This window comes from Pseudoblastomonas marina (assembly GCF_014641655.1).
GTDB classification, from domain to species: Bacteria; Pseudomonadota; Alphaproteobacteria; order Sphingomonadales; family Sphingomonadaceae; genus Alteriqipengyuania_A; species Alteriqipengyuania_A marina.
Genome location: NZ_BMID01000001.1, coordinates 2,074,427 through 2,132,097 on the forward strand (window position 1 = coordinate 2,074,427; position 57,671 = coordinate 2,132,097).

General features: G+C 63.2%; 49 protein-coding genes and 1 tRNA gene (2 of these 50 running past the window's edge). 23 read left to right on the top strand and 27 right to left on the bottom strand.

Annotated elements, in window-relative coordinates:
- The 4 genes from IEW49_RS10155 to IEW49_RS10170 all read left to right on the top strand — a co-directional run.
- Window positions 1–1,216, top strand: the 3' portion of a protein-coding gene (locus IEW49_RS10155; RefSeq protein ID WP_188642557.1) for a lipopolysaccharide biosynthesis protein. It extends 266 nt beyond the left edge of the window; the window shows 1,216 of its 1,482 coding nt (coding positions 267–1,482); its start codon lies beyond the left edge, outside the window; its stop codon occupies window positions 1,214–1,216.
- Between the two features lie 2 nt (window positions 1,217–1,218).
- Window positions 1,219–2,199: a glycosyltransferase family 2 protein gene (locus IEW49_RS10160; RefSeq protein ID WP_188642558.1), complete on the top strand. Its 981-nt coding sequence runs from the start codon at window positions 1,219–1,221 to the stop codon at window positions 2,197–2,199.
- Window positions 2,200–2,267: 68 nt separating this feature from the next.
- Window positions 2,268–3,245, top strand: a complete 978-nt coding sequence (locus tag IEW49_RS10165) for an aspartyl protease family protein (protein ID WP_188642559.1) — start codon at window positions 2,268–2,270, stop codon at window positions 3,243–3,245.
- A gap of 59 nt (window positions 3,246–3,304) precedes the next feature.
- A complete protein-coding gene (locus tag IEW49_RS10170) occupies window positions 3,305–5,116 on the top strand; it encodes an ABCB family ABC transporter ATP-binding protein/permease (protein ID WP_188642560.1) in 1,812 nt (603 codons plus the stop codon).
- A gap of 37 nt (window positions 5,117–5,153) precedes the next feature.
- Here the strand turns inward: IEW49_RS10170 and IEW49_RS10175 are convergent, their stop codons facing one another.
- Window positions 5,154–7,988 carry a M16 family metallopeptidase gene (locus IEW49_RS10175; protein ID WP_188642561.1) on the bottom strand — a complete coding sequence of 945 codons (2,835 nt, stop codon included), beginning with the start codon at window positions 7,986–7,988 and terminating at the stop codon, window positions 5,154–5,156.
- Window positions 7,989–8,189: 201 nt separating this feature from the next.
- Between IEW49_RS10175 and IEW49_RS10180 the strand changes: the two genes are divergently transcribed.
- Both IEW49_RS10180 and IEW49_RS10185 read left to right on the top strand, forming a co-directional pair.
- The gene (locus tag IEW49_RS10180; RefSeq protein WP_188642562.1) at window positions 8,190–9,695 is read left to right on the top strand and encodes a SulP family inorganic anion transporter; all 1,506 of its coding nucleotides are present in this window, start codon (window positions 8,190–8,192) and stop codon (window positions 9,693–9,695) included.
- A 181-nt stretch (window positions 9,696–9,876) separates the two neighbouring features.
- A complete protein-coding gene (locus IEW49_RS10185; RefSeq protein ID WP_229658161.1) occupies window positions 9,877–10,755 on the top strand; it encodes an OmpA family protein in 879 nt (292 codons plus the stop codon).
- 77 nt (window positions 10,756–10,832) lie between these two features.
- Here IEW49_RS10185 and hslU read toward each other — a convergent pair whose 3' ends face one another.
- The 3 genes from hslU to IEW49_RS10200 are packed head-to-tail and all read right to left on the bottom strand — an operon-like array spanning window position 10,833 to window position 13,249.
- Complete coding sequence (gene hslU, locus IEW49_RS10190; protein WP_188642563.1) at window positions 10,833–12,134, bottom strand: ATP-dependent protease ATPase subunit HslU; 1,302 nt, start codon at window positions 12,132–12,134, stop codon at window positions 10,833–10,835.
- A 26-nt stretch (window positions 12,135–12,160) separates the two neighbouring features.
- Window positions 12,161–12,733, bottom strand: a complete 573-nt coding sequence (hslV, locus tag IEW49_RS10195) for an ATP-dependent protease subunit HslV (protein ID WP_188642564.1) — start codon at window positions 12,731–12,733, stop codon at window positions 12,161–12,163.
- Between the two features lie 48 nt (window positions 12,734–12,781).
- Window positions 12,782–13,249, bottom strand: a complete 468-nt coding sequence (locus IEW49_RS10200; protein WP_188642565.1) for an outer membrane protein assembly factor BamE — start codon at window positions 13,247–13,249, stop codon at window positions 12,782–12,784.
- A 149-nt stretch (window positions 13,250–13,398) separates the two neighbouring features.
- Here IEW49_RS10200 and IEW49_RS10205 point away from each other — a divergent pair, with 149 nt between their 5' ends.
- Together IEW49_RS10205 and IEW49_RS10210 are read left to right on the top strand one after the other, a co-directional pair.
- Entirely contained in the window at window positions 13,399–13,917 is a 519-nt protein-coding gene (locus IEW49_RS10205) for a ubiquinol-cytochrome C chaperone family protein (protein ID WP_188642566.1), read from the top strand.
- Window positions 13,914–14,429: a YceD family protein gene (locus IEW49_RS10210; protein ID WP_188642567.1), complete on the top strand. Its 516-nt coding sequence runs from the start codon at window positions 13,914–13,916 to the stop codon at window positions 14,427–14,429. Before IEW49_RS10205 ends, IEW49_RS10210 begins: the two co-directional genes overlap by 4 nt.
- 64 nt (window positions 14,430–14,493) lie before the next feature.
- Here the strand turns inward: IEW49_RS10210 and ssb are convergent, their stop codons facing one another.
- The 5 genes from ssb to IEW49_RS10235 form a co-directional block, all read right to left on the bottom strand.
- Entirely contained in the window at window positions 14,494–15,012 is a 519-nt protein-coding gene (gene ssb, locus IEW49_RS10215) for a single-stranded DNA-binding protein (protein ID WP_188642568.1), read from the bottom strand.
- Between the two features lie 15 nt (window positions 15,013–15,027).
- The gene (gene feoB, locus IEW49_RS10220) at window positions 15,028–16,872 is read right to left on the bottom strand and encodes a ferrous iron transporter B (protein WP_188642569.1); all 1,845 of its coding nucleotides are present in this window, start codon (window positions 16,870–16,872) and stop codon (window positions 15,028–15,030) included.
- 1 nt (window position 16,873) lies between these two features.
- On the bottom strand, window positions 16,874–17,143 hold the full coding sequence (locus tag IEW49_RS10225) for a FeoA family protein (RefSeq protein ID WP_188642570.1): 270 nt from the start codon (window positions 17,141–17,143) through the stop codon (window positions 16,874–16,876).
- A gap of 356 nt (window positions 17,144–17,499) precedes the next feature.
- Window positions 17,500–18,174, bottom strand: coding sequence for a COQ9 family protein (locus tag IEW49_RS10230; protein ID WP_188642571.1), 675 nt, complete (start codon window positions 18,172–18,174; stop codon window positions 17,500–17,502).
- Window positions 18,175–18,178: 4 nt separating this feature from the next.
- Window positions 18,179–18,790, bottom strand: coding sequence for an ankyrin repeat domain-containing protein (locus IEW49_RS10235; RefSeq protein ID WP_229658162.1), 612 nt, complete (start codon window positions 18,788–18,790; stop codon window positions 18,179–18,181).
- A gap of 99 nt (window positions 18,791–18,889) precedes the next feature.
- Between IEW49_RS10235 and IEW49_RS10240 the strand changes: the two genes are divergently transcribed.
- The 8 genes from IEW49_RS10240 to IEW49_RS10275 all read left to right on the top strand — a co-directional run bounded on the left by IEW49_RS10240 (window position 18,890) and on the right by IEW49_RS10275 (window position 24,373).
- A complete protein-coding gene (locus tag IEW49_RS10240) occupies window positions 18,890–19,495 on the top strand; it encodes an SCO family protein (protein WP_188642572.1) in 606 nt (201 codons plus the stop codon).
- Entirely contained in the window at window positions 19,483–19,947 is a 465-nt protein-coding gene (locus tag IEW49_RS10245; protein ID WP_188642573.1) for a YcgN family cysteine cluster protein, read from the top strand. The genes IEW49_RS10240 and IEW49_RS10245 overlap by 13 nt, the downstream gene beginning before the upstream one ends.
- Entirely contained in the window at window positions 19,944–20,642 is a 699-nt protein-coding gene (locus IEW49_RS10250) for a M48 family metallopeptidase (RefSeq protein ID WP_229658163.1), read from the top strand. The genes IEW49_RS10245 and IEW49_RS10250 overlap by 4 nt, the downstream gene beginning before the upstream one ends.
- Window positions 20,643–20,709: 67 nt before the next feature.
- The gene (locus IEW49_RS10255) at window positions 20,710–21,168 is read left to right on the top strand and encodes a hypothetical protein (protein ID WP_188642574.1); all 459 of its coding nucleotides are present in this window, start codon (window positions 20,710–20,712) and stop codon (window positions 21,166–21,168) included.
- Window positions 21,165–22,163 (top strand): bifunctional diaminohydroxyphosphoribosylaminopyrimidine deaminase/5-amino-6-(5-phosphoribosylamino)uracil reductase RibD, encoded by a 999-nt coding sequence (gene ribD, locus IEW49_RS10260; protein ID WP_229658164.1) that lies wholly within the window; start codon window positions 21,165–21,167, stop codon window positions 22,161–22,163. The genes IEW49_RS10255 and ribD overlap by 4 nt, the downstream gene beginning before the upstream one ends.
- Before the next feature lie 9 nt (window positions 22,164–22,172).
- Window positions 22,173–22,808 (top strand): riboflavin synthase, encoded by a 636-nt coding sequence (locus IEW49_RS10265; RefSeq protein WP_188642575.1) that lies wholly within the window; start codon window positions 22,173–22,175, stop codon window positions 22,806–22,808.
- Between the two features lie 14 nt (window positions 22,809–22,822).
- Complete coding sequence (locus tag IEW49_RS10270) at window positions 22,823–23,611, top strand: AraC family transcriptional regulator (RefSeq protein ID WP_188642576.1); 789 nt, start codon at window positions 22,823–22,825, stop codon at window positions 23,609–23,611.
- A 66-nt stretch (window positions 23,612–23,677) separates the two neighbouring features.
- Window positions 23,678–24,373, top strand: coding sequence for a hypothetical protein (locus IEW49_RS10275; protein ID WP_188642577.1), 696 nt, complete (start codon window positions 23,678–23,680; stop codon window positions 24,371–24,373).
- Between the two features lie 78 nt (window positions 24,374–24,451).
- Here IEW49_RS10275 and IEW49_RS10280 read toward each other — a convergent pair whose 3' ends face one another.
- Genes IEW49_RS10280 through IEW49_RS10290 form a run of 3 tightly spaced genes read right to left on the bottom strand, consistent with a single transcriptional unit; the run spans window position 24,452 to window position 27,064 of the window.
- Window positions 24,452–25,015 carry a GNAT family N-acetyltransferase gene (locus tag IEW49_RS10280; RefSeq protein WP_188642578.1) on the bottom strand — a complete coding sequence of 188 codons (564 nt, stop codon included), beginning with the start codon at window positions 25,013–25,015 and terminating at the stop codon, window positions 24,452–24,454.
- 6 nt (window positions 25,016–25,021) lie between these two features.
- Entirely contained in the window at window positions 25,022–26,200 is a 1,179-nt protein-coding gene (locus IEW49_RS10285) for an amino acid aminotransferase (protein WP_188642579.1), read from the bottom strand.
- 48 nt (window positions 26,201–26,248) lie between these two features.
- A complete protein-coding gene (locus IEW49_RS10290; protein ID WP_373282525.1) occupies window positions 26,249–27,064 on the bottom strand; it encodes a DUF1134 domain-containing protein in 816 nt (271 codons plus the stop codon).
- A 189-nt stretch (window positions 27,065–27,253) separates the two neighbouring features.
- Between IEW49_RS10290 and IEW49_RS10295 the strand changes: the two genes are divergently transcribed.
- Window positions 27,254–27,344 (top strand) — tRNA-Ser (locus tag IEW49_RS10295).
- Between the two features lie 166 nt (window positions 27,345–27,510).
- Window positions 27,511–28,659: a tyrosine-type recombinase/integrase gene (locus tag IEW49_RS10300; RefSeq protein WP_061926341.1), complete on the top strand. Its 1,149-nt coding sequence runs from the start codon at window positions 27,511–27,513 to the stop codon at window positions 28,657–28,659.
- A gap of 242 nt (window positions 28,660–28,901) precedes the next feature.
- Here IEW49_RS10300 and IEW49_RS10305 read toward each other — a convergent pair whose 3' ends face one another.
- Both IEW49_RS10305 and IEW49_RS10310 read right to left on the bottom strand, forming a co-directional pair.
- On the bottom strand, window positions 28,902–30,488 hold the full coding sequence (locus IEW49_RS10305) for an ABC1 kinase family protein (RefSeq protein ID WP_061926343.1): 1,587 nt from the start codon (window positions 30,486–30,488) through the stop codon (window positions 28,902–28,904).
- A 4-nt stretch (window positions 30,489–30,492) separates the two neighbouring features.
- On the bottom strand, window positions 30,493–30,984 hold the full coding sequence (locus tag IEW49_RS10310) for a MarR family winged helix-turn-helix transcriptional regulator (protein WP_066581776.1): 492 nt from the start codon (window positions 30,982–30,984) through the stop codon (window positions 30,493–30,495).
- A 125-nt stretch (window positions 30,985–31,109) separates the two neighbouring features.
- Between IEW49_RS10310 and IEW49_RS10315 the strand changes: the two genes are divergently transcribed.
- The 3 genes from IEW49_RS10315 to IEW49_RS10325 are packed head-to-tail and all read left to right on the top strand — an operon-like array spanning window position 31,110 to window position 35,276.
- Window positions 31,110–32,237, top strand: coding sequence for an HlyD family secretion protein (locus IEW49_RS10315; RefSeq protein WP_061926347.1), 1,128 nt, complete (start codon window positions 31,110–31,112; stop codon window positions 32,235–32,237).
- Window positions 32,234–33,805 (top strand): MDR family MFS transporter, encoded by a 1,572-nt coding sequence (locus IEW49_RS10320; protein WP_051051456.1) that lies wholly within the window; start codon window positions 32,234–32,236, stop codon window positions 33,803–33,805. Before IEW49_RS10315 ends, IEW49_RS10320 begins: the two co-directional genes overlap by 4 nt.
- A gap of 10 nt (window positions 33,806–33,815) precedes the next feature.
- The gene (locus IEW49_RS10325) at window positions 33,816–35,276 is read left to right on the top strand and encodes an efflux transporter outer membrane subunit (protein ID WP_083440144.1); all 1,461 of its coding nucleotides are present in this window, start codon (window positions 33,816–33,818) and stop codon (window positions 35,274–35,276) included.
- Here the strand turns inward: IEW49_RS10325 and IEW49_RS10330 are convergent.
- The 9 genes from IEW49_RS10330 to IEW49_RS10370 form a co-directional block, all read right to left on the bottom strand.
- Window positions 35,206–35,700: a hotdog fold thioesterase gene (locus IEW49_RS10330; protein ID WP_083440145.1), complete on the bottom strand. Its 495-nt coding sequence runs from the start codon at window positions 35,698–35,700 to the stop codon at window positions 35,206–35,208. The two genes, IEW49_RS10325 and IEW49_RS10330, sit on opposite strands and share 71 nt — an antisense overlap.
- Window positions 35,697–36,602, bottom strand: coding sequence for an alpha/beta fold hydrolase (locus tag IEW49_RS10335; protein WP_038283498.1), 906 nt, complete (start codon window positions 36,600–36,602; stop codon window positions 35,697–35,699). The genes IEW49_RS10330 and IEW49_RS10335 overlap by 4 nt, the downstream gene beginning before the upstream one ends.
- A gap of 239 nt (window positions 36,603–36,841) precedes the next feature.
- Entirely contained in the window at window positions 36,842–39,781 is a 2,940-nt protein-coding gene (gene mobF / locus IEW49_RS10340; RefSeq protein WP_061926351.1) for a MobF family relaxase, read from the bottom strand.
- Between the two features lie 3 nt (window positions 39,782–39,784).
- Complete coding sequence (locus IEW49_RS10345; protein WP_061926353.1) at window positions 39,785–40,015, bottom strand: hypothetical protein; 231 nt, start codon at window positions 40,013–40,015, stop codon at window positions 39,785–39,787.
- Window positions 40,016–40,475: 460 nt separating this feature from the next.
- A complete protein-coding gene (locus IEW49_RS10350; RefSeq protein ID WP_083440146.1) occupies window positions 40,476–45,998 on the bottom strand; it encodes a DUF3320 domain-containing protein in 5,523 nt (1,840 codons plus the stop codon).
- Window positions 45,998–48,865, bottom strand: a complete 2,868-nt coding sequence (locus IEW49_RS10355; RefSeq protein ID WP_047822153.1) for a class I SAM-dependent DNA methyltransferase — start codon at window positions 48,863–48,865, stop codon at window positions 45,998–46,000. The genes IEW49_RS10350 and IEW49_RS10355 overlap by 1 nt, the downstream gene beginning before the upstream one ends.
- A gap of 9 nt (window positions 48,866–48,874) precedes the next feature.
- Window positions 48,875–50,722: a DUF262 domain-containing protein gene (locus IEW49_RS10360; protein ID WP_156170844.1), complete on the bottom strand. Its 1,848-nt coding sequence runs from the start codon at window positions 50,720–50,722 to the stop codon at window positions 48,875–48,877.
- Between the two features lie 137 nt (window positions 50,723–50,859).
- Window positions 50,860–52,128, bottom strand: coding sequence for a type II toxin-antitoxin system HipA family toxin (locus IEW49_RS10365; RefSeq protein ID WP_061926355.1), 1,269 nt, complete (start codon window positions 52,126–52,128; stop codon window positions 50,860–50,862).
- Window positions 52,128–52,385, bottom strand: a complete 258-nt coding sequence (locus tag IEW49_RS10370; protein WP_061926357.1) for a helix-turn-helix transcriptional regulator — start codon at window positions 52,383–52,385, stop codon at window positions 52,128–52,130. Before IEW49_RS10370 ends, IEW49_RS10365 begins: the two co-directional genes overlap by 1 nt.
- 360 nt (window positions 52,386–52,745) lie before the next feature.
- Here IEW49_RS10370 and IEW49_RS10375 point away from each other — a divergent pair, with 360 nt between their 5' ends.
- Complete coding sequence (locus tag IEW49_RS10375; protein WP_188642581.1) at window positions 52,746–53,540, top strand: transglutaminase-like domain-containing protein; 795 nt, start codon at window positions 52,746–52,748, stop codon at window positions 53,538–53,540.
- A 100-nt stretch (window positions 53,541–53,640) separates the two neighbouring features.
- The gene (locus IEW49_RS10380) at window positions 53,641–54,306 is read left to right on the top strand and encodes a L,D-transpeptidase family protein (RefSeq protein ID WP_188642582.1); all 666 of its coding nucleotides are present in this window, start codon (window positions 53,641–53,643) and stop codon (window positions 54,304–54,306) included.
- Window position 54,307: 1 nt separating this feature from the next.
- Here the strand turns inward: IEW49_RS10380 and tilS are convergent, their stop codons facing one another.
- The 4 genes from tilS to ptsP form a co-directional block, all read right to left on the bottom strand.
- Complete coding sequence (gene tilS, locus IEW49_RS10385) at window positions 54,308–55,279, bottom strand: tRNA lysidine(34) synthetase TilS (RefSeq protein ID WP_308419704.1); 972 nt, start codon at window positions 55,277–55,279, stop codon at window positions 54,308–54,310.
- Window positions 55,269–56,180 carry a tetratricopeptide repeat protein gene (locus IEW49_RS10390; protein WP_188642583.1) on the bottom strand — a complete coding sequence of 304 codons (912 nt, stop codon included), beginning with the start codon at window positions 56,178–56,180 and terminating at the stop codon, window positions 55,269–55,271. The genes tilS and IEW49_RS10390 overlap by 11 nt, the downstream gene beginning before the upstream one ends.
- A gap of 121 nt (window positions 56,181–56,301) precedes the next feature.
- Entirely contained in the window at window positions 56,302–57,159 is an 858-nt protein-coding gene (locus IEW49_RS10395; protein WP_188642584.1) for a helix-turn-helix domain-containing protein, read from the bottom strand.
- 175 nt (window positions 57,160–57,334) lie between these two features.
- Window positions 57,335–57,671 carry the 3' portion of a phosphoenolpyruvate--protein phosphotransferase gene (ptsP, locus tag IEW49_RS10400; protein ID WP_188642585.1) on the bottom strand. 1,937 nt of this gene lie beyond the right edge of the window, so the window shows 337 of its 2,274 coding nt (coding positions 1,938–2,274); its start codon lies off the right edge, out of view; the stop codon is at window positions 57,335–57,337.

Sequence of the window (57,671 nt, forward strand, 5' to 3'; positions counted from 1 at the left end):
CGTATCGATCGCGGTTGCGCTGTCGATCGTCGTGGTGGTGATGCTGATGGCACGCCCGATCGCCGACTTCTACGACAACGAGGCGCTGTTCACGATCACGCTGATGATCGGGATCTCGTTCATCTTCACCCCCTTGGCGGTGGTGCCGATGGCGCTGGTTCAACGCGACATGGACTTCCGCAAGACCGCCTTCGTCGAGGGCGGTGCGCATCTCGTCAACGCGCTCGTCTCGATCGCTGCCGCTTGGCAGGGCTATTCGGCGATGTCGCTCGCCTTCGGCGTGTTCGCCTATCAGTTCACCCGCGCGCTGCTGACACAGTTCGTGCGTCCGGTCTTCGCCGTCTTCCCGCCCAGCCTCGAAGGGGCGAGAGAAATGTTCACCTATGGCGGGTGGTCGGGCGTGCTGTCGTTTACTGCGGGGTTCGCCGCGCGTGCGCCCGACCTCATCATCGGCAAGGTCATCAGCGAAGCCGCGCTCGGCCTGTACAGCCGCGCGACCGGACTTGCGCTGCAATTCCGCTTGCTGGTCGGAGGACCGATCGCGGCAGTGTTCTACCCGTCCCTCGCGCGCGCGCGCGATAGAGGAGAGAACATCGGCGCCCATTATCTGCGTCTTACCGCCGCGCTGTGCGCGGTCACCTGGGGCGCGATGGCGGGTCTCGCCGCGGCATCCGAACCGCTGGTGCTCGGGCTTTACGGAGAGCGCTGGGCCGAGGTCGCGCCGTTGCTGGTGTGGGTCGCGCTGGCGCAGACCTTCTTCATCGCGGTGCCGATGCAGGTCGATGTCGGCTACCTCCTCGGCGGCTGGTCGCGGGCGATCCAGCTCACCCTGCTCGACGCGATCCTGTCGCTCGGCATCCTCGTCATCGCAGCGCAGTACGGGCTGTGGTGGGCGGCCTTCTCGCGCATGATCCACGGCGCGATCTGGTGGGCGATCCACGCGGTCTTCATCCAGCGGCTGGTGCGGTTCGGCTGGGGCGAACTGTTCGCGATCTATGCCCGGACCGCGATCGCCGCCGCCGCCGCCGCCCTGCCACTCCTCCTCGCCTATCGCTTCTGGGTCGCGCCGTCCGAGATGGGGCTGGGCCTGCTGATGATCCTTTCGGCGGCCGGCGTGGCGCTGTGGTACGGCACGCTCGTCGCGGTGCGTCATCCGAGCGTCGACGACATCACCCGCTTGGTCAGCGAACGCCTGCACCGCCCGAAGGCGGCCTGACGATGGCCGGCAACGCGAACGTCAGCGTCATCGTCGCGACCTACAACCGCGCGCACCTGATCACCCGCGCGCTCGACAGCGTCGCGCGGCAAACCGAGCCGCCGGGCGAGATCGTCGTGGTCGACGACGCTTCGCAAGACGATACCGCCACGGTGGTAGAGCGCTGGGCGGCCGATTCGTCGATCCCGGTCCAGCTCGTGGTCTCGCCCCGCAATCGCGGTCTGGGTGCCTCGCGCAATACGGCCATGCAGGCGGCGCGCGGCTCGCTCTTCGCGCCACTCGATTCGGACGACGAATACCTGCCCCACGCGCTCGCCACGCTGGCCCCGATGCTCGATCGGCATGCGCAGGCCGTGGTCGCCTTTGCCGATGGACTGGTGACCTTCGCCGACGGGCGGCCGCCCCATCGCCATCTGGCGAGGCGTCTTGCCCCGGGTGCCGGCACCACCGCGCTCGGCCGCGACGGCGACTTCCGGCTCGATTCGCCGCAGGAACATTTCCTCACCACCAGTTTCATCCCGACCTGCTCGGTGGTGTTCCGCCGCAGCGCCGCCGAGGCGGCCGGATGGATGCCTGAATTGCGCTATGGCGAGGACTGGCTGTTCTGGCTCCGGCTCACCGAGCTGGGCGAGTTCGTCTGCCGGTTCGAGGACGTTTCGATCATCCATCGCCAGGGCGACAATCTGACCGACGAGGGCAATGCCCTGTTCAATGCGCGACAGATCACCGTATCGCTCGCCAGCATCCGCCGCGGCGAGCACATTGCGCTGACCGAAGCCCAGTCTGCTCGGCTCGATCGGGCGATCGCCGAGCAAGCCGCCGCGCATCGCTATTTCGCCTCGCGCGACGGCCTTGCGACCTATTGGCGTGAATTGCGCTCGCTTGCGCCCGAAACCGGGCTGAACCCCACAACCAGCCTGCTCGCCCACCCGCGCGACCTCGCCAGGGCGTTGGCCAGTTCGTTCCGTCGGTCGGGCGGATAGCGGCGCTGGTGGATCGGCGTTTCTGCCGGGTGTCCGAACGTGGTATAACGCCCCCTCGGAGACGTTCGATGCAGAAATTCGCCTTGTCCCTTGCGCTATCCGCCGTCGCGTTCGGCCTGGGCGGCGCGACCCCCGCAGACAATCCCCCGCTTGACCCGGGCGCGACCGATCAGCTCACGCAGGAAGAAATCGTCGCGCTCGAGCGCGAGCGCTACAACCGGGTTACCGTTCAGGTCTCGGTCCAGGGCCAAGGCCCATACCGCTTCCTCGTCGATACCGGGGCCGAGGCCACCGTCGTCTCGCGCGAAATTGCCACCGCCCTCGCGCTCGCGCCCGCGGGACGGGCGCTCGTAGTGGGGATGGCGAGCGAAGAGGAAGCCGACCTCGTCGACATCGATAACCTGACGCTCGCTGAAATGGACTTTTGCTGCCTCACCTCGCCGGTGCTGGCTCGCGACAAGATCGGCGCCGACGGCATTCTCGGGCTCGACAGCCTGCAGGACAGCCGGGTGCTGCTCGATTTCGAGGAGGACACGCTCACCGTCCACGATGCGCGCCCCGGCCTCAGCCAGCGCGGGTTCGAGATCATCATCCGGGCCAAGCAGCGGCTCGGGCAGCTGATCATCACCAGCGCCAGGATCGACGGGATCGCGACAGATATCGTCATCGACACCGGATCGCAGATCTCGATCGGCAATTTCGCGCTCCGCAATCGGCTCCGCGCGCGCGAACTGGGGCTCGCCGAATGGGAAGACGTGCTCGGCAACAGCCAGACCGGCAATGTGATGGTGGCGGGCGAGGTCAAGGTCCCCGGCTTCTCGATCGTCAACATCCCGATCGCCTTCGCCGATGCCCCGCCCTTTCGTCACCTTGGCCTGACCGAGAAACCCGCTCTCATCCTCGGCATTCAACACCTGAGGATGTTCCGCCGCGTGGCGATCGACTTCAAGAGCGGCAAGATCCTGTTTGATCTTCCGTCCGGCTCGGTCCCGCTCGAAAGCGCCTTCAGGAAGGCCTACGCCTCGCGCCTCGGCAAGGACGACTAGGCGGCGCGGCGTGTCGCCGGGTCTTGCCCCTCTCGCCGCCGCACCCCAATTACAGCATCATGCCGCCGGACGAGACACGCGAGGGCCGCCATGACGGCTGGGCCACGATCCGGCGCTTCCTCCCCTATCTGTGGCCGCGCGACAATCGCGGCCTGCGCTGGCGGATCGCGATCGCGCTGTCGCTGGTACTGGTCGCCAAGGGCGTGATGCTCGCACTGCCGCTCGCCTACAAGCGGGTGGTGGATACCATGGCGCTCGAAGGCGACGGGCTGCTGCTGGTCGCACTGTCCTTCGTCCTCGCCTACGCGCTCGGCCGCTTCGCCGCGACCGGGTTCGACAACCTGCGCAACATCGCGTTCGAAAAGGTCGGGCAGGACGCCACCCGCCGGCTGGCCGAGGACGTGTTCGCGCGGCTCCACCGGTTGAGCCTGCGCTTCCACCTGTCGCGCCGCACGGGCGAAGTGACCAAGGTGGTCGAGCGCGGCACCAAGAGCATCGATTCGATGCTCTATTTCCTGCTCTTCAACATTGCCCCGACGATCATCGAGCTGATCGCGGTGGGGATCATCTTCTACACCATGTTCGGCGGCGAGCTGGTCGTCGCGACCGCGGTCACCGTGGTCGCCTATATCTGGACGACGCAGGCGATCACCGAATGGCGCACCAAGCTGCGCAAGCAGATGAACGACCTCGACGGGACGGCGCTTTCGCGCGCGGTCGATTCGCTGCTCAACTACGAAACGGTGAAATATTTCGGCGCCGAGGAGCGCGAACGCGAGCGCTACGGCAGCGCCGCGCGCGCCTATGCGGCGGCCGCCATCAAGTCCGACAATTCGCTCGCTTTGCTCAATATCGCGCAGGCCTTCATCACCAACGCGCTGATGCTGTTCGCGATGGGCTTTACCGTTTGGCAGTGGAGCCGCGGGCTGCTCACCGTCGGCGATCTCGTCGCGATCCAGACCTATTTGATGCAGCTGTTCCGCCCGCTCGACATGCTCGGCTGGGTCTATCGCACGATCCGCCAGGGGCTGATCGACATGGCGGACATGTTCCGGCTGATGGACGAGAGCGAAGAGGTGGAAGACGTGCCCGGCGCCCCGGCGCTGGTGGTGCGCGAACCATCGATCGTGTTCGACAATGTGCGCTTCGGCTACGATCCCGGTCGCACGATCCTCAAAGGCCTCAGCTTCGAGGCCCCGGCGGGGAGCCATGTCGCGATCGTCGGGCCTTCGGGCGCGGGCAAGAGCACGATCGCGCGGCTGCTGTTCCGTTTCTACGATCCGCAGGACGGACGCATCCTGATCGACGGGCAGGACATTTCGCAGGTTACGCAGAAATCCCTGCGCGAGGCGATCGGGATCGTCCCGCAGGACAGCGTGCTGTTCAACGACACGATCGGCTACAACATCGCCTATGGCCGCGGTGGCGCGACCCATGACGAAATTCACGAGGCTGCGCGCCGCGCCGCGATCCTGCCTTTCATCGAGAAGCTGCCGCACGGCTTCGACACCCAGGTCGGCGAGCGCGGGCTCAAGCTGTCGGGCGGCGAGAAGCAGCGTGTGGCGATCGCCCGCACGCTGGTAAAGAATCCGCCGATCATGCTGTTCGATGAAGCCACCAGCGCGCTCGATTCGCGCACCGAGCAGGACATCCTCGAAACGCTTCACGCGGTCGGCGCGAACCGCACCACGCTCGCGATCGCGCACCGGCTCTCGACCGTGGCCGATGCCGACACGATCCTCGTGCTCGACGACGGGCGCCTCGTCGAGAGCGGCAACCACCGCGCGCTGCTCGCGCGCGATGGTCTCTATGCCGAGATGTGGCTGCGCCAGCAGGCCGAGGCGGAAGAGGAAGCCGAAGCGGCGGAGTAAGGGCCGAGCAGGCGCCCGGCCCTCGCCTCACGGATCCTTATTCGCTCACGCCCAGATCGCCGCGCGACAGGTCCAGCTCCGATGCCGGGATCACCTCGACGTCGGGCCGGATCGCGCGCAGGTCGTCGATGAATTCGGCGGCATTGCCGACCACCACGATCGTTGCCTTGTCGGCCGAGACGTATTTCGCCGCGGCGGCGCTGGCCGCCTCGGGGGTCACGCCCTGGAGGGCGGCGGCGTAATTCGCGGCTTCGCCCGGTTCCAGGCCGTACATCAGCAGCTCGGCGACGATGTTGTTGAAGCCCGACGAGGTCTCGAGGCTGCGACCGTACCCGCCCGAAAGGAACAGGCGCCGCTTGTCGATCAGCTCTTCGGCGAAGGTCTCGCTGCCGAGCCGGTCGAATTCGTCGAGGAACACCTGCACCACTTCGTCGGCGGTCGCGTTCTGCGTCTGCGCGCTGGCGATCAAATAGGCATCGTCGGCCCGGGCCGGGAGGCCGCTATAGGCACCGTAGCTGATCGAACGCTTGGTCCGCACTTCTTCGAACAGCCTGCCGCTCGAACCGCCGCCGAGCACGGAGTTGGCCAGCTCGAGCGCAACATAATCCTCGCTCGAGCGCGACGGCGCGCGCATTCCGGCATAGACCGCCGCCTGGCCGGCTTCGGGCAGGTCGATCACCACCGTGCGCACCGGCGACGGTTCGCCCGCAGCATCCTCGACCATGGGCGGCACCGGGGCGTCCGAGGTCCAGTCGCCGAAAAGCGAATCCGCGAGCGCGACCGCATCGTCGGCCGACACGCCGCCGCTGACGATGATCTTGGTCCCGGCCGGGTGCCAGTAGGCCTGCCGGTGCTCGAGCAGGTCTTCGCGCGTGATCGCGGCAAGGCTCGCCTGCGTTCCGCCAGGCTGCGAGCCGTAGGCGGCATCACCGTAGAACACCGGCAGCGCGGCCATGCGCGCGAGCGCGCCGGGATCCTTCAGGTCGACCTGCAGGCCGTCGATCGCCCGCTTGCGCTCGCGTTCAAATTCCTCCGCCGGATAGTCGGCGCTGCGGATCATCGAGGCGAGCACCTCGCCCGCTTCCTGCATGTTGGCAGCAGGTGCGGTGAGGCTGAAGAAGGTGCCGTCGGTGCCCGCGGTCGCGCCGACGCTGGCGCCGAGGCTTTCGAGCCTGGCCGCGATCTCCTGCGCGCCCATGCCGCCGGCGCCCTTGTCGGCGAGCGCGGCGGCCATGTTGGCGACCCCGGCCTTGGCCCGCGCGTCGGACTTGGCGCCGCCGGGGACGAGCACGGTCATCGTGCCGAAGGGCACGTCGCCGGTCTGCGCGGCGACGACTTCGATCCCGTTCGAAAGCGTGCGCTCGACGATCGCCGGGGCCTCGACCGTCGGCTTCATACCCGGCGCGGGCGGTGCTTCGCGCTCGGCCTCGGGCCGCACGGCGAGCGGGGTGCGGGTCGGTTCGGGCAGCGAGCGGAAGGTCGGGAACGGATAGGGGTTCGCCCAGTCCTGCGGGTTCTCTTCGCCGCGCTCATAGGTCATGTCGACCCGGCCCTGCGGATCGAGCCACTTGGCGGCGGCACGCTGGACGTCGGCCACGGTGACTGCGGCGATCGCCTCGAGCCGCTTGTCGGCGGCCTTGGGATCGCCGGTCGAGACCAGCGCCTCGCCCAGCTCGAACGCCCGCCCGCGCGCGGTCTCGCGCTGGCGCAGCGTGCTCGACATCAGCTCGTTCTTCGCCTCGCGCAGTTCGGCGAGCGAGACCGGCGTGGTGCGGACTTTGTCGAACTCGGCGTCGAGGATAGTCCTGACCTCTGCGGCGTCGGCGGTCGGATTGGTGATCGCGAAGCCTGCGATCATCCCGGCCTCCTCGCCGTCGCTGTAGAAGAAGCTCGCATCGACCGCCTTGCCCGAGCGCACCAGCGCCTCGTTCAACCGGCTGTTGTCGCCGCGCGCCATGATCGCTGAGAGCACTTCGAGCGCGGCGGTATCCTCGGTCGCGGTCTTGGGCCCCTTCCACACGGTGCCGCGCACCGGCAGCGGCACGTTGGGCGCGCGCGCGACGATCGTGCGCGGTTCGGTTCGCTCGGGTTCCTCGGTGCTCAGTTCGAGCGGGACCGGGTTCTCGCGCCGCGGGATGTCGGCGAAATACTCATCGACCAACGCGCGCAGATTGGCCTCGTCGAAATTGCCCGCGACGATCAGCGTGGCGGTGTCGGGCCCGTAATAGGCCTCATGGAACGCGAGCGCGTCTTCGAGCGTGGCGGCGTTCAGTTCCTCGATCGAACCGATCCCGGGCCGCCGATAGGCGGTGGTGTCGTAGGCGTTTTCGGGCAGCACGAAGCGCTGGAAGCGACCATAGGGCGGCGCGAGCACGCGCTGCCGCAGCTCTTCCTTCACGACGTCGCGTTCGCGGTTGAACACCTCGTCGTCGACCACCGGAAAATACATCCGTTCGCGGTGAGTCCACAGCATCCGCTCGAGATATTCGGCCGGGACGGTCTCGAAGTAATTCGTACGGTCCGGGCCGTTCGAAGCGTTACGGGTGCCGCCGACATCGGCGGTCAGGCCGTAGATCTGGTTGTAGGGCATGTTCAGCGTCTTGCGGCTGAGGATGTGCTCGAACAGGTGCGCGAAGCCGCTGCGACCTTCGGGGTCGAGCTTCGATCCGACGTCGTACCACATCGAAGTGGTGACATCGGCGGTCGAATCGTCCTGGATCGCGATCACGCGCAGGCCGTTGTCGAGCGTCCACATCGTATATTCAATCTCGGGCGCGGAGATGGTGGCATCGGTCCCGTCCTGCGCGGCGAGCGGCGCGGCGGCGCCCAGCGCGAGCGCGGCGGTGGAGGCGGCGAGAAACTGCTTGAACATGTGAGACCCCTTCCCTGATCTGTTGCGCGCAGCAGGCTAGCCGCCCGGGTGCCGATGGCAACAGGGGGGACTCTGCGAAGCGCCCAGTTGACCCGACCGGGGGTCAAAGCCGCCTAGGTTGTGCTGCACCGCACAATTCCGTATTGGGAGCGGCGAAGAAGCGGTGCCCGATTGCGCCGCCCAACTCCACAGGTCCTGGTCATGGCAAATCCCGGTGCGCTGCGGCGCGACTGGTTCGGCAATATTCGCGCCGACATCCTCGCAGGTATCGTCGTCGCGCTGGCGCTGATCCCCGAAGCGATCGGCTTCTCGATCATCGCGGGCGTCGATCCGCGCGTGGGGCTCTATGCCTCGGTCGCGATTGCGATCGTGATCAGTTTCACCGGCGGACGCCCGGGCATGATCTCGGCGGCGACGGCCGCGGTCGCGGTCGTCGTGGTGCCGCTGGTGCGCGATCACGGGGTCGATTACCTTTTCGCCGCGACGACCCTGATGGGCGTGTTCCAGGGCATCGCGGCACTGCTGCGGCTCGACCTGCTGATGCAGTTCGTCTCGCGCTCGGTCATCACCGGTTTCGTCAACGCGCTCGCGATCCTTATTTTCATGGCGCAGCTGCCGCAGCTGATCCCCGGCAATCCGGGCGTCGGAATCGAAGCCTATGCGATGGTCGCCGCCGCGCTCGCGATCATCTACCTGCTGCCCAAGCTGACCACCGCGGTCCCCAGCCCGCTGATCGCGATCATCGTGCTCACCGGATTGTCGATCTGGCTGCAGGCGCCGGTCAACACCGTCGCCGACATGGGCGAGCTTCCGCAAGGCCTGCCCTATTTCGTGCTGCCCGACGTCCCGCTGACGCTCGAGACGCTGCAGATCATCCTGCCCTACTCGCTGACGATGGCGGCGGTCGGCCTGCTGGAATCGCTGCTGACCGCGCAGATCGTCGACGACATGACCCACACCGGCAGCGACAAGCGCCGCGAAAGCGCGGGCCAGGGCGCGGCCAACGTCGTCGCCGCGCTGTTCGGCGGGATGGGCGGCTGTGCGATGATCGGCCAGTCGGTGATCAATGTCACCAGCGGCGGCCGCGGTCGACTGTCGACCTTCGCCGCCGGCGTTACCTTGCTGGTCCTGCTTGCCGCGCTCGGCCCGCTGGTCGGCCAGGTGCCGATGCCCGCGCTGGTCGCGATCATGATCATGGTCTCGATCGGCACCTTCTCGTGGAACTCGATCCCCAATTTGCGCGTGCATCCGTGGCAGAGCTCGGTGGTGATGCTGAGCACGGTCGCAGTGGTCGTCGCGACCCACAACCTCGCGATCGGCGTGCTCGTCGGCGTGCTGCTGTCGGGTGCGTTCTTCACCCACAAGGTGATGACGATGTTCGAGGTCGTGCGCGAGCGGAAGGGCGACACCGCGACCTATCGCGCCAAGGGGCAGATCTTCTACGCCAGCGTCGAGCGGTTCGAAGCCGCGCTCGGCCCCGAAAGCACCCAGCCCGATCCGGCAGAGCACGTCGTGATCGACGTCAGCAAGGCGCATTTCTGGGATATCTCGGCGATCGGCGCGCTCGACAAGGTGGTCGAGCGGATGCGCATGAACGGGCGGAGCGTGCAGGTGAAGGGCCTGAACCGCGCCAGTAGCGACCTGGTCGACAGATTCGCGCTCACCGACAAGACCGGGGTCGAGATCGGGCTCGCCCCGCATCCCTGATTTCATCGCAAATCCTGCACGGCTCCTTCGGCCCGTCGCAGCTTCGCCCCGGGCCGCCTCCGCGGTTCATCTGGCAGTCGGAACCCCCGCCTAGGGAGGCGATTGGGCATGCGCGACCGCATTGGCCGATCCGCCATGCCGAGAGCTTACATTCGGGGGCAAACCGAAGGAGATTGTCAGAGTGAAATCCATTTTCAGCAAATCGACGGGCCTCGCCCTCATCGCGATGCTGGCCGTTCCGGCAACCGGCGTCGCGGCGCAGGATCAGACCGGTGCGAGCGCCGAAACCCGCGTTGACATCGTCGGCCAGCTTCCGGCAGACCTGTCCGAACTTCCCGTAGGCCCGACCATCAAGGGCATGATCGCCGCGCGCAAGGAAGGCGCGATCCGCGTCAACGGCGAGGACGGCTCGACCAACGACATCCGGATTGCGCCGACCACCTCGATTCGTGAGGTTAACGGTTTCCTCAGCCTCGGCCGGTCGGACAAGACCCAGGCCGCGCTGCTCAACGGCCTCAAGGTCGATGTCGAAACGGTCCAGTGGGGCAACACCCTGATCGCCAAGGACGTGCGCTTCTCGAACGAGAGCCTCGAAATGGCGCAGATGATCCGCAACGGTACCGCGCAAGGTTTCGCCGAGCAGACTGCCGCGACCGACGCGCTGCGCAGCCGCGTGGGCGATATCGACAATTACAACGTGCGTTCGACCACCGCAGTCTATTTCGACACCGGCAAGTGGCAGCTGTCGCAGGCGGACCAACGCAAGCTGTGCCAGGCCGCGGCCGAAGCGCAGGGCACCGACAACGCGCTGCTGCTGGTGGTCGGCTACACCGATTCGGTCGGCGACCAGGATTACAACCAGGTGCTGAGCGAGCGCCGCGCGGGCCGCGTGGTCAACTTCCTCCAGCAGGAATGCCAGTGGAAACCCTGGCGCATGCTCACCCCGACCGGCATGGCCGAAGCCGACCCGGAAGCGGACAACATGTCCGAAGCCGGCCGCGCGCAGAACCGCCGCGTCGAAGTGAGCGTGCTGGTAAGCAAGGCCGTCGAAGGGCTGTAAGCCCCGACGCAGAAACCACGTAAAAAGCGCGGGATAGGCATGAGCCTGTCCCGCGCTTTTTCATAAGTGCCGTCCCTCTAGAGGATATACTTCGACAGGTCGGTGTCGTCGGCCAGTTGCGTGAGACGCTCGCGCACGTATTCGGCGTCGATCGTTACCGTTTCGCCCTCGTGTTCCTCGGCGTCGAAACTGATCTCCTCGAGCAGTTTCTCCATCACGGTCTGAAGGCGGCGGGCGCCGATATTCTCGACCCCCTGGTTCACCTGCGCGGCGATCCGCGCGACTTCGGCGATCGCCTCGTCGGTGATGTCGAGCGTGACGTTCTCGGTACCGAGCAGCGCGGTGTATTGCTGCGGCAGGTTGGCGCGGGTTTCCTTGAGGATGCGGACGAAGTCCTCCTCGGTCAGCGCGCGCAGTTCGACCCTGATCGGCAGGCGGCCCTGCAATTCGGGCAGCATATCGCTGGGCTTGGCGACGTGGAACGCGCCCGAGCCGATGAACAGCACGTGGTCGGTCTTCATCGGGCCGTATTTGGTCGAGACGGTGGTGCCCTCGATCAGAGGCAGCAGGTCCCGCTGCACGCCTTCGCGGCTGACCGAGCCGCCGCGCACGTCACTGACCGCGATCTTGTCGATCTCGTCCAAGAACACGATGCCGTTGGTCTCGGCATTCTCCAGCGCGACGCGATTGACGTCGTCCTGGTCCATCCGCTTGTCGGCCTCTTCCTCGACCAGCTTGTCCCACGCATCGGGGACCTTGAGCTTGCGGCGCTTGCGCGGCGCCTTGCCCATCGCCTTGCCGAACATGTCGGACAGGTTGATCATCCCGACATTGCCGCCTGCACCGCCGAGGTCGAACGGCATCTGCGGCGCTTCCTCGACCTCGATCTCGACTTCGGTGTCGTTCATCGAATTGTCGGTGATGCGCTGGCGGAAACTTTCGCGCGTGGCTTCGCTGGCGTTCTCGCCGACCAGCGCGTTGAGCAGCCGGTCCATCGCCGCCTTGCTGGCCGATTCGCGCACCGCATCGCGGCGGCGGTCCTTTTCGAGCCGAATCGCTTCCTCGACCAGGTCGCGCGCGATCTGTTCGACGTCGCGCCCGACATAGCCGACCTCGGTGAACTTGGTCGCCTCGACCTTGACGAAGGGCGCGTCGGCGAGCTTCGCCAGACGGCGGCTGATCTCGGTCTTGCCGCAGCCGGTGGGGCCGATCATCAGGATGTTCTTGGGCGTCACCTCGTCGCGCAGATCGGGCGCGAGCCGCTGGCGCCGCCAGCGATTGCGCAGCGCGACGGCGACGGCGCGCTTGGCTTCCTTCTGGCCGATGATGTGTTCGTCCAGTGCGGCGACGATCGCCTTGGGGGTGAGTGCTTCGGTCATTTGAAAATCCAGGAATTCGGGGGAGGTCAGACCGTCTCGACGGTCACCTGATCGTTGGTGAAGACGCAGACTTCGGCTGCTACCGCCATGGCGCGGCGCGCGATCTTCTCGGCGTCGTCCTCGTAATCCGACAGTGCGCGTGCAGCGGCGAGCGCGTAATTGCCGCCCGATCCGATCGCGGCGATCCCGCCCTCGGGTTCGAGCACGTCGCCATTGCCGGTCAGCACCAACAGCGTGTCCTTGTCCGCGACGATCATCAGCGCTTCGAGATTGCGCAGGTACTTGTCGGTGCGCCAGTCCTTGGCGAGCTCGACGCAGGCGCGCATCAGCTGGCCGCTATACTGCTCCAATTTGCGTTCGAGCCGCTCGAACAGGGTGAAGGCGTCGGCGGTCGCCCCAGCGAAGCCGGCAACGACCTTGCCCTTTTCGGGGCCGCCCTCGCCGATCCGGCGGACCTTGCGGGCGTTCGGCTTCATCACCGTATTGCCCATCGATACCTGGCCGTCGCCCGCGATGACGATCTTGTCGCCGCGCTTGACGCCGATGATGGTGGTGCCGTGCCAGGGGGTGAGCCCGTGGCTGTCGTTTTGAGAAGTCATGCGCGGGGATATATGCCGCGCGGACCGGCGTTCAAGCCGCCGGGTACGTCAGGGCGGTCCGCCGCCGCCGCCGCCCGGGCCGACCCCACCGACCTGGCCGATATTGCCGAACAGGTCTTCGAGGAAGCCGCGCTCGCGGCCGAGCGTGGGCGTGGTGTCGCCGTTCGGATCGATCCGCGCGACCAGCTCCATTCCGGTGCGATCGACCGAGGTGACGTTGCCGCGGTCGTCGAACCGGATCGCGATCACCGAGTGGTTGGTGATGCGCGGCGTGCCGAAGGCCGGCTGGCCGGTGGTCGACGACACATAGTACCAGACGGGTTCGCCGAACTGCGAGACGAAGGTCGGGCGGCCGAGCCCGCGCTCGACCGAGCCCTGGTTGTCGACGCCCGGCAGGACCGAATTGGTAATCGCCCCGTCGCCGACGAATCCGTTCTGCCCGCGGATCGAGGTGCAGCCGGAGACGGCCAGTGCCGCCGTGCCGATCAGGATCGCGGTAAGCGCGCTCCGCTTCATCTATCGAAAACTCCTGTCCTGGCCGACCGATTGCCAAGCGGCAGCGGCGACCCTATTTGCGCGGCAAGCCTTACGCGGCTCGACGCGGCTTCGCAACACGCCGCATTGCTGTGCCGCTGCCATTGAATTCCCGCTGAACGGAAATCCCCTTGAAACGCTTTCTCTCCCGCTTCTTCTCGACCAAGCCCGACCCCGCCGAGGCGCTGCGCCCGCTGTGGCATGCCATCGTGCGCGAGGCGCGCGATCCGGCGTGGTACGAGAATGGCGGGATCGCCGACACGGTCGAGGGCCGCTTCGATGCGATCACCCTCGTCACCGCGCTCGTGATGATCCGGATGGAACGCGACGAGCCGCTGCGCGAACCCTCTGCCCGGGTGACCGAGCTGTTCGTCGACGACATGTCGGGCCAGCTGCGCGAAAGCGGCGTCGGGGACCTGATGGTGGGCAAAAAGGTCGGCAAGCTGGTGGGTACGCTCGCCGGTCGGATCGAGGCCTATCGCGCCGGGCTCACCGCTGCAGACGACGCCACGCTCGAGGCGGCGGTCGATCGCAACGTCTCGCTTTCGAGCGCGGAGGGTGCGCACCGCGTGGCCGAGCGGATGCGTGCGATGCACGACCGCTTCGGCGCGATGGACAGCCGGAAACTGCTCGCAGGAGAGATCGCTTGAGCGACACCCCCGAATTCTCGCGCTTGGTCGGCACCGGCGATGCCGAGGGCCGCACGCTGGACTACGAAGCCACCGAAGAGGAGCGCGCGGCGCTCGCAAAACGCTTCGACATCCCCGCGATCAAGTCGCTTACGGGTACTCTGACACTGGCGAAGAAGGGCCGGGACATCGCCGCGACCGGATCCTTCGCCGCGACCATCGTGCAGGACTGCGCGGTCTCGGGCGAGCCGTTCGAAACCGAGCTGGCCGAGGACATGGCGCTCACCTTCGTCCCCCCGCGCCACTTCGCCGCGGTCGAGGAACCGGTCGAAGTGGGTTCGGACGAGCTCGACGAGATCGAGTACGAAGGCCAGCAGATCGACCTCGGCGAAGCGATCGCGCAAAGCCTCGCGCTGGCGATCGATCCTTACGCCGAAGGCCCGAATGCCGACCGCGTGCGGAAGGAGAAGGGCCTCGAAGAGCCTGCGCCGAGCGGACCGCTGGCCGATGCGCTGAAGGGCTTGAAGGAGTAAGGCGTGGCCTTTCGGGGCCGGGCCGATCGCACGGCGCAGGTGGTGAGGGTCTGAAACAAAAGACTCAGAACGGAATATCGTCGTCGAGGTCGTCGGTGAAGTTGCCGCCGCCCGAACCGCCGCCATTGCCGCCGCCCGATTGCCAGTTGTCGCCGCCACCCGAGGATGCGCCCGGACCCGAGCTGCCGTCGTTCCAGCCGCCCGAACGCTGGCCGCCGCCACCGCCGCCGCCCGACGCACCGTCGAGCATGGTCAGCGTACCGTTGAAGCCGCGCAGCACGACTTCGGTCGAATAGCGGTCATTGCCCTGCTGGTCCTGCCACTTGCGGGTCTGCAGCTGGCCCTCGACATAGACCTTCGAGCCCTTCTTGAGGAACCGCTCGACCACGCCGACGAGCCCGTCGGAGAAGATCGCGACGGTGTGCCACTCGGTCTTTTCCTGCATGTTGCCGTCGCGGTCCTTGTATTTCTCCGACGTGGCGATGCGCAGGTTGGCGACCCGGCCGCCATTCTGGAAACTGCGGATCTCCGGGTCCTGCCCGAGATTGCCGATCAGCATGACCTTGTTGAGCGAGCCCGCCATAATATTCCGTCCTTGCTAGAGTCCGAGTGCCACAGCACTCCAATAGGTGATTCCCGCGAATACGTACGCCAGCGCGAACAGGTACACCACCATGAAGGTCGGCCATTTCCACGAATTGGTCTCGCGCCGGGCGACCGCGATCGTGCTGACGCATTGCGGAGCGAACACGAACCAGGCGAGGAAAGCGAGCGCGGTCGGCAGGCTCCAGCGCGCGGCGACGCTGGCGGTCACGGCCTCGGCGGTCTCGTCCTCGTCGTCGCTGTCGACCGCGTAGATCGTGCCCAGCGAGCTGACCGCCACCTCGCGTGCCGCCATGGCGGGCACGAGACTCATCGCGATGTCGCGATTGAACCCGATCGGCTCGACCACGACGTGGATCGCGCTGCCGATCTTGCCGGCGATGCTGGCATCGACCTGGCTTTCGCCCGGCCCGGCCTTGGGAAAGCTGAGCAGCACCCAGAGGAGCGCGGTGGCGATGAAGATGATCGTGCCCGCGCGGCGCAGGAATATCCACGCCCGCTGCCACAGCCCGATCGCGAGATCCTTCAATTGCGGCCACTGGTATTTCGGCAGTTCCATGATGAAGCCCGAGCCCGCGCCCTTCGTCACCGAGCGGCGCAGCACCAGCGCGACCACCATCGCGCCGATAATCCCGGCGACGTAGAGCAGGAACAGGACGAGCCCCTGCAACCCGATGCCCGGGCCCACGCTCTGGCGCGGGATGAACGCGGCGATGATCACCGCATAGACCGGCAACCGCGCCGAACATGTCATCAGCGGCGCGACGAGGATCGTGGTCAGCCGGTCCTTCGGATCGGCGATCGAACGCGTCGCCATGATACCGGGAATCGCGCAGGCGAAGCTGGAGAGCAGCGGGATGAAGCTGCGGCCCGACAGGCCCACGAAGCTCATCATCCGGTCCATCAGGAAGGCCGCGCGTGCCATGTAGCCGGTCGCTTCCATCACCAGGATGAAGGCGAACAGGATCACGATCTGCGGCAGGAACACGACCACCGAGCCGACGCCCGCCAGCACCGCTTCGGTGATGATGTCGCGCACCAGACCCGGGCCCATATTGGCGGTCACGAGTTGGCTGAGCCACGCCACCGCACCCTCGAGTGCATCGGCGAATGGCGTCGCCCAGGCGAACACCGCCTGGAAGACGAAGAACAGTATCCCGGCGAGGATCACCGGCCCGATCCACGGATTGAGCAGCACCCGGTCGAGATGCGCGTGCAGGCGCCGGGTCGCGGTTTCGGAGAGGATCGCGGCGTCGGCGATCGCCTCGGCCGAGACGCGCCGCTCGGTCAGCCCGATGCTCGGGCGCGGTTCGCGCGCGGGAGCCCCGTCGAGCGAGGCGAGCGCGGCGCGCAATTCGTCGAGCCCCTTGCGGCGCACCGCCACGGTGGGAATCACGGGCACGCCCAGCGCTTCGGACAAGGCCGCCGGATCGAGCACCAGCCCGTCGCGCTCGGCCAAATCGACCATGTTGAGCGCGATCACCGTCGGCAGGCCGAGGCTGAGCAATTCCTGCGCGAAGACGAGGTGCTGTTCGATATTCGCCGCATCGATCACGATGATCAGCGAATCGGGCTGCGTTTCGCCCTCGAACTCGCCCATCACGACCTTGCGGGTGACTTCCTCGTCGGGGCTCGACGGATCGAGCGAATAGCTTCCCGGCAGGTCGACCAGTTCGATCGGTTCGCCCGCGGGGGAATACATCCGGCCCGCCTTCCGCTCGACGGTGACGCCGGGATAGTTGGCGATCTTCTGCCGCGCACCGGTGAGTGCGTTGAACAGCGCGCTCTTGCCCGCGTTGGGATTGCCCGCAAGGGCGACGAGACGTTGCTGGCGGGTCATGTCAGGCCCCTGCCTGCACTTCTTCGGTATGCGCGGCGGGCTCAACCGAGAGCGCGCGGGCGTGGGCGCGGCGCACCGCGACCGTCATCCGCCCGACGATCACCGCGATTGGATCGGAGCCGCCGAACACGCCCTTGTGCGCGATCGCGACCCGCGCGCCGGTATCGAGGCCGAGCGCGAGCAGGCGCCGCGCGTCCGAAGGATCGATCGAATCGGTGTCCACCGCGGTAATCCGCGCGCGCTGGCCGGGCTTGAGGGTGTCGAGCGTCATGCTCCGGCCTTGGCATGCGAGCGCGCTAATTGCAATCGGTTCTCAATAGCGTGAGGATTCGTGGTTATGTCTGCGTGCCTAAATTCATTTGTTTTGCGCCCTCAAACGCCGGGCGCGGCCCATCCGGGCCGCTTGGCTTCGCGGCATAAGCCGCGGCGTGCGGTCGCGCGCTACCGCGCGCAAATTGAGGACGGATATCGAAAGGGGGCGCCGAGTGGACACGATCAAGGCGGTCGCCCGACGCCGATCAGGCGGAGGCAAGCGCGACTGCGCGCCCGCAGGTACCTCGGAGCGTAGCGGAGAGAATAGCACCGAGGATGCCCGCCCGGATGGGCGGGCGTAACCACAAAAAAGTCCTACTTCGCCGGATACCGCAGCCGCCCCAAAAACCGCACGAGGTCGAAATGCTCGCGCTCGCCGCCGAGCCATTTGGCCTTGGCCTTCTCGAACTTCATCACGCCCTCGATCCGGCGGTCGAGGAAGGCGCGGGTCTCGGCCTTGTCCTCGCTCGTGTCCTCGACGAACACGGCGAGCGTCGCGCTGTAGATCCCGGCGAGGATCGTGCGCTTGGTGTAGTGGTTGTAATCGGTAGCGGTGTCGCCCGCGAGCCGCCACATCAGGTCGGCGCTGCGCCATCCGGTCTTGAGCGAACGCGAGACGTTCTGCGGCAGTGCCATGACCGCCAGCGCGCGCCGCAGCGCTTCCTCGCGGCCCAGCGCCTGGTCGAGCCGGAACTGCACCAGCGTGCGGATGCGTTCGCGGATCTTCATTTCGGCGAGCTTCTCGCGCGGCAGTTCGACGATCATCGCCGCGTCGATCGCGTCGATCCAGCTTTCGATCATCTGCATCGCGCCGCCTTCGAAGGCGAGTTTCGCAACATCGGGATCGACGCCTTCGCGCTCCGCCACGGCGACCAGCGCGGTATCGCTCCAGCCGTCGAAGATCGCCTCGTCGGCGATTCGAGGAGCGAGCGCCAGCCGCAATTCGTCGAGCGTCAGGTCGGCGAGGTCTTCGGCCACGCGATCAGCCATGCCGTCAGCCTCCGGGGCCATAGACGGGGGCGGAGGATTTCTCTTTCTCGTGCTCCTCGATCGCTGCGAGGATGCGCGAATTGCGGGTGTCGAGCTGGGCATAGTCGCGCGCCGAACGGCCCGAATTGTCGTTGCGGTCGGGATCGGCTCCAGCCTCCAGGAGCATCTCGATCATGTCGGTCGAGCGCTGGTGGACCGCCTGGATCAGCGGGGTCTCGCCGGTCTGGTTGGTGACATCGGTGCGCGCCTTGCGGAACAGCAGGTATTCGACTCCCTCGAGCCAGCCCAACCCGACCGCGATCGTGAGCGGGCTTTCGCCAGCCTTGTTGAGCGCGTTCACATCGGCACCCTTCTGCGAGAAATATTTCAGGTATTGCAGGTCGCGGCGGCGCGCGACGATGTGCAGCGCGGTGTCGCCGGTGGTGAATTCGCGCGACGTCACCAGCTGGTTGTTCGACGCGGCGAGCATGTCGATGATTTCCTGTCCCTCGCGCTTCTTGACCGCTTCGAGGAACTTGTAGCCCTGCGACTGCAGCTGCGCTGCGGCGGGCGTCGACACCGACACCGCGAACAGGCTCAGCACGAGGATGAGGGACTTGCGAATTGAGATTGCCACCACTTGCTCCGACGTAATTTTCCGGCATCCGCGCACAAAGCCGTGAATGCCCGGGCCCGACCGTACGGCCACCCCTTGCGAGCCGCGCTTTAGCAGACCATGAACGCGCTTGTCATGCCCCGCACCGCCTCGCTCCTCGCCCTGCTTTCCCTCTCCCTCGCGGCCTGTTCGCCCGCCGCCGACGTCCCGGCCGAAGAGCCGCCGCTGGCAGGCGCGCGGATCGGTGGCGATTTCACCCTGACCTCGGGCGCGGGCGAAGAGGTCAGCTGGTCCGATTTCGCCGGCCAGTACCGGATGGTCTATTTCGGCTACACCTCGTGTCCCGACGTCTGCCCCTACGACACGCAGCGCATGGTGCGTGCGCGACAGGCCTATCTCGAGGAAAATCCCGACACCGAGATCGCCGCGATCTTCATCACCGTCGATCCCGCGCGCGACACGCCCGAGGCGCTTGCGCAGTTCACCGGCAATTTCGCCCCCGACCTCGTCGGCCTGACCGGGAGCGAGGAACAGATCGACGAGGTAGTGAAGGATTTCGCCGCCTATCGCGCGCTCGAGGAAGAGGACGAATACGGCTTCTACAAGGTCACCCACGGACCGCCGGGCGCCTACCTGTTCGGCCCGCAGGGCGAGCCACTGGCACTGCTCCCGGTCGATGAAAGCGTCGAGGGAACGCTCGCGGAAATGCGGCGATGGATTCGCTGACCGACCTGCGCGACAAGTTCTGGGAGCTGCCGCTCGAGAAGTTGAACCGCGCCGAGTGGGAGGCGCTGTGCGACGGCTGCGGCAATTGCTGCCTGCACAAGTTCGAGGACGAGGATACCGGCGAAATCCTCCACACCAACGTCGCGTGCAAGCTGCTCGATACCGGTAAGGCGGTGTGCACCAATTACCGCCACCGGCTCGCCTTCGTCCCCGATTGCCTGCGGCTCACCCCGCGGCTCGCGCACCGGATCAACTGGCTGCCCGAGACCTGCGCCTACAAGGTCCGCGCGCGCGGCGAGGCACTGCCCGAGTGGCATTACCTGCTGAGCGGCGATCGCGCGGCGGTCCACCGCGCCGGGGTGGGCGTGGCGGGTCGCGTGATCAGCGAAGTCGATGCGGGACCGATCGAGCAGCACATTATCGATCCCGACGACGCGGACTACGAGCCGTGAGCGAGCACCGGCTGTCGCTCGAAGGGCGCGAGGTGCCGGTGCGAATCCGGCGCCACGCCACCGCGCGGCGGATGACACTGCGGATCGCGCCCGACGGCGAGGCGGTCGCGATCACGATCCCGCGCTGGGGCCGCGAGCGCGAGGCCATGCGCTTCGCCACCGACCGGCGCGACTGGATCGCCCGCCAGCTCGCCGCGCGGCCCGAACCGCTCGTGCTGCGTGACGGCGCGTGGCTGCCGTTCCGCGGGGAGGAACTGCTGGTCGATCACGATCGCGCCCGCCCGCGCCGGATCGCGCTCGACGGCACCCGGCTGGTGGTCGGCGGTCCGGACGAGAATCTCGACCGGCGAATCGAGCGCTGGCTGCGTGCGCGGATGCTCGACCTGCTTGCCGGGGACGTGCCGTATTTCTGCGCCGCGGCGGGAATCGATCCGGTCCCCTTCCGCCTCACCAGCGCGCGGCGGCGCTGGGGTTCGTGTTCCTCGGGCGGAACGCTGCGAATCAACTGGCGGCTGGTGATGGCGCCCGATTTCGTGCGCCGCGCAGTGGTCGCGCACGAGGTCGCGCACCTCGTCCACTTCGACCATTCGCCAGCGTTTCGAGCGCTGTGCGATTCGCTCGCGCCGGGGCTGCAGGAACCGTCCGATCGCTGGTTGAAAGCGAAGGGTCGCAGCCTTTACGCCGCCTATCCCTAGGGTGCGCGGTGCCCCGGGAGGCACGCGATACTGGCAAGGTTAAGCCAATGCGCCTATCTATGGACGCATGGGCTTTATCCGAAACGTCAATCCGGTCGGCGCGATCGAGGATTTCCGACAGGTCTACAAGGTCGCGGGCAAGAACCGCTGGCGCTTCATGGCGCTGGCCGCCGCGATCACCTTCACCCTGTTCGGCACGATGGCGCAGGAACGCGCGATGATCCCGCCCGAGCGCCCCGAGATCGAGATCATCTCGACCCTCGCGCCCGGACGCACCGATGCCGAGATCGTCGCCAGCAACATCGCCAACCAGGAACGCAAGGACCGGCTGGTCGCCGAACAGGCCGCGCGCAACGAGGAGGTCAAGGAGATCTACCGCTCGCTCGGCCGGATGAGCGGGATCGACGTCGACGCGGTCGAGGCCGAGGCCGAGGCCGAGCGCGCCCGGGTCGAGGCACAGCGCGCAGAGGCGCGGCGGATCCTCGCCCAGCGCCAGGCCGAAGCCTACGAACAAATCGAAGAGTGAGCCCGGGTTTGGGTCCGGCTGCGAGCGAGGCGCGCACCGATGCCGACTGGCTCGCGCAGACCGCACGGCTCGCCGAGCGTGCACGCCCGCTGAGCCGCCCCAACCCTGCGGTCGGCGCGATCATCGTCAAGGACGGCGTGGTGGTCGGACGCGGCTGGACCCGGCCCGGAGGCCGTCCGCATGCCGAGGCGATGGCGCTTGACGAAGCGGGCGAAGCAGCGCGCGGCGCGACCAGTTACGTCACGCTCGAACCCTGCGCGCATGAGAGCGCGCGCGGCCCGGCCTGTTCCGACCTGCTGGTCGAGGCTGGCGTGGCTCGGGTGGTCGCAGGCGTGGCCGATCCCGATCCGCGCACCGCGGGCAAGGGAATCGAGAAACTGCGCGCGACGGGGATCGAGGCCGAGGTGGTCGACGATCCGGCCAGCCATGAGAGCCTTGCCGGATATCTGATCCAGCGGCGCGAAGGCCGTCCGCATATCACGCTCAAGCTCGCGCTCTCGCTCGACGGCAAGATCGCGCTTGCCGATGGCACCAGCAAGTGGATCACTGGTGAGCAGGCCCGCGCCCACACCCATCGCGAACGCGCGGCGGTCGACGCGATTCTCGTCGGCGGCGAAACGCTGCGCGCGGACAATCCGAGTCTCGACGTGCGCCTGCCGGGGCTGGAGGACCGCTCGCCCGAACGCTTCGTGCTGACTCGCGGCCACGCGCCCGAGGGCTGGAACGCGCTGTCCGGGCTCGACGACCTCTCGGCCCTCTCCGATATTCAGTACCTGATGGTCGAAGGCGGCGGCGGCGCGGCGGCGGCGTTCCTCGAGCGCGATCTCGTCGACACGCTCCTGATCTACCGCGCGCCCGTCATCATCGGCAATGGCCGCGCGGGCGTCGGCGATATCGGGCTGACCGACCTCGCCGCCGCGCATGGACGCTGGCAGCGCATCGCGTGGCGCGAACTCGGCGACGACATGCTCGAAATCTACCGGCGCACCCGCTAGGACGACGCCATGTTCACCGGAATCGTCACCGCCATCGGCACCGTCACCCACTCCGCGCAACAGGGCGACCGGCGCGTCCGGATCGCCTGCCCATACGACCCCGCGACCATCGATATCGGCGCCTCGATCGCTTGTTCGGGCGCCTGCATGACCGTGGTCGAGAAGGGCGTCCTTCGACAGGCTCAGGATGGTCGGGATGGCGGATGGTTCGCGGTCGACGTGTCGGGCGAAAGCGTCAGCCGCACCGCGCCGGGCATGTGGGACGAGGGCGCGAAGCTCAATCTCGAAACCGCGCTCAAGCTCGGCGACGAACTGGGCGGCCATATCGTTACCGGCCATGTCGATGCGGTGGGCGAAGTCGTCGGCAGCGAAGAGGTCGGCGGCTCGACCCGCCTCACCATCCGCGCGCCGCGCGACATCGCCCCCTTCATCGCCCCCAAGGGCTCGATCACCGTCGACGGCGTCTCGCTGACGGTCAACGAAGTGACCGACCGCGACGACTGCGCCTGCGACTTCACCCTCAATATCATCCCGCATACCGGCGACGTCACCACGCTCGGCGCGCTGACCGAGGGCGACGGCGTGAACCTCGAGATCGACGTGCTCGCGCGGTATCTCAAGCGGATGCAGGCGCTGGCGGGGTAAGTTTGCTGTTTCCCATGAAAGACGGACCCCCCGCCCGCTTCACCCGTCCTAAACATGTTGAGCTGGAACTCGTTGCCGTTGCTTATCGTGACCGCAGCTTCCCAGTACACATCCATGACGACTACGTCCTCGGTGTCATTGAAGGCGGTGCCGAAAGGCTAGAGGTCAACGGCACCTCACATCTCATCGACACAGGTGACCTAATCACCATCGAGCCAGGCCTTGCACATTCAAATCACACGCTTGGAAGCGAGGTGTTGCGATACAGGGTGTTCTACCTGCCTCCCGAACTTGTGGCGTCATTTTCCGGCTGTTCCAATCTGCGCTTTGCGGCACCTTGGCGGAACGATCCTGTAGCGGGCGAACGGCTCCTTGAACTGCACCGGTGGTTCGAAGCCGGAACAGGCGACCGGCTGGAACAAGAAAGCGCAGTCGCCGAAATTATCGAGATCGCTTTTGATGCGGGTGACCGGCCCGATCATGAACCCCAACTCCCCGAAGCCGTGGACAGGGCACGGCGTTATATCGACGAACATTACCCCGAGAACTTCGGGTTGGACGAGCTCGCCGCTGCGGCCGAGATCAGCAAGTTCCACTTGGCGCGCAGCTTCTCCCGCTCACACGGATTGAGCCCACTCGCCTATCGCACCCAGCGGCGCATCCACGCAGCACGACGACTAATCCTGAAAGGGACACCTCTGGCGGATATCGCCATCGGCTTGGGATTCGCCGACCAGAGTCACCTCACCCGCCAATTTCAATCGATCGTCGGAATATCTCCCGCGCGATATCGAGAGCAATGAGGTTCAAGAACTAAACCCGCAGGTTCTACTAATCGTTAGTCCTGACAACAGACTAGGGATTACCACATGACCAATTTTAGTAAGCGCATCGACGGCACTCATCTCGAGCCCGGTCGGCGTACGGTCCTGCGCGCAGGACTTGCAGCTTGTGCTGCAATCGCCGTGGCCTGGGTGACAGCCGGACAAGCGTTTGCCCTTCCCATGCAGGCGAAAGCCGAACGTCCGGACCAAGCCCAGCAGGCTGATCGGTACGGTAGCTTTTTGGCCCGATACGCCCAATGGGTGGTATCGATCGAAGCCGAAGGGCAGGAGCGCGGAAGCCCGCTAACGCCAGCACAGCGCGAAATGGCCACCGAGATCGGGATCGAGCGCCCAGACAAGGTGCGACTGGTCCTCGTCGATGCTGTGCCATTTCCGACGGAAGATGCGGCCATGCGCGAGATCGGGGAGAAGCTGGGCTTCATCGGGCCCGGCGTCGTCAACAATGCGCAGGCCTTCGGATACACTATCTGGGTGCGCGACGGTTTCGTCCTCGACCGCCCCGGCCTCGCGCATGAACTCGTGCACGTCTGGCAAATAGAACGCAGCGCAGATTTCGCCGCCTACTTGCAAGATTACATGGGGCAATTGCGCCGACACGGACATGAGGACATGCCGCTGGAGATTGAGGCCTATGCGGCCAACCTAAAATATGCCTGCGATAAAGATTCGCGAGAGGGTGAAGACGATGCAGTTGAAGATTTGGAAGAAGGCACTTTATGACGCGCTGGCGGCAACGCGCGGGCTAGATTTCGTCGAGTAACGGCGAGGCAGGCAAGGACCCGTCTGCAATTCTCACCCTCAATCGCCCGTCAGCGGCCCCTGCTCGAATGCCTCGCGAGTCAGTTCGTAGACGAGGTGGACCACGCGTTTGCCCTGGTAGCGCTCGAGCTCGTAGCGCGGCCCTCGCTCGGCGCCGATCGCCTCGAGCGCATAGCGCGAGCGCCAATTGGTGTCGCCGACGCGGAAGTCGACGCGCGCGACGCTTGCGAACGCATGGGCCAGCATCAGCCGCTTCATCGCGGGGTTGATGCCCTTCCCCCATTGCGCGCGTTCGAGATAGGTCCAGCCGATCTCGACGCTGCCGCCCTCCTCCTCGTCGTATGCATCGTAGCGGGTCGAGCCCACGATCCGGTCCTCGCGCTCGCCATCGCCCTTGCGGATCACGGCCAGCGCGCCGCCGCTGCTGAGCCCGTCATCGAAGAAGGCGTCGAACACCTCGCGCCGCCAGCGGTCGTGGATCGGGTGCTGTTCCCACACCATCAGGTCGGAAGCGATCGCGTAGAGCGCCTCGCGGTCCGCCTCGGCCAGCGGGCGCAGGAGGACGCGATCGTCTTCGAGCACCGGCTGGCGATCCATCGCCATTACCCTTCAGGCGGTTACGTCGCCGAGCGCGGCGATGAAACGATCGATGTTGCCCTCGTTCAGCCCGGCGATGTTGATGCGACCCGAACCCGCCATGTAGATCGCGTGGTCCCGGCGCAGCGCCTCGATCGATTCCGGGCCGATGGGCAGCATCGAGAACAGCCCGTTATGGCTCGCGAGCGGGGTCAGGTCGACCGAACCCGCCGTGCCGGCCTTGCCCAGCGTATCGCGGATCCAGCGCAGCCGCCCGCGCATAGCGGCGAGCTCTTCCTTCCAGCGCCGCGTCAGCTCGGTATCGCGCAGCACGATCCGCACCGCCGCGCCGCCGTGATCGGGCGGCATCGACCAGTTCGCGCGTGCGAGCGAATTGGCATTGCTCATCGCCTTGTCGAGCACGTCGCGATCGGCCGCGAGCACGTAGAACGCGCCGACCCGGTCGCGGTACATGCCGAAATTCTTGTCGCAGCTGTAGGTGACCATCGCCTCGGGCACCTCGGCGAGGAAGGCGCGCGCACCCGCAACGTCTTCCTCGATCCCCTCGCCCAGCCCTTGGTAGGCGATGTCGAGCACGGGGATCAGGCCCTTCTCCTGCGCCAGTCGCGCGATCTCCTGCCACTGCGCGAGCGAGTAATCGATCCCGGTCGGGTTGTGGCTCGATCCGTGGAGCAGCAACACGTCACCTTCGCCGGCATCGGCGATCGCCGTCTTGAGCGCCTCGAAATCGGTGGTCGACGCATCGGCGGCGTGTTCGAAAGAAATGATCTCGAGCCCGAGATCGCGCGCGATCTGGCGATGGTTGGGCCAGCTCGGCTCGCCCAGCACGACCGATTTCGCGCCCGCGGCCTGCGCCAGCGCGAAGGCGAGCCGCACCGCACCGGTACCGCCAGGGGTCTGCATCCCGGCGATGCGCCCACCCATGGTCGGATCGGCATTGCCGAAGACATAAGGCATCAGCGCGTTGACGAAGCCGATATCGCCTTCGGGGCCGAGATAGGACTTGCTGTCCTGCTTGTCGTGCAGGATGGCCTCGGCCGCCTTGATCGAGCGGAACACCGGAGTCTCACCCTCCTCGTCGCGATAGACGCCGACGCCGAGGTCGATCTTGTCCTCGCGCTGGTCGTCGCGGTGGAGCTTGATGAGCGCGAGCAGCGCGTCGGGGCTTTGGGTGTCGAGCTTTTCGAGCATGCCTCGCCGTATGGCCGGACGCGGCTTCCACCGCAAGCGGGCTCGAAGCTAAAACGGCAGCCAATCGGCCTTTTCGGTCAGCTTGAGGTAGCCCGCATTGACGCCGGCGCGCAGCCCCGCGCCGATCCGGATCGGGATCAGCACGATATCGCCCTTGCGCAAGTAACTCGCCGAGGCCCCGCCGACGAAATATAGCTGGCCCTCGCCCGCCGGGAAGCGGGTGTAGAGGTCCTCCGTGTCGTAGAGGTTGTAGACCAGCACGAAGGTGCTGCCTGCATTCGCGCCCGCATCGAGCCCGATCGACGGCCCGGTCCAGTAGACCGGGCGCTTGCCTTCGATCTTGTGGTAGAGCGTGCCCGAGCCGTAGCGCACGCCGACGATGAAGGCACCGCCGCCCTCGCGCCCGACGATGTAGCCGTTGGGCTGGCCCTGGTCCTTGAGGATGCGCTCGATCAGCCCGGCGACCTCGCGCGCGCCTTCGCCGAACACGCTGCCCGCCGCGCCGATCAGGTCGTCCTCGCGATAGGTGATGTCGTCGTCGGCCTGCTGCGCGGTCGCCTCTTCGGGGGTGGGGCCCGCCATGTCGGGCGCAGGCGCGTCATCGGCGCTGGCGGGATAATCGTCGCGCCAGCTCTCGATCCCCGAATCGGGGGTGGTGGCCTCGGGACCGACCGGGGTGGCCTGCCCCTGCCTGCTCTCGGCGGCCGGCTGTTCGGGGCCGGCATCCTCTTCCAGCAGGTCGCCGTCGATCGCGACGTCGGGATCGACTGAGGTGACCTGTGCCGCGACCGGACCGGTCGCAAGCGCCAGCGCCCCGCCGAAGGCGAGCGCAAACCGTGCGAAACCGCGCGTGAAGCTGACCATCATGATGAACCCTCCCGGTGGACGTGTCCCTGCCGACCCATAGTTGAATCCCGCAATGGCACAACGACAAGGAACGCGCGATGAACCGAATCGAATTCGTGCCAAAACGAGTCGGAAAGCCCCCTTGAGGCGCGGGGAAGCCGCCGCTATAGCGCCCGCTCGCCTGCCACAGGCTTAGGCTCGGCAAGCGGAGACGTGGGTGAGTGGCTGAAACCAGTTCCCTGCTAAGGAACCATACCCAAACCGGGTATCGAGGGTTCGAATCCCTCCGTCTCCGCCACCTATACCATCCCTAGATATCCCAGAAAGTCCCTGAAAGCCGCAGAATTCTGAGGTTTTTCGGACTTGCATCGGAATCTCTAGTTCTTATTTTGTTCTAACCCTTCCCACACTTTCTACCCACTATTGTGGGAGCAGATGTGGGAAGAGAACCAGGATGGATGGCTATGGGAAAACTTTCCGCTGCTCAGATTCGAGCTCTCACTAAACCGGGCCGCTACATGGATGGCGATGGCCTATCGCTGCTGCTCACCGCCCCAAAAAAGGGGTATTGGGTGCTGCGCGCGACCATAAACGGGCGCCGAAGGGACATCGGCCTAGGGCCACTAGACTTAGTTACATTGGCTGAAGCCCGCGAACTCGCGATCGACATGCGCCGCGATATTCAGCGAGGCATTGATCCGATCGAAGAGCGCAAGCGCCAGAAAATCGAAATCCTCACGTTCAAGGCCGCTGCCGAGAAGGTCCACTCCGAGCAAAAGGCGGCCTGGAAAAACGGGAAGCATCAGGATCAGTGGATCAATACACTCGAAACCTATGCTTTTCCCAAGCTCGGCGACCGGCTCGTAAATGACATCGAGGGCCCACTCATCCGAGAAGTGCTCCTCGACATCTGGCTGGAAAAGCCAGAGACAGCTCGCCGCGTAAAGCAACGGATCGGCGTTGTGCTCGATTGGGCCTATGCAAACGGAATGCGCGCGACCGAAGCGCCGATGCGCTCGCTGAGTCGTGCGCTGCCACGGCAGCCCAAGCAGGACGGCCATTTCGCTGCGATGCCCTATGAGGATGTCCCAACTTTCTTGAAGCATCTGCACAAGCGAACGAGTGTCGCACGGCTCGGGCTTGAGTTCCTGATCCTGACTGCCTCTCGATCGGGCGAAGTGCGGGGTGCTAAATGGGCGGAGATCAATCTGGACGCAAAACTCTGGACTGTCCCAGCGGAGCGTATGAAGGTCGGCAAGGAACATGTGGTCCCGCTGACCGATGCGGCAATCGACGTGCTCGAACGTGCCAGACCTTACTACGCTGAATGCAGCAATCTGGTCTTCCCGGGTCGCAATGTCTTGCGCCCGATGTCCGACATGACGCTGCTCAAGATCCTGCGTTACGCGAAGCTAGCCTTCACGGTGCACGGCTTTCGATCTGCGTTCCGAGATTGGGCCGCCGAGAAGACAAGCTACCCCGGCGAAGTGGCGGAAGCGGCGCTAGCGCACTCGGTCAGCAACAAAGTGGAAGCGGCCTATCGCCGTACCAACTATTTGGACAAGCGGCGTGAGCTGATGCGCGAATGGTCAGACTTCTGCGTCGGAAGATAAAGAAGCGCTCTCGTGGGCACGACGGCTTTGCGCCCTAATAGCAGCCATAAAGTCAGGCGAGGACAAACCTGAAAGCTGCTGTTCCAAAGTTTCGTCTGATTGAGGAAAATAAGCCTTCAATCGCAATAGGTCGAAAAATTTTCTTCGCGATGCGTCTTGGTCGCTGAAGTGAGGCGCATGAAATCCTCGTTAAGTTCGGCTTTGCCGTATCGTGACCGTGCACGAATTAAGTTGCTCCTTCATTATGACTTTCGGATGAGCACCACCCCAGCAATCACAAGCGCGCCGCCAGCCAGAAGCCAGGATTGATCGACAAGCAACGCGCTAGCTATGATCAATGCGGCAGCTAGAGGGCCTTTCAAGGACTGACGCTCATTGCGAAGTCCAGCGAGCTGCTCGATACTGAGCGGATCGAGCTGAACCGGCACATATCCTGACTTTGCGATCGAGTTCGCAGTGGCAAGTATGTCGGGCAAGGACGCCGACAAACCCAGCAGCTGACCGCGAAGTCTCTTCAAACCCGACCGAGCGCTGCCGAGCGAGAACCGCTCGGCGAGAAGCTCCGTCATGATCGGCCGGGTCTCTTCGGCGATGTTGTAGTCCGGTGCCAGCGATCGGACGAAGCCCTCTGCAGTCAACAAGGTACGCAGAAGAATGGCCAGATCAGGTGGCAGAACCAGTCGATAATCCCGCAACAGATCGAAAACGCGGGAAAAAATCTGCGAGAACTCGATGCCAGATAGCACGGTCCCCCTGAACTCTCCAATCAACTGATCCAGATCCACCGCGAGCGCATCGCGATCCACCTTCGGCTCCCCCGCCCATGCGAGCAGGACATCCGCGACATCGCTGGTTTCCTCACCAGCAATCGCAAGCACGAGGCGGACGATCTCGTCGCGCCTGGCCTTGGTGAGCGTCCCGACCGATCCGAAGTCGATGAAGCCGACATCCTGCTCGCCGATCAGGAAAACATTGCCGGGATGGGGGTCGCCGTGAAATTCGCCGTTTAGAATGATCATCCGCAGGACAGCGTTGGCATAGCTTTTAGCGAAAGCCGCCACCCGCGGGTCGCCCGATGGGCTGCCCAGCGAAGACGCGGGCCTGCCGTACAGGCGTTCCTGAACGTTCACCCGCAGCCCGGTCAGTTCCCAATGGATGGCCGGGGTCCTGACGCCGATGGTATCGAGATATGCGCCGATCCGCTCGCAGGCTCGGGATTCCGCAGCGAGGTCCATCTCCCAGGCAAGATTGCGGCCGAAGGTCCGCAGAAACTCGACTGGCCGGTAACGCGCGATATCCGGCGACCGTGCTTCCACGATCCCGGCAAGGCGTATAAGGAGGCGCACATCAGCCTCCATCCGAGCGGCAGTGCCTGGCCGCCGAACCTTCACGATGACCTCGCTTCCGTCCCGCAGTCTGGCGGAATAGGTTTGCGCTATGGAGGCAGAGGCCAAAGGCTTTTCGTCGAACTGCGCAAAGTCGCTCCGCCAGTCCTCACCCCAGCTTGAAGCAAGTACGGGCTCGATATCTGCGAAGGGCACTGACGACACCTGATCGTGCAGGGTTGAGAATGCCGTGATCCAGTGTTCGGTAAACAGATCGCTTCGGGTGGCGAGGAGTTGCCCCAGCTTTATGCCGACTGGCCCGATGTCACGGAGGAACGCCACAACTGCAGCCGGACGAAATTCGCGAGGATCGATGACATTGCTCGAAGAGGGAATAAATCCGAGGGCTCCGGCGAGATTCTTCGCGCCGTGCCTCATTAGGATTTGGCCGATCTCCGCGGCGCGAGCGATGCTGCTGATAGGCTTTTCCGGGGGCGATGCCATGATTTTACTCAGCCTCGGCCCGGAGTTGGTCCAGATTTTCCGATACCCTTGCAAGAATCTGCTGCAACGTTTGCTTCTCGTCGGCGGCAATGTCGCGCCAAAGCAGACCATGAAGCCTATCCGCGGAGCCTCTCAGTTCGGGCAGCAGATCGTCAAGCTGCTCCGTGAGGATGAGCTGCCACGCTCGCCGATCCGTCTCAGCTCGAAGCCTTTTCATCAGCCCGCGTGCGCAAAGACCTGCAACCGCCTGGCCGATGGTCGCCGATTCCAGTTCCAGTTTCTTGGCGATTTCAGCCTGCGTAAGGGCAGGATCGCGAAGAAGTTGTCCGATGATCCTCCACTGTGTCTGATTGAGACCGATCCTGGCGACCCTCGCATCGTACACTCTGCGCGCGCCGCGACTGATCTCGTCCATAAGATAGAGAATGCGGTCATCATCGGTGATGACCTTCTGCCGACGCTGAGACCGTGACATGGTATCTGGTTTTTCATCCATAGCGCTGTGTAGTCGGATAGCCTCGGATGCCCAAATGCAAACTGCTAAATGCCTTTACTATCTGACTCACGGCTCATAGGGCGCGAGACGCGTTCACCTTTTACTGAGGCTGCCGAAAGAGTCAGATGACCGATAACTCCAACCAACCGGAGCAGGAGGGCACAACCCCAACGAAACCGCAATCGCGGCGTGGCTTGCGCATCGTGCTAATCATCGTTGGTCTTGCCGTGCTGCTTGGCGGGATCTGGTGGTACTACCGGCACGTAACCTACGGACAGTACATGCAGACGACCGATAACGCCTATGTCGCTGCCGACAGCGTCGTTATCTCTTCCAAGGTAGCGGGATACGTCGAAGAGGTCTTCGTGGGGGAGAACGAGCAGGTTGCTCGCGGCGGAGCCCTCGTACAACTGGATCTGCGGGATTATCAGGCGCAAGCGCAACAGGCGCGCGCACAGATCGCTGCGACCCTGGCCGGTGCCGACACAATCCGTTCTCAGGTAGCCGAACAGGATGCAGCCATTCGCCAGGCGCGGGGCCAACTCGCCGCCGCGCGCGCAGCACTGGACCTCGCGAACGACCAGGTGGCGCGATATCGGCCCCTTGCCGCGACAGGAGCCGAACCGCGGGAAAAGCTAGACCAGTATGAGGCGCAGGCGCGGCAAGCGCGGGCCGAACTCGTCGCCGCGCAGGCGGCGGTGGCTGCCGCGACCGCGCGCCGAGGGACCCTGTTCGAGCAGATCAACCAGACCCAGGCGCAGGCGGACGCTGCTCGCGCTCAGCTGGAAACAGCCGACCTTACGGTTGAATCGACCTTGCTGCGCGCCAGCAAGGCCGGACGCGTCGGCGATCTCTCGGTGAGGGTGGGCCAGTTCGTGCAACCGGGTCAACGTTTGATGACGGTGGTTCCGGTGAGGGCGATCTACGTGACGGCAAACTTCAAGGAAACGCAGGTCGGCCTGATCCGGGCCGGCCAAAGCGTCAGGCTCGAAGTTGACGCCCTACCCGACCTTGAGATCGCGGGACGAGTGGTCAGCATATCGCCGGGAACGGGCGCGGAATTTTCCATCCTCCCCCCCGAAAATGCCACCGGCAACTTTACCAAGATCGTTCAACGGATACCCGTCCGCATCGGTATCGATGCTCCCCCTGAAGTGCGGCGTCTGCTCGTTCCCGGCATGTCGGTAGTGGCTACGGTCGACACCCGGAATGCTGCCGGCGAATTGGAAGAGATCTCGAGTCGGACTCAATGACCGAGATACTGGCAGCGCAGGACACTTCGATCGGGCCGGCCGGGGGCCGAAAGAACGCAGACGTGACTGCCTGGGTCGCTGTGGCCGCGGGCGCGCTTGGCGCCATGCTCGCGACGCTGGACATATCAATCGTCAATTCCGCACTCCCCGTCATTCAGGGCGAGATCGGTGCCACAGGCGCCGAAGGCACCTGGATTGCTACGTCATTTCTCGTTGCTGAAATCGTCGTCATTCCGCTGAGCGCTTGGCTCGAACGGCTGTTCGGTCTGCGAACCCTCCTCATCATCGCGGTTAGCGCGTTCACCGCATTTTCGGTGCTATGCGGGATTGCAACCGACCTTACGACCATGATCATCGGCCGAACGGGTCAGGGATTCACGGGCGGAGTCCTCATTCCGACCGCAATGACTATTGTGGCTAAACGATTACCGCCGCACCAACAGCCAATCGGAATGGCCCTGTTCGGCATGACTGTGGTTCTTGGCCCCGTGATGGGGCCATTGATCGGCGGCTGGCTGACCGAGAACCTGAGCTGGCACTATGCCTTTTTCGTCAATGTGCCAGTCTGCGCAATCCTGCTGCTCTTGCTGTTTATCGGGCTGCCTCACGAAAAGCCCAAATGGGAATATCTCACGGACGCCGATTGGGCTGGCATTCTCGGGCTGATCCTCGGACTGGGCGGTCTGACTGTTGTACTCGAGGAAGGGCACCGTGAGGAATGGTTCGAGTCCTCACTCATTCGCTGGCTAACGGTGGTGACCATTATCGGCTTTGCCTGTTTGATTTACGGACAGGTGAAGGCACGCAAGCCAGTCTTGAAGTTGCAGCTCCTGTTCAATCGACAGTTCGCCAGCGTCGCGATCATGGCGCTCGCCCTGGGCATGGTGATGTATGGTTCGACCTATGTCATTCCGCAGTTTCTGGCGATCATCTCTGACTATAATGCTTTTCAGACGGGACTGGTCATCTTCTGGATGGGTGTCCCGGCCTTTCTCCTGATGCCGGTTCTGCCCCTGATGATCCGCAAGGTGGACATCCGCATTGCCGTCGGCACCGGAATGCTGCTGATGGCGATCAGCTGCTTTGTCAGCACGAGTCTGACCGCCGAATCCGGCGGCGCTGTCTTCACTGAAAGTCAGCTTATCCGCGGGGCCGGAATGATACTTGCGATGATGTTCCTGAATCAGGCAACGGTTGCGTCGGTGGCCAAGGAAGACGCGGGCGATGCCTCGGGCATTTTCAACGCGGCCCGCAATCTTGGCGGATCATTCGCCCTCTCGGCCCTCGCTTCGTTCCAGGACCAGCGAATTTGGCACCATACGAGGCGCATGGAAGAAACGCTGAATGCGAACAGCGTTTCGCTGCAGACCTATCTCGACGGACTGGCGCGAAGCTTGGGCGATATGGAACGGGCGATGGCGGCACTCGGCGGCACTCTCCAGCGCGAAGCGTTCATCATGACCTACAATGATGTCTTTCTGGTGATGGGACTTCTCACACTCGCGACGGTCCCGCTTGTTCTGTTCCTCAAGCCGCTTCCGGAAAATGTCTCCCTTTCGATGCACTGAGCCCGAGATTATGCGCCACTTGCTACCTCCGATTATCACTATCGCCTTGCTAGCTGGATGCACGGCAGGGCCCGATTATGCAGGCCCCCCGGAAGTTGTGTCAGCAGACACGGGCACTCGCTTTGTGCGCGCTGGCAGTGATGTGAGCGCATCTGATCCGGTTGTCGCTCAATGGTGGCTGCTGCTCGGCGATCCCGAGTTGACGCGGCTGGTGGAGGCTGCGCTGTCCGGCAACCCTTCGCTCGCCGCAGCGCAGGCGCGCATTGCCCAGGCACGGGAATCCATCAGGCAAGACCGTGCGGGTCGAATGCCATCGCTTGGGGCACAGGCCAGCACCGTGCAGGGCCGGCTTCCTGGTCTCGACATTCAAGGCGGGGCGCCCCCCCCGTCAGAGCAAACCAATTCCGACGCAGAAATCGATGACTCGCTCAGCTTTTTCAATGTGGGCCTTAACGCCAACTGGGAGCTGGAGTTCGCCGGTGGCTCGCGCAGGCGCATTGAAGCCAGCAATGCCCAAGCTGCTGCAACGGTGGCCAATGCAGAGGACGCAAAGGTCCAGTTGACTGCCCAAGTGGCCAGCACCTACGTCAATTTGCGGGAGGCCCAATTCCGCGCAGAGCAATTTGAGGCGCAGACTTCGTTGCAGGAAGAGATCCTGGCGCTGACATACCAACGCTATCAGCGCGGTGCATTGCCGCTTTTCCCGGTAGGCACCGCGAATGCCGAACTGGAGATGCTCAAGTCACAACTTGCCGAAGCTGAAGCGGATATCGCAGTCCTGTCTGATGCACTCGCTATACTGACCGGACAGGTGCCGGGATCAGTTGATGCAGCGCTCACGACTGCGCATTCCATTCCCATGCCGCCAGAGCAGGTCGCGATCGGCGATCCGGCAAGCCTGGTGGCGCGTCGGCCTGACATAAGGGCGGCCGAACGGTCTCTTGCCGCGTCGACGGCGCGGATCGGGGTGGCCGAGGCGGCGCGGTTCCCGAAATTGTCCTTCACGGGGATCCTGGGCCTCGGCGGATCCTCGTTGGACGACGTTGTCGATGTCGGCGATTTCTCCGCACTCGCGATCCCGCGCCTCCAGTGGAATTTTCTGGATTTCGGCAGGGTAGACGCTGCGATCGACCAAGCCGGGGCGGCGCGCAACGAAGCAGTCGCCAATTACCAGCAGACGGTGCTTCTGGCACTGCAAGACGCCGAACGTGCCTTGGCTCGCTTCGGCCAGCAGCGTGTGGCGCTCGCTGCCAGTATGCAAATCAAGAAGCAGGCTGACGGCGCGGCGGACCTGAACCGCCAACGTTTTGCCGCAGGAGCGATCTCGAAGGCTGACCTCAACCGGGCCCTGCGAGAACAGCAGCAGGCCTCAGCAGACCTCGTCCGGGCAAAAGGTGCCCTTACGCTGGCGTGGATCGCGCTGCAGAAGTCGCTGGGCCTTGGGTGGCAAGAGCCTGTTCGAGATCAATAGTCCCGCCGCGCTGATCAAGTGATCCGGTTGACGAGAAGTAGGCGCCCCTGCCGCTGGCGACCAACTTTTCGTCGGGCTCGAGAACCCGGGTTTCCGCCACCGAAATCTGTCGCCCGACCTTCACGATCTGTCCGTGAGCAGTGAGAGGTCCTGAGGTTGCAGGACGGTGGTAATCGACATGCAGATCGGCCGTCGCTCTCGCCGCGACGCCCCCGGCAAGCAGAGTATAAAGCCCGGTGAGGTCGACCAGTGAAGCCAGGATCCCTCCATGCGCCGACCCAATCATAGGGTTCGACACGATCTCTTCGCGCCATGGCATGGTGATCGCGATTCCTTGGTCGGAGCATGTCGCAATCTCCAGCCCAAGCCATCGGTGAAACGGCGCGATATGCAGCATTTCCTGCAAGCGCTCTCGATCGATCATAGCTCCCTCGTCCCATGTGGGTGAGTCGTATCGGATGAGTGATGGCGCCCTAGGAAATCGACGATAGCGGCGGAAAAGGCGTCGTTCGCATCGCCCACGACCATATGCGTGGCATCGGCGATGTCCGTGTATTCTGCATGGGGGGCGAGTTGCCGCAGATGCAAAACGGCCTCTTCGGAAACAAGATCGCTAGAGGCGCCTCGGATGAGGTGAAGCGGAAGCGTGAGTTTCGCCGCAGCTTGGCTCAGCATTGCCGATTGACGTTCCTGGTTGTCTGGGTCGCCTTGTCTGGCCGCCATTATATTACGGATAAACACTGGGTCCCAGTGCCAATAGAAGCGCCCATCCGACTTCTGCCGCAGATAGTTTTTCAGACCATCGCTCGCGCCCCGCTTGGGACGATGCGGCATGTAGCGAGCGATCACGTCGGCCGCCTCCTCTGGTGAGGCGAAGCCGCTATCGACATGCTCTTCCATGAAACCAACCACGCGCATCACACCGCTGGGCTCCATGCGCGGGGCAATGTCGACCAATGTGAGTGAAGCAAAGCTACCTGGAGCAAGCTCCCCTGCGGCAATCAGTCCAGCGAGCCCGCCCAGTGAAGCGCCGACCAGCGCTGGCTTCTGGTCCAGGCGCGACGCTGCAGCGACCAGATCCGCCGCGAAGTCGCGCATTTCATAAGCTCCGCATGGCGACCAATCGCTGTCTCCGTGACCGCGCATGTCGAAGGCGATTGCGCGAAAGCCGGCTTGAGCCAGCTCGCTGACCACCCTTCTCCACGCGCGCCGTGTCTGCCCGCCGCCGTGCGCAAGAAGGACGGGTTTAGCGTAGGCATCCCCCTCAGCCTCGGCTGTAAGAGAAATCGCGCCTGCGCCCTCAATCGTAAAGGTTTCTCTCGCCATCTCCGGATGGTAGGAAAGGCGCGCTAAATAGTAAACCGATTTAGTTTGTGGCTCTCGGCTCCGTGTTGGCTGTCCTGCAGGGGCGTTTCAACGACGGCAAAAGTCTATGCCAAGAGGGGTTTCTCCAGACCATTCTCTAATGCACCGGCTTGCGATTCGGTCAGCAGTCGCTGTCCGCTTAATCCGCTCAAAGATATAAAAGCTGCCTTTCCGCTTCCGGCCCATTTCATGCCCTTTCGCTACAAGCCAATCTCGAACGGCTTGATCCGCTCCTTGGTCAGCTCAGGTTCCTTATCTCGTTCGACCTTCGGTTCCTGGTTGGCCGCTTGGATCTGACCCGCGCGCTGTCCCTTGGCTGCCGCTAGGCCAAGTCGCTCGGTGATTTCAGCGGCTGATGTCTTCTCGCCCAGATTGGTCGCAATCCCTCGCCCAACCTTGTCCCGGTTGTCGACAATCAGCGTGAGCTCGTCTCGCAGACGTGTGATCGTGACAAGGAAGTTGCTCTGCGAGAGCAGGCGCCGCTCGCGGCTGTCGAGCACGGCAATGCCCTTATCTGCTGTGAGGCCCTGCGCCATATGGGCGTTGAGCGCATAGGCGAGGTCGATCCGCTTCAGCATCGGGTCGTTCGGCTTCAGTTTATGCTCCATGCCGCTGGAGCTCGTGACCGTCACGCCGTCCTGGTTGATCGCGGTCACTATTGCCCTGTCGGCATTTATCAATCCGCGTTTATGGTCGCTCGCCGTCCAACGGATGGCGTCCCCGGTATAGAGATCGAGATCCTTCTTCTCGAACAGCTGCAATGTTTGGTCGCTGCCCTTCGACGACAATTTCGCTGGCACGAAGCGGCGCAAGTGCCCTCGCTCATCGCGAAGCGTAACAACACCCTTTTCGGTATCGACGGCGGCGACCTCATGGCTTCCTCGTCCGAGATCATGCCGCGATTGGCGGCTTGCCACTTCAAGCACCATTCCCGGTTGATAGTTGCGCGCGTAGCGCAATTCCTCGCGGGTCGCGTTCACACGGGACAGAACTGTAAGCCGTGCGCTCGCCGGTCCGATTTCGCCATTGGCGGCGAGCCCGGTTTGAACCGCGGCATTTATCTCAGAGCGCAGACGACGACCTGCCGCAAAGATCGACGTGCGTTCGCGCTCGGCAGGCGGAAGGGACAGCCAACGTTCCGCCGCAACGATTGCACTGTCTTCCTGGACCTCGACGATATGATCCTTGAGATGTTCGAGTGCATCGCTGGTTTTGCCTGACTGGGCCGCCTGCTGCGCCCTCTTCAATGTATCTGAGCGCGCACGAAGATTGTGATCCATGCGCGCCGTTTCGGTCCCAGCGCGCTGCGCCAGAGCGAAGGGCTTCCCCGCTTCGACAGCCCCCAGCTGCTTTTCGTCGCCCATGAGGACGAGGCGATCAAGCTTGAGCAGATTGGCAAGCCGGATCAGGCGGTCCTGTTCGCGGGTAGAGACCATTGAGGCTTCATCGAGAACAAGAACAGTGTCGCGAAATTCCTCGCGCGCAGCGGCTATCTCGGCTTTACCTGCCGAGCCATCAAGCAGCTTACGATTCTGCCCGAGAAAACGGTGCAATGTCATCGACGGAATGCCGGTATCCTTTTCCAGCATGCGGACCAGAGTATTCTGAACACCCAAGCCGACCACCCTTTTGCCGTGTTCTTCCAGAAGCTGATTTAGTGGCCGCAGCACGGTTGATTTGCCGGCCCCTGCCACACCTTGGACGGCTACCACGCGATTGGTCGAAGACAGGATCAACCGGCCTGCTGCTTCCTGACCGGTATTCAATTTCATGCCGTAGTTGATGGCTGCCGACGCTTGCAGATATGGCCCGGCAGTGTCCGCGTTGAGGATCGGACGAACTGCGCCTTTTCCCTTCTCGATCTCGGCCAACATGCGGGTCTCCAGCGCCAATGCATTGGATGTGGTCAGCCACCCCTTCTGCGTGCCACGCCCACGCAGCAGCGCACCTTGTTGCGCAAGTTGACCGATGCGCTTTTCGACTGACTTCATCGTTGTCGGCAAGCCGAAATCGAGCGCAGCTTTGGCAAGATCAGTTGCCGTAAAGGCGGATTCTCGTTCGGACAAATGCCGCACCGCCGATGCAACCGCGTGAGCCGTCGCAATTTTTTCCCGGCCTTTCAGATGGATCCGCTTAGGGATGAGCGGATCGCCCTCCTTGATGCCCATTCGCTCGGCGACGCTGGCGATCATTGCCTTGCCCCGTTCAAGTAAAGTGGGGCGATCATTTGCCCGCTTGGCAGCCGCAACAGCCAGCTCGTGCGAACGCAGCTTGGCGTCGCGCACCATGCCTTCAAGGTCGAGCCCCTGATCCCAGGCCTGCCCCTCCCATTGAGCCATCAAGGCACCGCGATCCACATCGCTTTGTTTGGCCTGCCGTGTCGCCAGCGTCGCCACGACGCCCGCCTCAAGCCCGCCGCCGCGTCGGGCTTCGAGCACCTCCTGCCGCCGCGTCGAGAAGGCCATCACCGCATCACGGTCGATGCCCTTGGCTTCGAAGTTGCCGTGCTTTCCGAATGCGCCGATCCGGTAGCCAAGCTTCTCTACCTCGATCCGGAAGCGCGCCATCGTCATGGCGTTGAGCAAGGTATTGTGCTGCCACAGCTTGTCATTGCGGAGCGCCCTCCACTTGCCATCCTTGTCCTGCGTCATATTGGCGACGACGGCATGAAAGTGCAGGTTCGGTTCCTGATTGCGGTTGGTGTCGTGCTGGAACAGCGCGACAGTCAGGTTGTCGCTTGCATGCAGCCGTTCTTTGCCACCCTTCTCGGTGCGAAACTGGGCCGCATTTTTCTCCGCCCATTGGAGGGTTTCGACGACCGCCGAACGGTACGCGTCAATGATCCGCTGATCCTTGCCGACGAGTGCCAGAAGCGACCAGCTCTTTGGCAGTGAAAAGGTCAGATCGGTCCCCGCCCGATGGTACTGTCCCTGGTGCCCGATCCGTTCGCCAGTGGGCAGTTCCCCGCGCAGTATTGCCTCGAACGCCTTGCCATCGACCGCGCCTGAAAGACCCAGCAGCTCCGCACCTTTGCCGACCCAGATTCCGGACCGATCAGCGTCTGCCTTGGTGTAGTAATTGTCGTTGGCGAAGTAGTTGGCCGCACCGCCAGCCGAGCGCACATTGGCAACCGAAAGCATCGCTCAGCGCCCCTCGCGCTTCGCGGCTTTGCGCTCGCGATATTCGCGAATGCGTCGTTGGTAAGCGACCACAACCCGGTCCCGCAGCTCCTTATCCTTGTGGGTTCGGAGCCAGCCATCGAGGGCGATCTTGGTGAAGAGCAGATCGGCCAGAACCTGATCGCGGAACGCCTCGTCCTGGGGCTGCTCGAGCGCCTCGATGACGGTGAGCTTCAGCCATTGGCTGACGCTCATATGCGCTGCATCAGCAGCGGCTTTTACAAGGGCATGAAGGTCTTCGTCGACATAGCATTGAAGGGCAAACCGCACGGCGTCACCTGACGTTTGGCCGCCCCTCCTCGGCCCAATGACCCCTCTCGACTGACATCAGTCTACGGCAGCGACCACCCTGTAGGAAAACGCTAATTTTCGATTTCAAATTAATAGCTTAGATCCGAGCAACTCACATGTGAGTTGCGGATCGAGAAGTGACATCAGATGACAATACTTGGCGACAGATGGTCAAATGGCTGCGAAACCCGCAGAAATCCTCGCATCCCAAACACCGGATCTCCGGGTACGGTGTGCCATCAAATTTCCCGTAACGGCCCCACGTGACCAGTCATTTCGGCAGTGCATTCTGAAGGATTTTCGAACGCATTTCCGAAGGATTTCCGCGCCCGCGCGGCGCAGGAGCGTCGTATGCCTGAAACAATCATACCTCAGCCTCTACTGCCGATCTCGCAATCGCAATTGCCTCTTCGAATCTGAGCCTCGTCGGCTGTCGGAGCCGAGCCAATTTGAACGCTTTGGAGAAATGCGCGAGAATATCTTCGTCTGATTTCTTCGAACGGATTCCGGGTAGCGCCAAACTCGCCAACTCAATCAATGGGATATCCCGGTGCGATCTCCAGTCGGATCTTGAGGGCCTTAGGGGTACGATGGTCTCCGGGCTCGAATGCTTGGAAAAAAGGACAAGGCGATCCCCATCGTGCGACCGTCGGCATTCGGCTGGTACCGCAGCAACGACCCTCTCCTGAATTATCCTTCCCGCCTTTTGCTTCCCGTGCGCGCGGGCGACCCGCTCGACAACTAAGTCTAGGTAGACAGGTCCTTCGAGTTCGATGACTTCCCCGACGATTGATTCCAGCCGTCGTTGATAGCCATCTTCATAAATCTGATCGCCATCGCCTTCGGGCACTGACAACTCGGAAAACTGGTACTCTTGCCCCACCTCGTGAAGGGGCAAACGATAAACCGCTCCAGGCGATTCCACGGACCGATCATTCGAGGTCTGCGGCTCATCTTGACCAGGCGAGGTGGCAAGCTGGTGAAGCCCCCTTCCTCGGCTTTCCACCAACCCGCGCGAATGGAGCGAGTTGCCGCGCGATGGAGAAAGTGCGTTATTAACAAGCTCCTCCCATTTCTCTTCGTGCGGCCTGAATGCAGCAGTTTCGCGGTCTGCAGGTGACAGTGGAAGGTGGTCAGGCAACGTCCGCTTCAGCTGGGCGTTGCTCCAGACCTGTCCATCCGACATCAACTGCAAAATCTCCGCCTGAACTTGGCCTTCAGTGACCCTGGTCGAGTTGCGATCCTCGTCCTCAGCAGGCGAATGCTGAGCAGCTTCATCATTCGTGGTGGCCTGGTTACCGTCACTAGTGTCAGCGGTTTCATCAGGCGCGAAAGTTTGCTCTGCGTCGTCACCTCCAGCTGCGTCAGTAGTACGCCAGGTACGTTGCTCAACATGTCGACTTGTCCACTCGTCGAAACCGCCAACTGGCTGAATGCCACGCTCGGATAAGAATCCGACCAGTTCCTCCAGGACTTGTCCTTGGTCCCTGACGAAACGAGATGCGAAGCATCTCCAGACCGTCCAACCAGCTCTTTCCAAAATACGCTGCCGGTTCATGTCGGCGGCCCAGCGATCAGGGCCGTGATATCTATCGCCGTCGCATTCAATGGCGACACGCCGGTCATTCTCGCCCTCGACGACGAGGTCGATCCTAAAGTCCCCTACCTTGACTTGGGTGTCGACCCTGTACCCTCTCTCGACCAACAAATCATACATCTCGCGCTCAAAATCGGACTCACATTTTTCTCGCCGATCCTTGGCCTCCTGACCATCAGAGGGAAACGGCATACGGAAATGATCCAGCAGCGCGCGCCTTAGCTGATCGGAATGGCGCAAGGCCTCCACATCAATTGAGCGCACCAGATAGGTCCGGTCACATGCCCTCGAGAGGGCGACATTGAAGCGTTGCTCAAATCGCACTCCGGACAACGCGCTGTCGCCAGTCTGTGCCACAAGGGAAATGAACATGATGTCTCGTTCATCGCCTTGGAATGCGGTTGGGTCACCAACGCGGAGGTGATGCTGCTCAATCACCTCAGGTCCCAGTTTTTGCTCAATGAGGCTATAAATGTGAGCTGCCTGTTTTTGACCTAACAGGGTTGTTACGCCGATCGTCCTCTTTGCCATCATAGGATCGGACGTGATTCTCTCGATCTCTTCGACGATGTAGGCTGCTTCAGGAGGATTTATGTCTCCCTGACGATAGCCGTCCTCGATCCGAACGTCGATTAGCGGAGGATCAAGCCGTTCCGAGGCAGTGGGTAGCCGAAGCGGGTTCAGGCGGTGATTGTAGAACTGCGCCTTAGAAAATTCGATGATGGGCGCGACACAACGGAAATGTTCGGTGAGCATGATCGCCCCACCGGCGAAAACAACCTTACCCAGATCATACAACGATTGCTCTTCGCGAAGAGAAGCACGGTAGTCAGGAACTTGCCCTGAAAGATGTCGAACCGCTAGTTCATCCGCTCTCGCTTGATCGCGCCCTACAAGGTCGGGACTCACCTGCTTATCGTCGCCAACAATGAGGATGGTCTTGGCTCGGAGAAGAGCTGGCAGTGCCGCCACCGTCGACTGAGATGCTTCGTCAACAATAACGAGATCGAACAGCCCCAAGTCTGCGGGAAGCGATTCTGAAACCCGGTAGTGCGGCATGATCCAGCATGGCAAAGCACCTTTTGCGCGATCAGATGCCTCACGTGCTTGGCGTCGGTATCGGCCTGCACGTTTCCCGGTGCCCCGCCCGATCCTTCGAACGGCATCGGCATAAGCGGCGAGTGCCGCCTTGACCCCGTCGCTAGCCTTCTTGCTAAGCTCAAGCCATGTGCGCAGCTCTATCGAACGTTCGTATGCTCGCTTGAGCAGTGTCTCCTTCTCATTGCGATCATAGCCAAGTTCCCTGAGCCGATGATGCTTGTCGTTGGCATCCAGCCAGCGCTCTAAGCGGCGGAGACGCCACCGGTTCTCCCAATCGCCAGGCAAGAGCTCATCTTCGACACCATTGACCGGATTTGACCTTAGACGCCGCGCCCATCGTCGGGCGCCAGACATCTCGATGAGATCTGTCACCGCAGCAATCTTTTCAAAAGCGTCGCATTTCGCTTTGATCTCTCGCAGGCGCGTTATGAGAGAGGTCCACGCTTCAGAAAGGGTATCGATTGAGACTTCCGGGCTTCCCAAACGCGTTACCGCTAGGGCTCGAAGCTCCGTGCTGACTTCGTATTCACAAGAATCCAACTCTGAACGGAGCGAAGTGCGCAAGCTCTCAGCGTCGGCCAATCGATATCGTAAGAGGTGTGCGTCAACGGCATCGAGCAGATGGCTGATTGCTTGCTGATCTCCATCCCGCAGGGCTGAAAACGAGACAAAAATGGCATCGACGATAGACCGGATTTCTTGGCGGCTTGCGATCAATGCATTGGCAGCGTCTATGTGATCGAACTGGCGCCTTGCGAGTTGCGCCAAGCCTAACTCTTGCCCCTCTAGCTGATCGCCAATTCCGCCGGCCACCACGTTGCTCCAAGCCGCCTGAAAACGCCGAACTGAGGCTCGTGCAGCCACAAATCGCTGCACGTCGCTCCATGCTTCGGCACCTGAGGCATGCTCACCGAGCACGGTGACTTCACCCAATTGAGCTTTGAGTTTTGCCGCGAAAATCCCGCTAACAAGACCCAATGCAGGTTTGCCGTCGGCCTCCCTTTCGATGGCAGCAAGGAACTTGGGATCGATCAGCGCTTCCTCCGGTACGAATACCGGCCTGGTCAGGAAATATTGATACTCGGTGCCGAGCCGTAAAGCCTCTTCACGTAAGCTTTCGAAGGCACTCAGTCGGTTGTCTGGCTCGGCCTCTCCAATGCATTGAAGCAACTCATTGGTCCAAGGATAGGGCGCTCCTGCCACCCGTTGCTCTTCGGCAGACAGCGACTTCAATTTGGCCGTGAGGTCCCGCAGACGCGAAACAGTGTCGTCTCGATCTTCGCGCAAAGCCGGAAGTTCACCCCTGCTAATCCTTTCCCGGATCTGCTCAGCTTTCGACAGATCCTTGTGCGCATTTAGGAGCGCTTCAACTGTGGGAAGGCGTTCAAGGTCCGGAAGACGCGCGTTTATATAGACGAGGTCGTCGCCTACGACCCTCCGAGCCGTCCTGAGTTCGGCGATGTCGGAATCGGAAAACGCTGGATCGCAGGATGAAGACACATCGAGATCATCCGGCATCCAAGCTGTTAGTTCCGGCGAGGCTGCGACCAGCCGGGCGGCGCGAATTGGTTCGTAAGTGTCGCCATCCAGCGTGATTGGCGAAATTGCCGCGCGACCAATCTTGTCGACCTCTGTATCGATCAGCGCCAGTTGCCGGTGCAGCCTGTCAATCTGCTCGTCGAGATCATCGATCTCGTCCTGCAACTCGTGGCGCCGCAGGCGTTGGAGCTTTTCGGCGATGATATCGACGGATTCCTGAAACTGTTTGAGACCGTCCCGATCGCTTTCGAGCAGGCTCACCGCGAGCGGACGCACCGCTTCCGGTAGTTTGTCTCGCAAAACCTTCAGTGCGGGCGCCTTTTGCGATGTGACCAGGACGCGCTTACCGAGGGCAAGGTAGTGGCTAATGATATTTGCAATGGTGTGTGTCTTGCCAGTCCCCGGCGGCCCTTGAACAACTACACCAGGGCGCACTTCCAGGCGCTGCACCACTTCGACCTGTTCTCGGTTGAAAGGCAAAGGAAAGAACAGATCCTTCCCTTCACCTGTCGAGGTCGTTACACCGGGAATGCTGGAGATGCCGCGAAACTCGGGGTATTCCTCTTCGCTCACCGCATCGGCGGGCTCAACAAGCAGGGAGGCCACTGCGCTCGGCAGCTCCGGCGCCTCTTCCCCGTCTTCAAGAAGTGAGCGGAACCGGCGCAAATCTTCCATCAACTGCGTGGCACGACGCTCTCGCTGGAAGAATGCAAAGGCATCGCCAATGCGGAACTGTGGTTCGACCGAAGGGATGATCCCGGACTGCGGTGGATCCTGATCGGGAAGGTACACAGCGTCAGGGTCGAGCAAGGCAGCGGCTTGGCGAAGCGGCGGCGCAAACGTCTCCGAGGCGAATGGAGACAGGCTCTCTTCCTCCAGTTCGTCAAGAAACTTCTCGGTGGCAGAGCGCCATTGATCGAGCGCACCCAGCCCCATCTTGTCCAGAGCATCCAGTTCGAGGCCAGGATCGGCTTCCATGCGAGGCCTCACCTCAATTGCATGGGTCAACTCATTCAGGCTGATTTCCTGCGCTACAGTCAGCAAGGGGTACCGCAATCGCTTGCCGTCACGAAACAGCGTAGCGAAGCCGATGCCGCACGTAAGCTCAAGCGGGATATCGCTAACGCCTTCGAGTTGCTGGCGCAGCATGAACAGCGCATTATAGAGCGCGATTGTCGCGCGGCGAGGCGTCTCGGTCTCGACCCAACTCGCCCAGGCATTTTTCAGCCAATACTCGAAAAGGAGTTCGACCTCCTCGCGCTCGGCAAAGTGCTCGAACGAAACATGCTCGGGAGCATCTTCGGCCGCGATCAAGCCAGCCTCAACAAGGACGGCTCCTGCGACTTCGCTCTTTAGTCGCGGCTCGCTTTTTGGATCGTCGCGATAGGTCAACCAGACCGATAGCTCAGCGTCCTCCGGGGCTGGCGGCGCCTTCTTTGGCAACCGGTCGACACGCAACCATATCGGATCGTCATCACGGCCCACGTCGAGCGCGACGCCGGGCAACCCTTGAAGCTCAGCGCCGGTTTTCCGGAAGGCCTTGTGGTCCTGATAATCCAGCACGGTCTTCAGCTTGTCGCGCTCGGTGGCTTCGACGTAGTCGATCAGGTCAATCAGGCGATTGATTTCGGGTGCGACTGGAGCGTGCATCAGCCGTTCGCCCTTTCCTGATTGAGCCGGAACAGGCGCGCCAGAATCTCGTCGTCGGTCAGCAAACCGGCGCGGTAGTCGTCGCCCCAGCCGTAGGCTTCGGCAACCGCTTCATCGAGCGCGCGGTGGGCGTGGTCCAGCCATGCGGGGCGGGCATTGTAGAGGTTGGTGAGGGTGCGCTTCTTCAGCTCTCTCGCGGCGGCCTCGTCCTTTGGCAGGATGCGGTCGGGATAGCCTTCAACCACTTCGGGGACGCGCTCGACCAAGTCTGGCGGATTGAGCCAGTTCTCGCGCATTTCATTGAGCCGGGACGCGGCTGTTGCGATGGCTTGCGCTCGCGGATCATCGGCATAATCGGCGGTCGGGACATCGGGCGTAAGTCCTACCGGGAAAGGGAAGGTCGCGAATACCGAGGTATGAGTATACCTTGGACGGTCTTGGAGGTCAGAACCCTTCCGCAGCGCCCAGAGCTCATGGAACCGGCACTGCAAAATACCAAAGGTCGTATCGTCATCACGCGGGATTACGATCAAGTTCTTGTCTGGCAGTATCGGCAGTTGGAGCCATACGAAGATCCGATACTGAGCAGTTTCTGGCGTGACGAGATATCGATCAACCGCATGGATCTTTGCCCGCATTTCTGGACGTGGCCAATGGGGTTCCCACCATCGTGGGCCCGCCCGATCGCCAAGCTCCGCGCGAAGCTCTGCAATTGTCTTTCCGTCCTCGTCATTGGTTGTTCGGATGTGTTCGAACGGGCTCGCGAATGCGGATGCGTCTGCTTCGCTAAGGCCGAGCGGTAGATCGATGAGCCAAAAATCCCTTGGACGCCCGGTTACATCATCTCCGTTCCAGTATGGCTTCAATATCTCGCTGTTAGGCAAACCATTGGGGTTTGTAGGCTCAGCCAACCATACTCTCGCCATCCCTCCCGGAACGTCGAAAGGACCACTCTTCTGGATCCCAAGATAGGCACCATTCCTGTTCTCGGGTACCGCACGCGCCAATGTTAGATTTAGTCCAGTGGTCAAATCCGGGTTGATTGAATCGACCTCCTGGCCGTTGAGATAGGCTGCCTGCCCACTGTCACCAAAACAAACGAGCGATACGTCGACTGCCGCGCCATCGATGGTCCATTTCTCTTCGCTCCACGCCTCGAAAATCCGCGAGTCATTTAGAATGCGCTTCATGACTGGAAGGTTCGTATTCTTTCGGATGGAGTTCGTGGCAACCAAGCCCGCTCGCTCACAGCGCCCTTCGGAAATTTTCTCTCTCGCCTTCTCAAACCAGTAACAGGCAAGGTCGGTGAAACCGGGCAATCGCCCTTCAAATGCAGCCCGAATTTCTTCCGTCTCTTTCACGCCCAGCAGACGCTTCATAAGCTTTGCGCCTAGGAAAGGTGGATTGCCGACAATTGCATTTGCATCCGGCCATTGTGTTTCCGCCCCATCGGGTGCCAAGATCGCATCTCTGCACTCGATGTTCCCAAGGCTGCGAAGGATCGGGTTTTTGGCGGCCTCAAACCCATTGCGGCGCATCCACTGGATTTCTCCAATCCAGACCGAGACTCGTGCTAGTTCTGCAGCGTAGGGATTGATTTCAATTCCCATGACGTTTTCCGGCCCGCTTGAGGGAAAGCGTGCAGCAAGCGCCGGTGAGAGCGCTTCGGCCTCAAGGTTCGTGCGATGCTCGATATCCTTGAGCGCCAGCAAAGAGAGATAGAGAAAATTGCCCGATCCGCAGGCGGGATCAAGGACGCGGAAATTTCGGAGCCGTTCGTGCCACTCAGCCTGATGGCGCTTGGCCTCGGTCTCTGCCCGCGTCCTCGCGCCGCCAGTGGCTTTTTCGGCCTTGGCCAACGCTTCCTCGATCTTTGCCCGAACCACATCCCATTCCGCCATTAGCGGGCGAATGATGACCGGCTCGACAATCTGCATGATCTTGTCGCGATCGGTGTAATGCGCACCCAACTGGCTGCGCTTGTCAGGGTCCAGCCCACGCTCAAACAACGTGCCGAGGATTGACGGATCAATCTCCGACCAGTCCAGAGCGGCGGCGGCAATCAGGTTGTCGATATCGGCGCGTTCGAGGGGCAAGGCGCTGTCTTCATCGAACAGGCCCCCATTGAACCATTCGACTCTAGTGAAGCCGACCAGTCCGCCGGTCTTCATTGCCCCGAACAGGATGGCTGCGTTGGTTGCGAAGCTATCCGGCTTCCCGACGCTGGCCTTGAGCATGGCAGTGAACATGTGGTCGGGCAGCAGGCCAACGTCCTCGGCGAACATGCAGAAGACGAGCCGATTGACAAAGTGGGCGACGGCATGGGCCTCATGTCCGCGCGCGCGCAGACGTTGGGCAAGCTGGGAGAATTCCTCTGCCGCCTCTTCGGTCAGCATCTGGCGCGTCTTTGCTGGCTTCAGCCGTTCAGGATCGAGGAAGCAATTGCGCAGGAGATCGCGGGTGGCGCCATCGAGCAGATCATCCAGCGCGAATTCGTGGACCTCCTGCACCGTGTTCGTCCAGTTGGTGTGGATGCGGAAGCGGTCCATGTCACTGACGATCAGCAGCGGCGGATTGTCGAGCGCGATGGCATATTGCTGCAATTGGGCGAATGCGCGGTCGAGGTCCTTCTTCTTGCCCTTGTATTCCCAGGCGAAGCATTCCTTGCGCCAGACATCTGCCCAGCCCTCGCCCCCGCCGGTTTTGGAAGCGCCCTTTTCAAAGGTGAACCATTCGCCCTTGGGGTCGGCGGTGATCGGGTCTTCGATGTCGAGCAGGCGGCAAATGTCGTTAAAGTGCGACTGGGAAGCCGTACGCTCTTTCAGGTCAACGGCGCGCCATTTCTGGATAAATTCTGCAGGGGTCATGGGTAGTGGTTACTCCGCAGCCTCTAGCTCTTCTTCCGCGTAGTAATCCTCTTCGTCATGGTCGGATGGAACCTCGGCCTCTTTCAAAGCCTCCTTGCCCATCGCGTTTTCGATGATGGTCAACAGCCTCTGGCGCCGATCATCCATGAACCCCTCGAAGTCGTCGGCATGCAGATAGCTTTCCTCGATCTCGTGGCTCTGGAGGATCGCGGTCAGGCGATCGGGGGCAATCGCCGGATTGTTGTCATTACCCTTGGTCAACCTGCCCAGATAGGAGGAAGGGGCAACACCGCCGAGCATCCTGTTGGTGCCAGACGCAATCGGCGTCTTGTTGACGATGCTGTTGTAGATCTCCGGCCCAATCCCGACACTCTTGCACCACGCTTGCGGGAAGATGTGATGGATGTCGACATTCTCATCGAAGAACACAGCCTGGTCATAGGGCTGGCCTGACTTGAAGTCCTCCGCCCCGCATTTCATCAGCAGAGCATGAACACCCTTGTAGGCTGCCGAAAGCCTTGAGCGAAGGGTCCGCAACCTGCGCTCCTCAAAGCTGGCTCGCTGAACAGTCTGAGGCTCTGCGCCGCCCGACAGCCAAGGCTTGAAGTCGCGAATGTCGAGCGCGAAGCGGCTTTCAACCGCCGAACCATACAGCTCCCCAAACACTCCGGACCAGTACCAGCGGGCCAGCTTCTGCCGGACTGCGTCGTTTTCCCAGGCATTCCCAAGCTCTGCCAAAATCGCCGCAAGCGGGACAAGTTGGGTCTGATAGGGAAGATCCCGCGCCTTGAAGATCTTCAGCGAATGGAGAAACTTGGCTGCCGCGATGTAACCCGCTTCAACCTTCGGCGCGAACTTCTGGTATGCCGACAATGGAACCTGAAGCAGGCTGTTGCGCGTTGCGCTGATTGCCGGCGGCTCCTTGCCCGCTGCGGCCGCCGCTTCCCGTACCTCCTTGGTATATAGCAACGAGATCGCCTGCAGAAATTCGACGGGTTCGATCTTGTCTAGCACTGGTTGGCTTGAGACCAGTCGCTTACGGCGTTCCTTCCAATCGTCGCGCAGGTGGAATTCATCTGCCGCATACATCGCGGTCACAAGCTCGAATGCGTCGAGCGGCTTTCCGCCTGTGTTCACCTTTTCGAAAACGAGGCAGACAGCTGCCCTGCTCGTGTCCTTGCCCAGTTTGATAACCGGCACCTGATACTGGGTAAAATTGTTGACGACCTCCTGCATGAAGTCGTTGACCAGTTTGAGATGCTCCGCGCGCTGGGCGAGATCCTTGTAGATCCAAGCTGTTGCGGCCTGATTCCAAATATGCGCCTCAAACATTCGGTCGATCGGGAAATGCAGGTGTTCGAACTCGTTCTCCTCGGTTGAAAGATCGAGCTTGATGTCCCGGCCAAAGTTCTCGCGGATGATCCGGTCTTCGGGGACCGGCACAATGGCTTCGCTGCGCGGGACATCGGGATCGAGCGCTGCGCGAATATCGAAGTAGAAATGCAGCTTGATCGGTCGCTTCTTCACAGTCTGAGTTGAGACTGGAACGGTTGTGTAAGTCGACTGGTAGAGCGAGGTCATGCGCTGCTGGCCATCAAGCAGGTAAGCCTCGATATCCTTGGAGGGAGAGGGCGCGCCCTCAACGGGGCGAACCGCAAACGACACTTCGCCAGTCGCATCCAAGGTCATAAGCGCACCCACTGGGAAGCCCTCAGAAATCGAAGCCAAAAGGTCGGTGATGCGATCTTGGTCCCAAACCCATCCACGCTGAAAATCTGGCAGCTGAAGCTTGCCCTCATGGCATTCGCGCATGAGGTCGCTGAGCTTGTATGGATTGGTCTGAAATGACGTCGTCAAGATTGCCCCCTGCCAACCGATTGGCGATGAATTGACTTTATAGAGAATTATTTAGCAAGAACGTAATGGACGAAATCTGTCTCGATCACTCCGTTTGGTCTATTGAAACGTCATTCTTGCACCACCGATCTGCACCCTCATGTCTCTAAGAGCTTCAAGGCAACGATGCTGGCACGAGCCGATAATGCCTCTGCGACCGGCGCGACCATTTCCTCAGCCGGATTGCCGGGCACCTGAACACCCTTCTCAATCTCCGCCCTCACCGCTTCAGTAAGGTCAGCCAACCGGCGACGGATGAAAGGCGCACCCAGCCCGGCCTCTTCCGCGAAGCGCGCGACGTTCCCGATGTCGAATTCCTCCACGGTCGCGGCGCGGCCAAATCGCATCGCGAGCTTTGGCGAGAGTTGCTTCCACATGTGTGTGGCGACGACATCGTAAAGCGGGGCAAGCGCCACTTCGCCGTTCTCAAGTCTTAGCAGGCTGTAATTCTTCGCGTGAGCGTCGGCGTTGCCGATGATGAGGTTGAAGATTGCCGCGTCGGCAAGTTTCAGCACTTCGCGCGCGGGTCGAGTGGCAGCGCTACGCAACAGCGCAAAGCTGTCCCGAAAGGTCGGTCCACCCTCTGCCGCGTATTTTCGGTTCGAGGGTACGCCAAGTGCTTGGGCGAAGTCTTCCTGGTGCAGTCGGTGTGTTTTTCCTTCAACCGAGATGCGATCATAGCGTTCAACCAGCAGGAACGGTTTCCCCGCAGCAGTGCGCCACTCTGCATGGGCTGCATCGATACCCACGGCGCGTGCCAAAGCGAGGCAGAAGGCCTCATTCGCAGCCAGGTAGGGAAAGCGGTCCGGTTCGGGCTTTATTAAATGGGTAGAGGGTTCGCCCGGACGAGGGATCGCGATGCCTCCTTCTGCGGTGAGCACCACGGGCAGTTTACTCTGAGCCCCTGCAAGGCTCAGCCTTGCGCCGCCCTCGCCTGCCAGCATGGGCACGGAAGGCAAACGGTCGAATAGTTCCGCTAGCTCGCCCTCTAGGAGTGGTTCTGGAGCGGTCGTGGAGTAGGCTTGGAACAGCTCTTCCCCCTCGGGCAGGAAGGCCAGAGTACCCGCAACATCTCCGCCCAAGGCCTCGAGCAGACGAAATGGATTGTCAGGCGAAACCCCAAGTGCCCGGGCGATAGCGGTGCGCTGACCTTCTTCGGGAAGCAGACCGCCAAAGACCGCCTTGCAGGCATGGTCCCCAAATGGCCCTTCCTGCTTAGGCATTGCGTGGGAAAGTGCCGGTGCCTTGTCGTCAGCGAGCCATTCCGGCAAATAGACGAAGTGCATCGCACCACCCTTGTCGATGGACAGTTCGCCCGCCTGACGCTCGCCCCACCAGACAACCAGCGTGTCCAAGACCGGCAGCATCACTCCACCTCGTCCTTCTTAGGCTCATCCATTCGACCGGCGGTCACGATTCCGTCGGGCCGCTTGATCTGTAGTTCGCATCCAAGGGCCGCGAGCACATCAAGCACCTTGCCCATTTGGACGGTGGGCTTTCCTCGCTCCAGCTCGACCAAAAAGCGCAGGCCCACCCCGCTTGCGGCGGCCAGCTCGTCCTGGCGTAGTCCAAGCTCCTTGCGTTCATCGCGAATGATCTGGCCGATAGTGGCAACATCGAGCATGTACGTTACCTTTCCCGAGCGGGAAATCTATGCCAATTTCCGGTCAATTGCAAGGGAATTTTCCCGAACGGGATATTTCGTCTTTGGAGAGACGTTTTGATAGGGTAGTTTTCCCGTGCGGGTAATATTCTGCTTCTCCAAAATTTCGTGATTCTGAGCCCCCGAATTGCTCAAAGCCAGATCTGAAAATTGCAGTTCAGGAAGGCGGGGTAGCAATTGTGGTAGCGAGCCCTCGAAGCGCTTCACATTTCCGTTAAACCACAAGTGATTGCATCAACCCACTTGCCACCTCCGTCTCCGCCACCGACCGCCACTCCCCGGACCATCGGACACTTTACCTCGCTGGCGCATTGGGCAGGCATGAAGCTCGACATCGAAACCCACCTCAAGGTCCGACTCGACCGGCCGACCGACATCCTGTTGCAGATCGAGGCCGCCGACATCCCCGAACAACGGGTGGTCGAGTGTTCGCTCGACCACAGCGCGGGCGAGCATTTCGCGCGGGTCCCGGCGCAGGACATGATCGGCGAACGGATCTGGCTGCGGGCCGAAGGCGAAGTCGCGATCGACTATACGGCGACGATCGAGCCGCGGCGCGATCTCTCGCCGGTGCCCTCGCTCGAAGCGCTGCCGGCCCACAGGCTGCCGGGCGAGGTCGTGCCCTACCTGTTCGACAGCCGCTATTGCCAGGCCGACCGGTTCCAGGCCTTCGTCGATGCCGAATTCGGGGGGACCTCGGGCGGCAAGCGAATGGAGGCGATCTGCGACTGGCTCTCGCGCAAGTTCGCCTACGTCCCCGGTGCGAGCGGGCCCCACACCACCGCGCTCGACAGCTTCGTCGAGCGGCGCGGCGTGTGTCGCGACTATGCCCATGTCACGATCGCGATGGCGCGCGCCTCGCTGATCCCGGCGCGCTATGTCAGCCTCTACGGCCCCGAGGTCGATCCGCAGGACTTCCACGCCGTGGCCGAGGTCTTCCTAGCCAGCGACGACGGCGAAGGGGGCGAATGGCAGCCGGTCGACGCGACGGGCATGGTCGAAGCGGCGGACATGGTGAAGATCGGCGTCGGCCGCGATGCCGCGGATGTCAGTTTCCTCACCAGTTTCGGGCAGTTGCAGCTGGTCGACAAGTCGGTTTCGGTTGCCCGCGCCTGAGCCTGCGCGGCGTTAACCAAGGCCTGCCGCCGTCGCATTGCGGGACGCGTCATGCGAAACCGCTCCAAATTTACCATCGTTCCGGCTACAAGGTGGGCGAATGGCGACGCTTTCTCCTCTCCAGCGCCTCGGCGCATTCGGCGGCCTCGTGTTGGCGCTCGGCATTTCGGCCGGGGGCGCACTGCTCGTCGGTGCGGGCGAGGATGCAACGGCGCAGGACATTGCCTACGAGGATACGCTGGGCGAGGAAAAGGTTGCCACCCAGGTGGTGCAGGAGGTCCAAGCGACGCCCGAACCGGTCGCGCCCGATCCGTTCGTGATCAAGCGGGTGCTGCCGATCTCCGGCCCGATCAAGTACGGCGAATGGCACTGGGACGATGAGGGCGTTCCCGACGGTCCGCTGGTGATCACGGTCGACAAGCAGGCGCGCGTGATCTCGGTGTTCCGCGACGGTTACGAGATCGGCGCGGCGGCCGTGCTGCTCGGCACCGACGAGCATCCGACCCCGGTCGGCGTGTTCCCGATCCTGCAGAAGAACAAGGATCACGTCTCGAATCTCTACGATGCCGAGATGCCGTACATGATGCGCCTCACCTGGGACGGGGTGGCGATCCACGGCAGCCTGGTCGAGAACGGCTATGCCAGCCACGGCTGCGTCGGGACGCCCGAGGAATTCGCGGCCAAGCTGTTCGCCATCGCCAAGCTGGGCGACAAGGTCGTCGTCACCGACGGCAAGCGGATCGGCGTCGGCGACCCGCTGATCTGACCTAGCCGCGCCGTTCGGGGGCCTTTCCGAACCGCCACACGCCCTTCCCTGGTCGCGCGACCACACCCGCGAGCGTCGCGACCTTCCCCGCCGCCAAGGCATCGCAAAGCCGCGCGATCTCGGAGCCCCGCGGTGCACCCTCGCCGATTTGCCCGAGCAGTCGCGCAACGACCCTCAGAGCGAGTGCGCGTGGCAGGTCGGCGGGCAATGCCAGTCGATCGCCGACCGCCCTGACGGTCCCGGCCATGATACGGTCCGCCATCCAGTCGAGCGCGGTATCGGCATCGGCCAAGTGCGCCGCACTCGCCGCGATCGCCTCCGGGTCGAGCCAATCGGCCTCGATCAGCGCCGCCCGAATTCTCGCGCGGTCGTAGCGCGGGTCGCGGTTGGAGGGATCGTCGACCGACATCCAGCCGCGTGCCTCGACCAGTTCGGCCAGTTCCGCCCGCCGCCAGTCGAGCAGCGGGCGGATCACCTCCAGCGCGGAGATTCGGGCGCGCTTCCGGATTCCTGCGAGACCCGCCACGCCCGAGCCGCGATTGAGGCGCATCAGGAACGTTTCGACCTGGTCGTCTGCATGATGGGCGGTGGCGACGTGCGAGACGCCTTGGCGAGCCGCCCATCCCGCGAGCGCCTCGTAGCGCGCCTCGCGGGCGCGTTCCGAAACATTGCCCTCGCCGATCTCGATCACGAGCGTATCGTGCGGAACGCCAAGCTCGCCGCAATATTGTGCAACGAGCCCGGCTTCGGCAGCGCTTTCTGCGCGCAAGCCGTGGTCGACCGTCGCCGCGCACACTGCTCCCGGAAAGGACTCCGCCGCGAGCAACAGGAGCGCGAGGCTATCGGGTCCGCCCGAGACGGCGACGCCCAGCCGCCCCGGCGCGCCGTCGGTCAGCGCGCGGATGCTGTCCTGGAACCGGAACCGTAGCGAGGCGGGAAGGCTATCAATGGGCGGGTCTTCCTCAGCTGCAATTCACCCGCTCGCGCGTGGTGTTGTAGAGCGTTTCGAGCCGCCCGACGGCCTCCGCGGCGAATTCGCGAGAGAACACGCCGAGCGCGGTGCAGGCGCGCTCGGTCTCGTTGCGGCGGATCATCGCGATCGCGAGGTAGAGCACGCTGTCGGCGGCGCGGCGCCCGGTCTTGTCCGAAGTGTAGTTCTCGACGAACCACGCGGCGGCCTGCTCGGGATCGCCATCGTCGAGATAAGCGCGGCCGATCAGGTTGCGGCCGAAGCTGATCAGCGGGTGGTTCGGATAATCGCGCACGAAGATCTTCAGCTGCTGGCGTGCTTCGGGATAGAAACCCGCATCCCACAGGCGAAAACCGTAGGTGTATTCATCATCGCCCGGATCGTCCGACTGCGGCTTGACGATCGCCGCGACCGCCGCGACGCGCTCGGCGGACGGTTCTTCGCGTTGCTCGGGCACGGCTACGGCGGTGGTGGTTTCGGGAGCGACGGTTACTTCGGCTGTCTCGGCGACCGCCTCGGCCTCCGCCGCGCTTTCGAGCGTCGTCAGCCGCGTATCGAGCCCGCGCAGGTCGTTGCGGTTTTCCTCAGCCAGCGAGGTCAGGCGGGCGAGCTCGGTCTCGAGCGCTTCGAGCCGAGCAAGGATATCGGTCACCGCGCCGGTCGCCGGCGTACCCGCCTGCGAGCCGCCCTGCGACGACGTGCCGCGATCGACCTGCGGTTCGAAGAAACGGCCGTCGCCGCCGGGAAAGACGACGCGCTGCAACGCGCGGACCTGCGCTTCGAGCGCGCGGATGCGCACTTCGGCATCGTCCTGGGCCTGCGCCGGCACGGAAGCGACGGCGAGGCCCAGCGCGAGCGCGGCGCCGATCGAGGTTTTGAAATCGGTTACGGAAAAGCGAAGCATGGTCGATCCCTGACTGTCCTGACCGTGACTGGCCGGATGATACGCGCAACATGGCCCCGTCCGGACCAACACGCGATGAACGAATTGATAACCAAACGGCGGGGCCGCTGTCGAGCGGAGATCAGCCTTCAGTGGTGGATGTCGCCGCCGGATCGGGTGCGTTTTCAACCGGCTGCCCGAAGCGCTGGCCCAGCGCGACGGCCGAGACCGGCACGTCCTTCATCGTCACCTGTTCGGCCGAGAGCCGCGGCAATTCGCGTCCGCCCACGCTGATACCGAGCGCTTCGGGCCGCCCCGTCCAGAGCAGCGGGCGCTCGACCTCGCTGGGCACGGTGTAGCTTTCGCCCTTGGCCATGATCTTCTGCATCAATTGGCGGCCGTTGCTGTCGTAGAACTTGACCCACACTTCGTCGGCGAGCGAGGTGAACACGACCTCGTCGTCCTGCGAAATCGGACCGGCCGGCCCGTCGGCCTCCTCCTCGACGCCGGCTTGCTGGGTGGCCTCACCCTGCTCGGCGGGATCGTCGCTGCGCAAAGGCGGGAATTCGGCGCCGGGCGCAAAATAGCTGCGCCAGAAGGTCAGCGCGCCCGCAACCATCAGCACGAGCCCGGCGATCGCGGCAATCCATGCAATCTTAGGGCTGGCGACCCGCGCCGGATCGCCCGGTTCGAACTTGTCGGGCTGGCCGACCCGATCATAGGCCGCGGCACCGTCGAGTTCGACCCGCACCTGCTCGGCGATCTCCTCGCCGTCGAGCCCGACCGCACGGGCGAAGGTACGCGAGAAGCCGATCGCATAAGTGCGCGAAGGGAGCGCGTCGTAATCGCCATCCTCGAGCGCTTCGAGCGAGCGCTGCGGGATCTTGGTCTTATTCGCGATCTCGTTGCGCGAGAGCCCGCGCTCCTTGCGCGCCGCCGCGAGCCGTTCGTGCGCACGCAGTTGCGCGTCCGCTTCCGCGGCTACGTTTTCATCTTCCACGTCATTTTCTTCCGGATGCACCGGAGCCGATTGCGCCGTCATCAATCCCCGCCCAAACTTTCCGTCTGGGCCCAAGAGTGCCCGCGGAAGGCTAAGAGTCAATGAACGAATCGCCGCGAAGCGCCGAGCCGAGCCGAATCACCGATGGTTCGTCCGCTGCGCGAGGCTGCGCTGCCTAATCCACCTCGATTTCATGCGCCTTGGCCCATTCGGACAGCGCCTCGCGCATGTTCGGCGGCGGATTGACGAGCCACTCGTTCATCGCCGATTCGATGGCCGGGATATCGATCCGCCGGACCAGTTCCTTGATCGGCCCGACTGCCGCCGGGGTGATCGAGAGGCGTCGATAGCCGAGCCCGATGAGGGCTAGCGCCTCGAGCCGCCGACCGCCCATCTCGCCGCACACGCCGATGTCGACCTGCCGCCCGACCGTGGCCTGGTGGACCCGCTTGAGGAAACGCAGGATCGCCGGGCTCAGCCAGTCGTAACGTTCGGCGAGGCGCGGATGCGCG

Coding starts and splice junctions, on each gene's coding strand:
- IEW49_RS10310 (WP_066581776.1), bottom strand. CDS start 30,984: ATGGATGAAAAACCAGATACCATGTCACGGTCTCAGCGTCGGCAGAAG.
- IEW49_RS10265 (WP_188642575.1), top strand. CDS start 22,173: ATGTTCACCGGAATCGTCACCGCCATCGGCACCGTCACCCACTCCGCG.
- IEW49_RS10285 (WP_188642579.1), bottom strand. CDS start 26,200: ATGCTCGAAAAGCTCGACACCCAAAGCCCCGACGCGCTGCTCGCGCTC.
- IEW49_RS10315 (WP_061926347.1), top strand. CDS start 31,110: ATGACCGATAACTCCAACCAACCGGAGCAGGAGGGCACAACCCCAACG.
- IEW49_RS10305 (WP_061926343.1), bottom strand. CDS start 30,488: ATGGCATCGCCCCCGGAAAAGCCTATCAGCAGCATCGCTCGCGCCGCG.
- IEW49_RS10365 (WP_061926355.1), bottom strand. CDS start 52,128: ATGCTGCCGGTCTTGGACACGCTGGTTGTCTGGTGGGGCGAGCGTCAG.
- IEW49_RS10325 (WP_083440144.1), top strand. CDS start 33,816: ATGCGCCACTTGCTACCTCCGATTATCACTATCGCCTTGCTAGCTGGA.
- IEW49_RS10300 (WP_061926341.1), top strand. CDS start 27,511: ATGGGAAAACTTTCCGCTGCTCAGATTCGAGCTCTCACTAAACCGGGC.
- IEW49_RS10355 (WP_047822153.1), bottom strand. CDS start 48,865: ATGACCCCTGCAGAATTTATCCAGAAATGGCGCGCCGTTGACCTGAAA.
- IEW49_RS10335 (WP_038283498.1), bottom strand. CDS start 36,602: ATGGCGAGAGAAACCTTTACGATTGAGGGCGCAGGCGCGATTTCTCTT.
- hslV (WP_188642564.1), bottom strand. CDS start 12,733: ATGACTTCTCAAAACGACAGCCACGGGCTCACCCCCTGGCACGGCACC.
- IEW49_RS10230 (WP_188642571.1), bottom strand. CDS start 18,174: ATGGCTGATCGCGTGGCCGAAGACCTCGCCGACCTGACGCTCGACGAA.
- hslU (WP_188642563.1), bottom strand. CDS start 12,134: ATGACCGAAGCACTCACCCCCAAGGCGATCGTCGCCGCACTGGACGAA.
- IEW49_RS10255 (WP_188642574.1), top strand. CDS start 20,710: ATGGGCTTTATCCGAAACGTCAATCCGGTCGGCGCGATCGAGGATTTC.
- IEW49_RS10270 (WP_188642576.1), top strand. CDS start 22,823: ATGAAAGACGGACCCCCCGCCCGCTTCACCCGTCCTAAACATGTTGAG.
- IEW49_RS10275 (WP_188642577.1), top strand. CDS start 23,678: ATGACCAATTTTAGTAAGCGCATCGACGGCACTCATCTCGAGCCCGGT.
- IEW49_RS10165 (WP_188642559.1), top strand. CDS start 2,268: ATGCAGAAATTCGCCTTGTCCCTTGCGCTATCCGCCGTCGCGTTCGGC.
- IEW49_RS10175 (WP_188642561.1), bottom strand. CDS start 7,988: ATGTTCAAGCAGTTTCTCGCCGCCTCCACCGCCGCGCTCGCGCTGGGC.
- feoB (WP_188642569.1), bottom strand. CDS start 16,872: ATGACCCGCCAGCAACGTCTCGTCGCCCTTGCGGGCAATCCCAACGCG.
- IEW49_RS10345 (WP_061926353.1), bottom strand. CDS start 40,015: ATGAGCGTCAGCCAATGGCTGAAGCTCACCGTCATCGAGGCGCTCGAG.
- IEW49_RS10200 (WP_188642565.1), bottom strand. CDS start 13,249: ATGAAGCGGAGCGCGCTTACCGCGATCCTGATCGGCACGGCGGCACTG.
- IEW49_RS10330 (WP_083440145.1), bottom strand. CDS start 35,700: ATGATCGATCGAGAGCGCTTGCAGGAAATGCTGCATATCGCGCCGTTT.
- IEW49_RS10290 (WP_373282525.1), bottom strand. CDS start 27,064: ATGGTCAGCTTCACGCGCGGTTTCGCACGGTTTGCGCTCGCCTTCGGC.
- IEW49_RS10160 (WP_188642558.1), top strand. CDS start 1,219: ATGGCCGGCAACGCGAACGTCAGCGTCATCGTCGCGACCTACAACCGC.
- IEW49_RS10380 (WP_188642582.1), top strand. CDS start 53,641: ATGGCGACGCTTTCTCCTCTCCAGCGCCTCGGCGCATTCGGCGGCCTC.
- IEW49_RS10370 (WP_061926357.1), bottom strand. CDS start 52,385: ATGCTCGATGTTGCCACTATCGGCCAGATCATTCGCGATGAACGCAAG.
- IEW49_RS10280 (WP_188642578.1), bottom strand. CDS start 25,015: ATGGCGATGGATCGCCAGCCGGTGCTCGAAGACGATCGCGTCCTCCTG.
- IEW49_RS10390 (WP_188642583.1), bottom strand. CDS start 56,180: ATGCTTCGCTTTTCCGTAACCGATTTCAAAACCTCGATCGGCGCCGCG.
- IEW49_RS10240 (WP_188642572.1), top strand. CDS start 18,890: ATGAACGCGCTTGTCATGCCCCGCACCGCCTCGCTCCTCGCCCTGCTT.
- IEW49_RS10170 (WP_188642560.1), top strand. CDS start 3,305: ATGCCGCCGGACGAGACACGCGAGGGCCGCCATGACGGCTGGGCCACG.
- IEW49_RS10350 (WP_083440146.1), bottom strand. CDS start 45,998: ATGCACGCTCCAGTCGCACCCGAAATCAATCGCCTGATTGACCTGATC.
- IEW49_RS10225 (WP_188642570.1), bottom strand. CDS start 17,143: ATGACGCTCGACACCCTCAAGCCCGGCCAGCGCGCGCGGATTACCGCG.
- IEW49_RS10320 (WP_051051456.1), top strand. CDS start 32,234: ATGACCGAGATACTGGCAGCGCAGGACACTTCGATCGGGCCGGCCGGG.
- IEW49_RS10245 (WP_188642573.1), top strand. CDS start 19,483: ATGGATTCGCTGACCGACCTGCGCGACAAGTTCTGGGAGCTGCCGCTC.
- mobF (WP_061926351.1), bottom strand. CDS start 39,781: ATGCTTTCGGTTGCCAATGTGCGCTCGGCTGGCGGTGCGGCCAACTAC.
- IEW49_RS10375 (WP_188642581.1), top strand. CDS start 52,746: ATGAAGCTCGACATCGAAACCCACCTCAAGGTCCGACTCGACCGGCCG.
- IEW49_RS10180 (WP_188642562.1), top strand. CDS start 8,190: ATGGCAAATCCCGGTGCGCTGCGGCGCGACTGGTTCGGCAATATTCGC.
- ssb (WP_188642568.1), bottom strand. CDS start 15,012: ATGGCGGGCTCGCTCAACAAGGTCATGCTGATCGGCAATCTCGGGCAG.